Here is a 56,579-nt window from a genome sequence, read left to right on the forward strand (position 1 = left end):
GGACGCGGGCTCAGTCATGGGACGCACCGTAGGTGGGGGAGTGCAGCGTCGTGAGCGTCTTCCCCTTGCCCAGGTACATGTGCACACCACAGGGCAGACAGGGATCGAAGCTGCGCACGGTGCGCATGATGTCGACGCCCTTGAAGTCCTCCGGCCCGTTCTCCTCGAAGACGGGCTGGCCCTGGACGGCGTCCTCGTACGGGCCGGGGGTCCCGTAGCTGTCGCGCGGGCTGGCGTTCCAGGGGGTCGGCGGGTACGGATGATAGTTGGCGATCTTCTTGTCCTTGATCACCAGGTGGTGGGAGAGCACCCCGCGCACCGCCTCGTGGAAGCCGACGCCGACGGCCTCGTCGGGCACCTCGAAGTTCTGGAACACCTTGGTCTCGCCGGCGCGCACCATCTGCATCGCCTCCTCCAGGAACTGGAAGGCCATGGCCGCGGCGTAGGCGACGAAGTAGGGCCGGGCGCGGTCCCGTTCGATGGTGTTGCTCCACTTCGGGATGTGCCACTCCAGCGTCGTCTCCGGCAGCTTCTCGCTCTTCGGCAGCGAGATCCGCACGCTGTGCCCGGTGGCCTTCACGTACGGGGTGTCGACCAGGCCGCTCAGGGCCGTGGACCACAGCCGGGCGAGCGGGCCGCCGCCGGTGTCCAGGGCGAGGTGGGAGTCGCTGTCCTTGTGATACCAGCGCGGGCTCATCACCCAGCTGTACTTGGCGTCGAAGTCGCGCTTCTGCGGCACCGGCACGGTGGTCTGGTTCCACGGGTGGCGCATGTCGACCGGGTTGCCGAGCGGGTCGTGGGTGACGAAGGGCTCCTGGTGCTCCCAGTCCTCGTAGTAGGAGCTGCCCAGCAGGACGCGCAGGCCGAGGTTGATGTCGACGAGGTCGTTGGTGACCAGCTCGCCGTCGACGACGATGCCCGGGGTGACGTACATCGCCTTGCCCCAGTGGTTCATGTTCTCGTAGCGGTAGTCGACGACGGCCGGGTCCTGGAAGGCGCCCCAGCAGCCGAGCAGGACGCGGCGGCGGCCCACCTCCTCGTAGCCGGGCAGCGCCTCGTAGAAGAAGTCGAAGACGTCGTCGTTCAGCGCCACGGCCTCCTTGACGAAGTCGATGACCCTGGTCAGGCGGGAGAGGTAGTCGGTGAAGGTGTTCGGCTGCGGCATCGTGCCGACGCCGGCGGGATACATCGTCGACGGGTGGACGTGGCGCCCCTCCATCAGGCAGAACATCTCGCGGGTGATCCGGCTGACCTTCAGCGCCTCCCGGTACACCTCGCCCTCGAAGGGGTTGAAGGCGCGCATGATGTCGGCGATGGTCCGGTAGCCGTGGATGTCCCCGCGGGGCGCCGGGGTGCGCTCGGCCCGGGCCAGCACGCCCGGGTTGGTGGCCTTGACCATCGCTTCGCAGAAGTCGACGAAGACGAGGTTGTCCTGGAAGATCGTGTGGTCGAACAGGTACTCGGCGGCCTCGCCGAGGTTCATGATGTGCTCCGCCAGCGGGGGCGTCTTCACGCCGTACGCCATCTGCTGCGCGTAGTTCGAGCACGTGGTGTGGTTGTCGCCGCAGATGCCGCAGATGCGCGAGGTGATGAAGCCCGCGTCGCGCGGGTCCTTGCCCTTCATGAACACCGAGTAGCCGCGGAAGAGGGACGAGGTGCTGCGGCACTCCACCACTTCCCGGTTGGCGAAGTCGATCTTCGTGTAGATGCCGAGGTTGCCGATGATCCGGGTGATCGGGTCCCAGGACATGTCCACGATCTGCGGGGGTTTCCGCCCGGCGGCCCCGGTCCGGTCCTCGGTTGTGGTCATGTGCGTTCCTGTTCTCGCTGCGCGTTGCGTCGGACGGGGGGAAGGCGTGTGCGCGGGCGCGGCCCGGCGGGGGAGCCGGGCCGCGCGTCACGGGCGCCAGTAGGGGTCGTAGCCGGAGGTGAGCTGCGGCTTGTTGTGGTGCCACTTGGGTTCGCGGTTGACGACGGCGTTGGTGATGCCGCGCATCCGCCGGACGAAGGCCCCGTAGGGCTTGATCATGAGGGAGGAGAGGCTGCCGCCCGGCGGCTCGTCCATGAACGGCATGAACGCGTCGGGGAAGCCGGGCATGGTGCAGCCGATGCAGACGCCGCCGACGTTCGGACAGCCGCCGAGACCGCCCATCCAGCCGCGCTTGGGCACGTTGCAGTTGACGACCGGTCCCCAGCAGCCCACCTTCACCTGGCACTTGGGGGAGTTGTAGTCCCGGGCGAAGTCGGCCTGCTCGTAGTACGCGGCGCGGTCACAGCCCTCGTGCACGGTCTTCCCGAACAGCCACTGCGGGCGCAGCATCTGGTCCAGCGGGGGCGGCGGGGCTGCCCCGGCCGCGTGGTAGAGGACCCACAGGAGGGTCTCCATGAAGTTCTCCGGCTGGATCGGGCAGCCGGGGACGTTCACGATCGGCAGGCCGCCCTGCGACGTGAAGTCCCAGCCGAGGTAGTCGGCCAGGCCCATGCAGCCGGTGGGGTTGCCCGCCATCGCGTGGATGCCGCCGTACGTGGCGCAGGTGCCGGCGGCGACCACCGCCCACGCCTTCGGGGCCAGCCGGTCGATCCACCAGTTGAGGGTCAGCGGTTCACCGGTCTCCGGGTCGTTGCCGAACGACGTCCAGTACCCGTCGCCCTCGATGATGTTCTGGTTCGGGATCGAACCCTCGATGACCAGGATGAACGGTGCTAGCTCGCCGCGGACCGCCGCGCGGTAGGGAGCGAGGAAGTCCTCGCCGCCGAGGCTCGGCGAGAGCACCTTGTTGTGCAGGTTCACCTTCGGCAGGCCCGGGACGAGTCCGAGGACCAGGTCCTCGACGGCGGGCTGGCCGGCCGCGGTGAACGACACCGAGTCGCCGTCGCAGCTCATCCCCTCGGAGATCCAGAGGATGGTGATCTCCTCGAAGCCTTCGCGCGCCTCGGCACGGCTCGGCTCGGTGGCAACATCGTGCGTGCCGCTGTCGGTGGTCATGTCGTGGGCCTCCGCTGCTGTCGGTCCCCGAGTCGGTCGTGTGCTGCGGCCGGCCGCTCGCAGCCGGGCGGCGGGTGCGCGGGGAGGGGGCGGCTTCGCGGCGGGGGAGCGGGGATCGGCCGCTTTTGCGGCGCCGCGTGCTCGGGCCGCCCGCGGAACGGCCCGGCGTCGGCCCGGCGATCCGGTGCCGCGATGTCAGGCCCGTTCATCGGACCGCCCCCCGCCCCGTTCATCGGACCGCCCCCCGCCCCGTCCACCGGACCGCCCCCCGCCCCGTCCACCGGGGCGCCCTTCGCCCCGTCCGCCGGCCGGCTGCCCGGGCCGCTCGCGCGACGGCCGGAACTCCGGCGGCTCCGCGGGACCCGCGGCGTGCGGGGACGCCGAGGACTCCAGCGGTTCGAGTTCGTCGGGCCGGAAGTAGTGGAAGCGGCCGTACCAGCCGTTCAGTTCGGCCGCGGGATCGTCGTCCGGCGTCACGGCCAGGTACACGCCGCCGTCCACGTCGTGGAAGACGGCGGCGACCCGTGCGGTCCGCCCGGCCAGGAACATGTCCTGGGCGTCGGCACCCCGGCCCCGCGGGCGCAGCCGCACCCGGCTGCCCCCGCCCACCGGGACGCCGTCGACCGGCACCGTGTCGGTCGTGGGGGACAGGCCGTCGTCGGCGCCCTCCCGCCACCACGCCGGCCGGTCGCCCGCGGGGGCGGGCACGGGGGCGGGAGGGGCCGTGGCCGCGGCGGCCGGCGAGGGCGCGGCGGGGTCCGGCGGCATGGCCGGGACCAGCGACCGGATGGTGCCGTGCAACCGGGCGAAGACCTCCGGCGGCATGGTCTCCACCCGGTCCAGGATCCGGGCGGCACGCGGGTCGGTGGCGCGCGCCTCGCGCTTCTCCTGGTCGGTCAGCAGCAGCGTGCGCAGCGTCAGGATCTCGTCGATCTCCGCGGCGTCGTGCAGGTCGCCCGGACTCTCGGGGGCCACCTGCGGGTGGTCGGGCAGGATGATCGGCGAGGAGATGAGGAGGGGGCCGCGGGCCCCGTCCTGGGCTCCTCCGGCGGGCTCGCCGCACGGGGCGTCCCCGGGCGGCGGTCCGCCGAGGACCGGGAAGGTGAACGCGTTGCGGCACGCGCGGGCGTGCCCGAGCAGGTCCGCCGGCGGGTCGACGAGCGAGACGAACTCCACGCCGTCGCCGCCGACGAGCGTGTGCGTCGCGATGAGCGCGCCCTGCAGCGCCTCGTCGCGAACGGCCCGCGGGTTCGGTGCCGGCCCCGTGTTCTCAGTACGGATCCGAAGACGGCAGACGTCGTTCCCGAGCCGCTCGGCGGCGACGGCCGTGCTCGCCCGGACGGCGGCGCGCCGCCGTACCACGCGCCCGGCGCCCCCGGGGAGCCCTTCGGTCTCCTCCCCGGCGGGTGCCCCGACCGGGAAGAGGATCTCCGGGCCGAGCAGATCCTCCAGGCGTACGACGAGGTCCGTCTCGCGCGGTACCGCCTCGTCGAAGGTCAGGTGCACCGTGCCGTCGTCCGCGTTCAGCGACCCGACCGGACGGTGCCGTCCGTCCCGGCCGGTCTCCTCCACCTGCTTGTGCTGCATCTGCAGGTACCGCACCCGCACGCGCACCACCGCCTGCGGCTGCCGGACGCGCAGCAGGCACTCGGTCCGCTGGTACCAGGAGTCGGCCGATCCCGAGACCCCGGGAACGACGGGGCCGTCCCGCTCCACCCAGTCACGGGGGAAGAGCACGCCGAACTGCCAGCGCACCCGGTTCTTGGGCGACGAGCGACGGTAGGGGTAGAGCAGGTAGCCCTCGTACAGGACGGCGTCGGCGACGGCGCTCAGCCGATCGAAGTCGCCCCCCGGACCGGACGGGGCCACGGCCGCATCCGCTGCTGCGACAGCGCGCTCGACGTCGTCGCCGACTCCGGCCTGCGGCATTCCGCCTCCTCGATCCGCTCCTGTACCCCACCCCTCCCATACCGTGACATTCCTGTCGTGCGCGTGCCCGCCCAGCGCGGCGGAACTGGGCCGTTCGGGGGGACCGGGGACACCCGAGTGCCGGACGCGACCGCGGATCCCGGGGAAAACGGGCTCTCGGCCCATGTCACCGCGGTGACATGGGCCGAGAGCCCGTTGCCCTGCCGTCTCCTACCGGGCGGTTCCGAAGTCCTGGGTCCAGTAGTCGCCGGGCTGGGCGAGGCCGACGCCGATCTCCTTGAACGCGCAGTTGAGGATGTTGGCCTTGTGGCCAGGGCTGGACATCCAGCCCGCCATGACCTGCTCGGGAGTGGCGTAACCGTAGGCGACGTTCTCGCCGAAGGTGCTCCAGCTGTAGCCGGCGCGCGTGATCCGGTCGCCCGGGGAAGACCCGTCGGACCCGGTGTGCGACATGTTCCGGTGGGCCGCCATGTCCTCACTGTGGGCCTGGGCGGCCTTGGTCAGGGTCGCGTTCACGGTCACGGGCGAGCAACCGACCTTGGCGCGCTCGGCGTTGACGAGCTGCACGACACGGGCGGTGACCCCGGACGCCGGGGCGGTGGCCTTGGGGGTGCTCGGCGTCGTGGGTGTCGCCGAGGCCGAGGTGGTGGCCTTGGGGGTGCTCGGCGTCGTGGGTGTCGCCGAGGCCGAGGTGGTGGCCTTGGGGGTGCTCGGCGTCGTGGGTGTCGCCGAGGCCGAAGTGGTGGCCTTCGAAGTGCTGGGAGGCGTGGTGCCCCTGGGCTTCGGCTTCACGGCCCTCGGGGTTTTCGCGGAAGCGGCCGGGGTCTTCGACGCCGCCGGAGCGGGCCCGCTGTCCTTGCCGCCGCTCGCGTCGCGATCCTTGTTCTTTTTCCAGTCGCGACCCCGGTCGACGCCGTCCGTTCCCTCCTGGGCCGCGCCCTTTCCGGCGCTGTAGAACTGATCTCCTCCGCTGTCCTGCCAGTCGGCACAGGCCATGGCGGCGGACGGCACGCCCACGGCCCCTATGGCGGCGACGGCGATGACTATTCGACGGTGCCTCTTCTTGCGGTGCTTCCCCATGCGTGACCTCACTCCGTAATCGCCGAGCGCCCCTCGTGTGGCTGGCATTGCGCAGAATCCGGTCCTGAACTGCGGAGACGCCCTACGGGTCGTCATTTCTAGGACGGCTTCACAGGGGAATGCAATGAGCCTCGGTACTACCTTGTCTCGTAGTTCCGGGCGGCCCTTGCCATGGGTGTAGGTGCGGTGCTGGTCCGGCTGTCGCGGCGTTCCGCGAATTCTGTCGCCCCGTCAAGCGCCCCTGAATTCCGTAGGAACAGGTCCGATTGCGGAGCTGCCGGAATGCGGTCGCCCCCGGCTCGACATGCGGCAGTACCAAGCCGGACAATTCCCATATGTCGTAAGAGTGGCGTCTACTATGGGGCGCGCCTAGTTCCCGCAAGGGCTGTGAGGGATGTCACGGAATCGTTGCGGTTCCGGTTTCGCGGGAACCCCTGCGTGTCCGTCGGTGCGCACCGCCGCGTCAGCCGTCCACCGGCCCCGCACGGGGGCGAGTGCCGGGAGGGTGCGTGCCCGCTCGCGCGATGTGCTGCCCGACCGGGGTCCGGGCGATGTCGTTCCGGCCGCCGGGCTGCTGACCGGTGAAGCGGTGGGCAGGTGCGGTTCCCTGCGGGACCGGCCCGCAGCTCGGGTCGGCCCGCGACGTTCGAGACCCCGCCCCGGGAGTACCGGAGGCGGGGTCCTGTGGAGCGCCGGGCAGGCCTTGCACCTGCATTTCCCCGCAGGAAGCGGGGCGTCTTTCCTTGAACCACCGACGCATGACTCGCCACCGGTCGTACCGGCGGCGTGTGCAAGATCAAGTGTAGCGCAGGCGCGGAGTGGTCGACGGACTCGGGCCGACAGTCCTCGACCGCCTGCCCGATGCACGGCGGTCGCGCTCTCGCGGGGGGCGCCGATCGGGCCCGGGCGGTGTGGTGTCGCCGGACGATGCCGGGTCCTGCACCGTGGTCGAGCGGCGCGCCGTCGTGAACCAGCCGGTGCCGGGCGGGAGTTCATCCGTCCTCTGCCGTCCCGGCCGAGCCGGGCTCGGCGCCGCGGCTCCGCGCCGGCCCTCCGGGCCGGCGCGATGAACCCTGGTGACGTCCCGTCACCGTCGTCACCGTCTCCTTCAGGCCGACGGTCACCGTCTCCTTCAGGCCGACGCCTGACCGCCGACGGGGATGCCCAGCCGGCCGGCCACGGTGGTGAGGGCCGTTCCCAGCGGGAGCGCGACCCGGGTGAGGGCGTGCCGGTCGCCCCGGGTCGGGTCCCGGTTGACGATCAGCACCGGTTTCCCGGCCTGGGCCGCCTGGCGGACGAACCGGAGCCCGGACATCACCGTCAGCGAGGAGCCCAGGACCAGCAGTGAGGCCGCCTCACCGACCAGCTTGCGGCAGTGCTCGACCCGTCGCGGCGGAACGGCTTCGCCGAAGAACACCACGTCCGGTTTGAGGACGCCGCCGCAGACCGTGCAGGGCACCACGCGAAAGTCCCCGACCTGTTCGTCGGTGAGGTCGGCGTCACCGTCCGGGTTGATTCCCGCGGCCACCGGCTCGAAGTCCGCGTTGGCCTCCGCCAGCCGCCGGGCGAGTTCGCGGCGCGGGCTGAGGGCACCGCAGGAGAGGCAGACGACCCGGGCCAGGCTTCCGTGGAGTTCCACGACGTCCTCGCTGCCGGCGGCCTGGTGCAGGCCGTCGACGTTCTGGGTGATCACACCCGAGAGCAGGCCGTGCCGCTCGAACGCGGCCACGGCCCGGTGCCCGGCGTTGGGGCGGGCGCGGCCGAAGGTGCGCCAGCCCAGGTGGCTGCGCGCCCAGTACCGGCGCCGGGCCTGAGCACTGGCGGTGAAGTCCTGGTAGGTCATCGGGGTGTGCCGGCTCAGGCTCCCGCCCTCGCCCCGGTAGTCGGGGATGCCCGACTCCGTGGAGATGCCCGCCCCGCTGAGCACCAGCACACCGCCGGCGCTCAGCGCATCGGCGACCGGCTCCAGGTCGGTGCTGCCCGGCGGCAGGTCCTCGGCGGGGGTCCAGTTCAAAGTGGGGCGCATCCGCATGCCGCCAGGGTACGGAACGGGCTGCCTCCGGCCGTTCCCACCGGTCGGCGGGACGGCGCACCGCGCTGGTGCGGCGCCCCGGTCTCGGGAACACGGTCGTTATCCCGCCCCGCCCTGTCCCGTCGCCACGCACACGCATACGACGCGCACCGCGTCCGCGGTCGCCGCCGGCCGCGTCCCACCGCGCGGCTCCCGGCGCATCGATCGCAGCTCCCGGCGCATCGACCGCCGCGGTGATCTCCACCGGATCCGCCCGCGCTGCGGCGTCCTCCGTGCCGCTTCCGCTTGGCGGGCCGCGGCACGGGGCGATGCCCGCGACACCGGCCGGACGAGGCCCGGTTCCCGGAGCGCCGACCGGACGAGGCCCGGTTCCCGGAGCGCCGGCCGGTCGCGTCCGCGGCCGCGGAACCGGTCCCGGGCACCGCGATCCGCTGCGTCCGGAGACCGGACAGCACCGGCCGAGCAGCACCGGTCGAGCAGCGCGGGCCGTACTGCGGGGACCGTCGCGCGGGGGCTAGGATCCGGGCCATGGCCCTGACCGTGAACGACGTGGAGCGGTTCGAGGCCTTCAGGCCCCGCCTGGAGGCCATCGCCTACCGCCTCCTCGGCTCCGCGAGCGAGGCCGAGGACGCCGTGCAGGACACGTTCCTGCGCTGGCAGGCCGCCGACGCCGACCACATCGAGGTCCTCGAGGCCTGGCTGACGAAGGTTCTCACCAACCTGTGCCTCAACCAGCTCACCTCGGCCCGCGCGCGGCGCGAGACCTATGTGGGCCAATGGCTCCCCGAGCCGCTGCTCGCCGGGGACCCGATGCTCGGCCCGGCCGACACCGCCGAACAGCGCGAATCGGTCTCGTACGCCGTTCTCGCCCTGCTGGAGCGTCTCTCCCCCAACGAGCGGGCGGTCTACGTGCTGCGGGAGGCCTTCGGCTACCCGCACCGGGAGATCGCCGAGATCCTCGACATCACCGAGGCCGCCAGCCAGCAGATCTTCCACCGCGCCAAGAAGCACGTCGCGGACGGCAAGGCACGCGTCGAGATCGACGAGGCCGCCGCCCGGCGGATCCTCGACGAGTTCCTCGCGGCCGCCACCAGCGGCCGGACCGAGCCCCTCGTGCGGCTGCTCACCCAGGACGCCGTCTCGATCGGCGACGGCGGAGGGAAGGTCCCGGCCCGCACCAAGGCGTTCGAGGGCGCTCTCGCGGTCGCGACGTTCATGCGGGGCCTGTTCAAACCCGGCAGGGCCAAGCGCGCCCTGGTCGGCGGCTCGCCCGAAATCCACGCCACGACCGCCAACGGCGATCCCGCCGTCGTGGCGGTCCTCGACGGCCGGGTCATCGGCGTCATGTGCCTGGAGGTCACCGCGGAGGGCATCGCCGCCGTCCGCAGCCAGGCCAATCCCGACAAGCTCGACCGCGCGACCCGGCGCTGGGCGGCCTGCGACCACGGCGAACCCCTGTTCCACGCCTTCTGACCCCGATGTGAGGTGCTTCACATCGCGTTCCTGTCAGGAAACGGCGGGCTGCCCGGTTCAGGTGGCGAATCCGCTCAAGACAGGAGCCAGAAAATGCAGCACCGCATCATCGTCCTCGGGGCTGGATACACCGGAGCCGTCGCCGCCGGGCGCCTCGCCAGGCGGCTGCGTCCCGAAGACGTCGCCATCACCCTCGTCAACGCCGAGCCCGACTTCGTCGAGCGCGTCCGGATGCACCAGCTCGCGGTCGGCCAGGACCTCAAGTCCCGCCCCCTCGGGGAGATGTTCGCGGGCACCGGCGTGGAACTGAGGATCGCGAAGGTCACAGGTGTCGACGCCGACCGCAAGGCCGTCGCCGTCCTCGACGCGGACGGTGCCGAAGAGCTGGAGTACGACACCCTCGTGTACGCCCTCGGCAGCGGATGGAACGACCAGGGCGTCCCCGGCGCCGCCGAGCACGGCCACGAGATCGCCGGCCGGCCCGGAGCGCTGCGGTTGCGCGAGCGCCTGGGCCGCCTGGACGCCGGGCAGCCCGTGGTCGTGGTCGGCGGCGGCCTCACCGGCCTGGAGGCCGCGGCCGAGATCGCCGAGGCCCGCCCGGACCTCGACGTCGCCCTCGTCACCCGCGGCGGCCTCGGCGACCGGCTCTCGTCCAAGGGCGGCCGGCACCTGCGGAAGGTCTTCGACAGGCTCGGCATCACCGTGCACGAGCACGCCGACGTCACCGGCGTCGAGGCCGACCGCGTCGCCACCGCCGACGGCACGTCCCTCCCGGCCGCGGTCACCGTGTGGACCACCGGCTTCGCCGTCCACCCGATCGCGAAGGCCACCACCCTGGAGGTCACCGGCACCGGCCGGATCGTGGTCGACCGGACCATGCGTTCGGTCTCGCACCCGGAGGTGTACGCCATCGGCGACGCGGCCCTGGTGAGGGGCCCCGGCGACAAGCCGCTGCGGATGTCGTGCGCCTCGGGCGTTCCCACCGCGTGGCAGGCCGCCGACGCCATCGCGGCGCGCCTGACCGGCGGGAAGCTCCCGAAGGTGCCGATCCGCTACTTCAACCAGTGCATCTCGCTGGGCCGCAGGGAAGGCCTGATCCAGTACGTGACCGCCGACGACCGCGCCGTGCGGGCGGCCCTGACGGGACGGGCCGCCGCCGTCTACAAGGAACTGGTCTGCAAAGGCGCGGCCTGGGGCGTCGCCAACCCGTTGCTCGTGCCGGCCCGACGCCGCCGCGTGGTACGGGAGCCGGACCGGGCGGGCTCGGCGGTCAGGACGCCGGCCTGACCCGCACGGCGGGGCGGACGCCCCCGACGCGGGGGTGCCCGCCCCGCCGCCGGCCCGCGGGGCGGAAACCGACGACGGGCGGCAGCGGGAAGAAGCCGCGGTCGGCCCGCCCTGCGGCATGGGTCCGGCACGCCCACGGGCCGGGCTCGACAAGGCGCCCGCAGCGGTCGTCCGGGTCGCCTGAGTAGGCGTACTCATGCGTGGTGCGGGCCGAGGCCGCATGCTGCGTCCCATGCGCTCGGCGCAGGACGGGCGGGAGCCGGAACGGTGGTGGGAATGAAGAGCGTGGGCAGGCCGTCGGCCGGCCGGCAGGCCGGGGTCGGTGCGGTGCTGTTCCTGGTCGACCTGATGGTGATCGCGTGGTTGCTGTACGGCTACGGGATGACGGGGTGGGCCGACGGCTACGACCAGTCCAATCCACCGGATGCCCCTCGGGCCGCCCGGCAGGCGATGTGGTTCCTGACCGGGGGCGCGGTGGTCACCGGCGGTGGTCTGCTCGCTCTGGGGTGGCGCGTCCCCGGCACGGTGCAGCTGCTGCTCCTGGGCGGTGGGGCGGGGGCGTTCGCCCTCTTCGCCGCACGATGAGCGCGGCCGCGGTGCGCTCGGTCGCCGCACCCGCCGCTTTCCCCACCACCCCGTGAGACGGCCGGCGCTCCCGGGCCGTCCACGCGTCCGTGCGGCCGGCGGTGACCGGGCGGCGTGTCCCTCGGCGGCGACCGGCCGTGCGGGCACCTGCCCGGCCGACGCCCCGCTGCCGGGTGCTTCGCCCTTTCCCCCCCGGGCGCGCCGGCCGTCTCCGGGAGGGGCGACCGTCTCCGGAAGAGGCGGCCCCTTGCGCGCCGGCCGCCCCGGGGAGGGCGGCCCTTGCGCGCCGGCCGGCGCGATCCGCCACGGGGGCCTCCGTCCGGTCCGCCTCGCTGCGACCGGACCGCGCCGGGATCCGCGGTCGGCGTCACGCGGTGAAGGTGCGCACGAGGAGCAGGACGTTGAGCGCGCTGATCACGGTGCTCACCACGACGGCGGCCACCGTGGTGATGCGGCGGTTGACCAGAGCCCCCATGATCCGCTTGCGTGCCGTGAAGATCAGCAGGGGAACGAGCGCGAAGGGGACCCCGAAGGACAGCACGACCTGGCTGAGGACGAGTGCCTGCGTCGGATCGACGCCCAGGGAGAGGACGACCAGGGGCGGTGCCATGGTCACCAGGCGGCGTACCGTCAGCGGGATGCGGCGCCCGAGGAAACCGCGCAGGATGACCTGGCCCGCGAAGGTGCCGACCCCCGAGGAGGCCAACCCGGACGCGAGCAGGGCGAGCGCGAACGCGAACGCGGCGCCGGGGCCCAGGGCACTGCCCAGACCGGCGTGGAAGGCCTCGAGCGTCTCCCGCGTGCCGGTTCCGTGCAGGGCCGCGGCGGCGATGGTGAGCATGCTGGCGTTCACCAGTCCCGCGATGCCGAGCGCGATGAACAGCGCGGAGCGGTGGGCGCGCAGCGCGCGGCGTTTGCGCTCCCAGGAGGACCGGGCGGGGCTGCGCGCCAGCGAGGAGTGGAGATAGATCACGTGCGGCATGACGGTGGCGCCGATCATGCCGGTGGCCAGGAGGATGCTCTGGGTGTCGGCGAAGCGGGGGCGCATGCCGGACAGGGCACCGCTCCACGCACCGGCGGCCGCCGCCTGGTAGACGAAGCCGGCGAGGATGACCAGCAGGAGCGCGGCGGTCACGATCTCGAAGCGGCGCCGTCCCTCGGGAGCGAGGGTCAGCAGCAGCAGCGAGGCGGCCGCGACGATGAAGGCGGCGGGCAGCAGGGGGATGCCGAACAGGATGTGCAGGGCGACGGCGCCGCCGACGAACTCGGCCAGGTCCGTGGCCATCGCGACGAGTTCCGCCTGCAGCCAGAGCGTCCGGTTCAGCGGGCGGGGGGTGTGCGCCCGGCACAGCTGGGGGAGGTCCTTGCCCGTGGCGACGCCCGCTTTGCAGGCGAGGTACTGGACGAACACGGCCATGATGTTCGCGGCGGCGATCACCCACAGCAGCATGGGCCCGTAGCGGGTGCCGGCCGTCATGTTGGTGGCGAAGTTGCCGGGGTCCACGTAGGCGACCGACACGACGAACGCCGGGCCGAGCATCGCCAGGACCATCCGCGGCCGGGAACCGGTCGCGGTCCTCGGTGCCGGCCGGCTCCCGAGGACGGGCTCGGCCACGGGCTCGGCCGTGACGGACGGCGCGCGGGCCGGTGGGGCGAGCGGCGTGTTCGGTACCCGTTCGGTGGAGGCCGGGTCAAGCATGCCGCCTCCCCGGCAGGGGCCCGCCGCGCGGCGGGCCCGGGCGGCGCGCCGCCTTCGCCGACAGCAGCCCCGCGAGGGCGGTGATCAGGAGGACGACGGCCAGGGCCTGGTGCGTAGGGCCGCCGTACAGGAGGCCGACGACGGCGGACAGCGCGTACAGGCCGCTCAGCACGAGGCGGGTCACTGCGTGACGCGGCGGCGCGGAGACGACGGAGTGACGCATCATGGTGCTCCTCTCGGAAGACGGCCGGACCGGGCCCGCCGGCCGGCGGGCCCGGTCCGCGCGCTCAGTCGTCCGGCGTTATCGCGTCCTTGATCTTGCCCTTCAGGCCGGTCTCGGTGCCGAGCACCGGGCCCTTGGGCTCGCCCCGGCTGCCGTCGTAGGTGGCGTACAGCTTCGGGTCGGGCGGCGGGGGCACGGCGAGGTCCCCCAGTGGCTCGGGGGATCGCAGCACGCTGAACTCGTGGTCGCCGTCCGGAGTCGGGCCGCCGGCCCACAGGCCGAGTTCGGACTCGGCCCCGTCGGACAGGTGCCATATCGTCTGAGCGTGTTCGCGGTACTCCACGTCCTCGAACCCGCCCGGGACGACCACGCCCTCGAGGCCGTCCTCGCGCAGTTGCTCGATCGCCGCGAGCCACTGGTTCTGGTGCACGGTGTCGCGGGCGAGGTTGAACTTGAGCATGTCCTTCACGCCCGGGTCGTCGGTCATGTTGTACAGCCGGGCCGTCTGCAGCCGGCTCTGCGCTTCCGCGGCGACGTTGGCGTAGAAGTCGGCGAGCAGGTTGCCGCTGGCGATCGCGTACCGGCCGTTCCAGGGGTAGCCGTTGCTGTCCGCGGGCAGCGCCGCGCCGCCGGCGACGATGGCCTGCTGCGGGTCCATGCCTCCCAGGACCGCGCCGACGGCCGGGTCGGCGGTCGCCATCTTGGTGGTCGCGGTGGCGGGGGCCCCTTCCAGGAGGCGCGCGATCATCGTGGCGAGCATCTCCACGTGACCGATCTCCTCCGTGGCGGTGTCCATGATCAGGTCTTTGTACTTGCCCTGGATGCGGGTGTTCCACCCCTGGAAGAGGTACTGCATCATCACGGACATCTCGCCGTAGGCGCCGCCCACGAGTTCCTGCAGCTTGTGCGCGTACGCCGGGTCCGGCTTCTCCGGCCGGGCCTCGAACTGGAGCTTCTGAGTGTGTCGGAACATGGCGTTCCCCTGATCGCAGGTGCGGTTTCGGCCGAGGCGGGGACAAGTCCGGTGCCGGCGCTCGTCCGCCCGTGCCACGACGCTAGGCCGCCCCCGTCACCGTCACGTGTCCGTGCCTCTACCGGCGATCGCCCCACCGTGTTCGCACAGCCGTACCGGTGGCCCGCGAGCCCCGCCCGGCGGTGGGTCCGCGCCGCCGGGAACCGCGAAAACCGCAGGGCGGCGGCGCGGTGATGCGCCCGTGACGCCGCCCACACGCACAGGGGCCGGATCCGCCCGGCGGGAACCCCGGGAACGGGGACCCGAACGCGGGGCACGTGTGACTCGCGGCATATCGGACAACTCGGACAGTCCTGTCCGTCTCCCGGAAACCACGTGGAGAGCCCGACATGACAGTCATCCCTGTCGACCGCGATCACCCGCCCCGGCCCCGGGCGGAGGTGTCCTTGCTCGGCCGCTTCGCGCTCCGCCTCCCGCACGGACACACCTACCTGGCGCCCACCACGCAGAGGGTGCTGGTGCTGCTCGCGATCCACGCGCAGGGCCTGGCCCGCGGCAGCGCGGCCGCACTGCTCTGGCCGCACCTGCCCGACCGGCGCTCCGCCGCCAGCCTGCGCTCCGCCCTGTGGCGCCTGTCCCGTGCCGGCGGCCCCTGCCAGATGATCGTCTGCGACAGCGAACACCTCCGGCTGGACCAGGACGTCCAGGTCGATCTGCACGCCGCCAACCGCATCGTGCGCGACCTCACCACCCACCAGCTCACCGCCCGGTCGCCGGCGGTGCCGGCCTACCTGCGCCAGGACCTTCTGCCCGACTGGGGCGAGAGCTGGCTGCTCGTGGTGCGCGAGCACTTCCGCCAGACGCGCCTGCACGCCCTGGAGACCTGCAGCAGGCGACTGCGTGAGTCCGGGCAGATGGGCGCGGCCATGGAATTCGCCATGGCCGCACTGGAGGCGGACCCTTTGCGGGAAAGCGCTCACCGCTGCGTGAGCGAGATCCACCTCGCCGAAGGGAACGTCGCCGACGCGCTGCGCTTCTACGACACCTACCGCCGGCAACTGCGCAGCGAACTGGGCCTGGCGCCCACCAGCGGCTACCGCAACCTCCTCGCACCGTTCCTGCGCCGGCCACTGGACCGCGCGCCGGAACCCGGGCACAGAGCGTGAACGCCACGGCCCGCCGCCCCCTGGCCTCGCCCCCTCGCCGCCTCGTCTCCTCGCCCCCTCGCCCCCTCGCCGCCGGACGAGCCGGCGAGGCGCCCTGGCTGGTCCCGCGCCTCCTGTGCTTCCGTCGGCCGCGCACCCCCTTCGCGAGGGAGTCCGGCGCTTTGAGGACGAGTTCCTCCGTCCCGGCCGCCGCCCGGGCTGCTGCAGCCGGGACGTCCGGGAGCTCCGGCGGAGGCCCGCGGTGCGGAACGCCCCGGCGCCCGCGCCCGACGGCGCGACCGGCGATCAGGCAGAACGCCCGTGAGATGCTTTGTCCCATGACGGCGACCGTGTCCGGTGACTTCGAGCTGACCATGGACGAGTTGCGAGTCGTGGCACGCTACGTGGCGGAGACCGCTCAGGAAGTGCTCCCCGTGTTCGAGGACGCCAACCCCGGTGATGCCCGGCCTCGCGCGGCCCTTGACGCCGCATGGGAGTTCGTCAACGACGCGAGGAGGACCAAGCTGCAGCGTGTCACCTCGTTGGACGCGCACCGAGCGGCGAAGGAAGCCGCCACCGAAGCCTCACGTCTCGCCGCGCGAGCCGCCGGCGATGCCGCGTCCGCCGCGTACCTCCACCCGATCGCGAAGGCTCACCAGGTGGGCCACATCCTGCGTGCCGCCGCGAGTGCGGCGCGCATAGCCGAAATCGACGCGGGCGACGATCCCGAGGCCGGGAACAAGGCGATCGAGCGGGCTCGGCAGCGCGCCACACCGGTCCTGATCGACGTTCTCGGCCGGTACCCCCTCGCGCCGGCCGGCAAGGACCGCGTCGCACAGCTGATGACCGCCTTGGACGCTTCCCTGCGCGTGTCACGCTGAGGGACCCCTGCCGAACACCCGACAGCCGGCCCGCTCCACGAACCGCAGGGCCGGACGCCCCGCACGCCGCGTGGACCGGTCCCAGGGCCCCGCCGACGCCCTTGGAGGGGGAGCCCGGTCCCGGCGAGGCATCCGCCCACGAGGCCGGCGCGGTGCCGGATTCGGCGCAAGCCGCGTCGGATGCGTCGGACGGGGTGCCCGGGAAGGCTGAAGCCGACGGCCGTAGCTGCTACTTGATCAGGGCGTTGGCCGCGATGATCACCAGGCCGATCAGCATGTCGGCGAGCCCGGCTCGGAGCGAGGCCGCCCGGCCACGGCCGGCGCCGCGTGCGGTCCACACCCCCCACCCCGCGAGCAGCAAGGTGTTGAGCACCAGCGCCGTGTTCACCGCCTCGGTCTCCGTCCACCAGGAGGGGACCGCGGTCAGCAGCAGCACGACGGTGGGGACAGCCGCCGCGACGACCGGCCACTCGGCGAGCATCGCACGCAGCCCGACCCCGGCACCCTCACGGTCCGCCGACACCCGGTGCGCGACGACGTGGGCGTAGCCGTGGGCGGCCGCGGAGGCGAGGGCGGTGAGCAGGACCCACAGCGCGTCCGATCCCGGGTCGGCCGCCTCGCCGGGGGAGTCGAGCGCGGCCGCCAGCGCACTGGCCAGGACGAGCCCGTACACGCCGCTGAACAGCGTTGTCTCCGACGGCCGCCGACCCGGGGCGGCCGGCCGGGGGAAACGGTGGGCACGGTGGTGCATCGCTACAGCCTCCGCTGGGAGGGTACAGAACACGGCCGTACGGCACGACCCGGAGGATCGGTGCCCGGCCGTGTACGCGGGTCGTGGGTCCGGCTCGACTTCTGTGACGCGGAGAGGAACACCTTCTCCCGGGGCCCGCCCCATTCGCCCGACCCGCGGGATGCCGGGCGTGTCGTGCCGGGGGGCGGGCCGGGGTTCGCCACGGCCCGTCGCCTCGGGACCGCCGGCCACAGCGTCATACTCGTCTCCCGCGGCGCCGAGCACTTGGACGGCCTGACGGCCGAACCGGACCGCGACGGCATCCGGACCCCGCCCGAGCGCCGCGGCCCAGCCGCCGGCGCAGCGCGGGAACCGGGTCGTGGCCTGTACGGTCACGGGGGACTTCCCGGGCAGCCCTTTCGCCGGCCCGAGGTTCCGCTTCGAGTGCGAGGAGTTCGACGAGGACCGCGTGAGGGTTCCGCGCAGCCGGTCTTGAGCGAACAGGAGCGCACCGTGGCGGACGGGTGCCCGGCTCCCCGGTGTTCCCGTTGTTTCCGTGCGGCGTGACCGCTCGGCAGGCGGATGGTGTCCGCGCAACGCGATCGCTTGTCGTTGTGGTCCGTTCCCAGGGATCACCCGGGTGACAGATCATGATGGAGTGGCGCCTCGCCATGAACTGACTGACCGCAAAAGGGAGTTGCCCGATCCGCTGGGTGCCTCTCCGGTAGGGCGAGGTTTCTGATCACGCGGAAGGGGAGAGCTGCCCGCGCACCCATTCGGGATCGGGGTTGGTGTGTGGCCGGCCCGCCACGACCACGGTCGGCACGGTCTCGCTGCCGTCGTTGGCTGCTCTCACCGCTGCGGCTGCTGCCGGGTCGTGCCAGATGTTGACCCAGTGCAACTGGCGGGCGCTGCGGCCCAGCCGGATACGCAGGCGTATGCAGTATCTGCAGCCCGGTCGCCAGTAGACGACCGGCCGGCCGTCGACCGCGCTGCGGCGTTGTGCCTCCCGCGCACCGATCGACCTCGGGAAGATCAGAGGCGAGTTCACGCCGGCGAGCGCCAAGAACGCCAGCAGGAGTGCTGCGGCCGAGCCGGGGCCCCCTTTGAAAATCTGCCCGGTCGCGACGGCCGAGCCGCTGAGCACAAGCAGCATCGGTAAGAGCCAAGCGCGCATCATGGTGACGCAGGCTATCGACGAGTCGAAATGCTCCTCGAACCAGGCCGCCCACCTGAATGTTCGCCGAACACTGAGGCGGCCTTCGTCTGATCGTGTGCTCCGGCCATCGCCACGCTCGGGATGGGCGCCCTGGACGTGTCGGGGACACCGCCGCGACGCCTGGCGGAGCTATCGCGGTACGGGGTGGACGGCAAGGCGTCGTTGCTGCGCCGGCACTCGGACGCGCGGCGGCCGGCCACCACCTGCGGTCGTCCGGGGAGAATTGCCCCGGGCGTGCGAAAGGGTGCGGGCGTTCTGGTTGCGGCGCCGGGACGGCGTGTGTTCGTCAGGGTGTCTTTGGACGCGGGTCGCCCGCCGGTCCGTCGTGTGCTGCGCCGGGGGACTCGGTGTGTGAGAGGGCGGCGAGGAGCCGCAGTTTCTCGTCGCTGTCGCTGTCCTTGTCGGGGTAGTAGACGACGAGGATGACGTCGTCGATGGGGAGTTTGTCGCGGTGGAGGCGTAGTTCACCGACGACGGGATGGTTGACCGTGATCGTGCCTCCGTCGAGACTGCGGACGTCGTGGCGCGCCCACAGGGTGCGAAACCGCTGACTGGACAGTGCGAGTTCTCCGACGAGCTCGACGAACCGGGGATTGTCGGTGTCGTCCCCGATGGTGGTGCGAAGGGCGGCGACGAAATCAGCGGCGGCTTTGGTCCAATCCTGGTGGAAGGCTTGTTCCTCAGGGTCGAGGAAGAGGGAACGCAGCCGGTTCAGGCCGGGCCGCAGCCGGGGGGAGAGCGCGATGGCCATGGGATTGGAAGCCAGGACATCGAACGCGCGCCCTTCGACGAATGCGGGGATCTGAAGGTGGGCCAGCAGTTCGTGCACCCGCGGCGGCACGTGCTCGGGCCGCCTGCGGCGCGGCGCCCTGGGGCGCGCCGCCGCGAGGCCGAGCAGATACGTCCGTTCGATGTCGTCGAGCTGCAGGACGCGCGCGAGTGATTCGAGGACCTGCGGTGAGGGGTTCTTGTCACGGCCCCGTTCCAGGCGCAGGTAGTAGTCGGGGCTGATCCCGGCGAGCAGGGCGACTTCCTCACGGCGCAGGCCGGGCACGCGGCGGTTGCCGCCGGGCGGGAGTCCTGCCTGCGCCGGGGAGACCAGCTCACGCCGGGCACGAAGGTAGCTGCCGAGCCGGTTGCCGGATTCCTCATCCTTCATACCGACACCGTAATGCGGTGCGCGTGTCGCAGAGGGGGCCCCGACAGGACCAGGGAAGACCGGGGCCCTGCCACACCAGGCCGATTCCGCCAAGACTGCGGGAACGTCGCAGTCCGCGCCGGGCCTGAACACGGTCGGCGCCCTGAACTGAAGGAAAGGCCTCGTGGATCTCTCCAACCGCACCGTTCTCATCGTCGGCGGAACCTCGGGTATCGGGCGGGAGCTGGCTCGCCGGTTCGCCGCAGCGGGCAGCACCGTGGCCGTTGGCGGCCGCAGCCCGGAGGCACTCTCGGAACTCGCCGAAGAAGGCTTCGGCACGTTTGATGTCGACGTCACGGAAAGTGTTTCCGTCGAATCTCTTCGTGATGCCGCACTCGCCCGGTACCCCGAGCTGGACACCGTGGTGACCATGTCGGGGGTCATGCTCCTGGAGGACCTGCGCGACCCGGCGCACTTCGAGGCGGCGGCAACGACGATCGACACCAACCTGCTCGGCACCATCCGGGTCATCGACGCCTTCACTCCCCACCTGCTCCAGCGGGGCGCCGGCACCTTCATCACTGTCACCTCCGGAATCGCCTTCCTGCCGTTTCCGCCCATGCCCAGCTACGCCGCCTCGAAGGCCGCAGTGCACGCCTACTCGGAGGCGCTGCGCGCGCAGCTCGACGGCACCGGTGTCGGCGTCGTCGAGCTCGTCCCCCCGGCCGTCGCCACGGCAGGACAGGAAAAGGTGAACCCGCACGCGCTGGCGCTCGACGACTTCGCCACCGAGGTCATGCGCCTGCTCGCGCAGGACCCCACCCCCCACGAGATCCTCGTGAAGGACGTCCTCATGCACCGCTGGGCCGAGCGCGACGGCACCTACGACGACCTCGTCGCACAGCGCTCCCAGGCCCTGGCCATGCTCCCCAGCCGCGAAGGCTGACGCCCTTTCCCCTGGATCGGCGGCCTCATCGCTCATCCCCCGCCACCCGAACGGCCCCGCCCGCGCGGCCCACCCTGCCGGGCAGCGGCAGTCTCAGCGGCGGGTGGTGCGGTACGTGCCGCTCCGGTCTTGATGCGCATGCTGGCCGCCGGGAAGGACGGAGTGCCGGCGACGGCGTGACGAATCGGCTGCAGCGTGGAGAAAGCTCGTCAACCGATGGCGCACGCGGTACCCGTCCGTGGCAGGAATCCCGAAACCCACGGTGGCCGCATACGGATACGGCTCGGCTGAAGCAGGTGATCGACGCGGCTACAGCCGGGCCCGGAACGCCGGGCGAAGCGGATGAAGGCGGATAGGGGCGCGGGGTTCGAGGCGGTCCTCCTCGCCCCGGCCCACCCGTCGCGATCCCTCCGCGAGACCGTCGAACACTGCGACCTGGCCGGCCATGCCGGATACGGCTACTGCCGCAGCCACTCCCGCTTCTTCTGGGGCTTTCGGCTCCACCTCCTCACCACGGCCGAGGGCATGCCCGTGTCCTGGTGTCTGGCGAACCCGAAACCGCCGGAGTCGTCCTCCGGCCCGGTCGGCGTCGAGGCCGGAAGCGGCGTGCCAGCCTCCGGCCCCATGCCTGGCCCGGCGCTTCGATGTAACGGTAGGTCAGCCCGCACAGCGGTAACAGCACGGCGTAGAAGGCCACTTGGAGGGCGAGATTGTCCCGCCGCCACCGGCCGATCGTGCCGTCGGTTACCGCCAGGAGCACCGGATGCACCAGGTAGACCGAGTAACTGATCGTTCCCAGCCCGGTCAGCCGGCGCGGTATCCGCCGGCGGCGCAACGCCAGTCCGACACCGAAGGTGAGCACGGCCAGCAGGAATGCCACGATCCAACCGCGTCGTGTGAAATGCGATCCGTCGCCGTACCCGTACGCGCTCCCCATGGCGCAGCCGGCCACCACGACGGCGGCGCACGCCGCGTACCGCCAGGGGTCCTGACCATGTTCGGCCCGGTAGACGGCGGTGCCGAGGAACATCACGGCAAGGATCACCAGCCCCTCCCACGGGGGGACCGTGCCGTTGAACGGGACCAGGACGAGCGCCAGCGCCCCGCCCAGCACGCCGCCGGACACGCGAAGCGCGGGTGACCCGGCGCTCGCGCAGCAGATGGCGGCCACCATGACGATCGAAGCGAGCGCTACCAGCGGTCCGGTGCCGACCGTTCCGGAGAGGGCAGAGGCCGGAAGCACGCTTCCCGTCATCACGCTCACGGCGGCGAGCACGGCCAGGATGACTGCCGTCGCTGCCGACCGCTGGTGAAGGCGGACCGTGAAGAGAGCAACGACCAGCAGATAGAAGGCCATCTCATAGGAGAGCGTCCACAGGACGAGAAGGAGATTGGGCGTCCCCAGCAGTTCCTGGAGCAGGGTGACGTGGGCTACGGCGACCGTGGCGGCGCTCTGGCCGTCGAAGGACCGGATCTCGGCAAAGCCCAACAGATGGGCGGCCAGGGCCGCGATGACGACGGCCGCCCACAGCGGGTACACGCGGAACAACCGCCCGATCCAGAAAGTCCGGACGCAGCCCCGGCGTTCGAGGGACGCGGGAATGATGTAGCCGCTGACCAGGAAGAACACCATGATGCCGTACCGGCTGGTGTTGAACTGCGGCATCAATTCCCGGCGGAACTCCGCCATGAAGGCGTAGGACGAGTGGTCGAAGACCACGACGAGTGCCGCGATACCGCGCAACGCGTCCAGCCAGCCCAATCGTGACGGGCCGACCGGTGCGACGGGTGAGGGTAATCGTGGCAGCGCAGAGGGTAATCGATGCAGTGCAGAGGGGGTGCAGGTGGAGCTAGTGGGTTCCATGCCCATTTCACGGGCAGGTGATCGTCGATGTTCAGTCGTCTCCCGCGAAATACGACAGTTCGAAGAAACTGGCCTGATAGTTGCGGACGATGCTCCTTCCGGCGCCAACTGGGACAGGCTTCGCCGCGGGAGGGCGAGGGGACGGGCAACACGGCTGGAGCAGGGGGGCGGTGGTCCGGGCGACCGTCAGCCCTTGTCGTTCTCGCGGGATGCCGGTTGGCCTGTCCGACGGGACTGTCCGCAGGTGATGCGCCTGATCTTGAGCGTCAGGCCGAGGTGCTTCTTCGCCCAGGTGGCGAGCTGCCCGGCATAGCCGGAGTCGCCCAGACGATGGTGCTGTCCGGGTGCGTCAGCCGCAGCCGGAACAGGACTTCCTCGACAGGCACTCGGCTCATGCGGCGGAGGCCGGCCATGGGTGCTCGGATGACCGGCCTCCGCCTTGCTCACGGCGGCTTCGTCATGAGGAATGACGGAAGCCGCGGCGAGCGTCTGTGCCCCCGCCGATCTCCGGCATCAGGACCGCCTGGTGCCGGTTCGGGACGTCCAGCTGAGATCGGGTGCGACACCCCGGCTGCGGGGGGAGGCGGCAGCGGCCCGGCACGGCGGTCCGCAAGGCGCCGCGATCCCGAAGTCGCCCGGCCGGGCTCTCAAAGGCATGTGCTCCTCCCATCGCGGTGCTCTGCCCATCAGGCCCGTGCGGGGATGGAAACAGTCGGCCTGGGCCGTGACGTGGGCTCCTGTGCAGCACAGAAGCCGAGTCCGTACGCACGAGGCGATCATCGGTCTGGATCGATCCTGCTGGATTCCCGGCCGAACTGTCAATGATTGTGGACGGTTGAGGCATGGTGCCGGCCGGCACCGGGGTGGAGGGGCCGTGCTGCGCGGGCGGGGACCGGAACCCGCGATCGCAGGATGCCGGATCGAGCGCCTTGCCCGCGGCCGAGGCGTTCCGGGCCCGGTCCTGCGTCCGATCGGGTCGCCCGGGGTGCGTCCACGCGCCGGGGTCGTCCGTGGCGGGAAGGCTTTCCGGCGTGACGCTTCGCAGCCCCCTCCGCTGGACGGCCGTGGTGATGGCGGTTTGCGCCCTGCCCCTCGCCGCCGCCGCGCCGTCCGACCAGGCAGCGGCCGAAGCCCGGGACGCGGCCACCGCCACCGCCGGTGAGACGGTACGCACGGACGCGGGCCTGGTCCGCGGCACCCGCTCGGGCCCGTACCGGATCTTCCGGGGCATCCCCTACGCCGGGGCCCCCAAGGGGGTCCACCGGTGGGCGCCGCCCCGCCCGGTACGGCCGTGGAAGGGCGTCAGGGACGCCACCGAGCCGGGTCCGCCGTGCCCGCAGGTGCCTTCGCGGTACGCGCCGGTCTCCAGCACGGAGGAGGACTGCCTGGTCCTGAACGTCACCACACCGCCGGCCCCGCAGCCGCGGCGGGCCTCGCCCGTGCTCGTATGGATCTACGGGGACGGCTCGGTGGGCGCGGGCTCCTTCTTCGACGGGCGCCGGCTCGCCGGGCGGGGCCTGGTGGTCGTCACCGTCAACTACCGTCTCGGCGTCTTCGGCGGCCTCGCCCTGCCGGGCCTGGAAGGAGCCGGCACCTTCGGCCTCCAGGACCAGCGGGCGGCCTTGGCCTGGGTGAGGGACAACGTGCGGGCCTTCGGCGGCGACCCCGGCAACGTCACCGTGGCCGGCGTGTCGTTCGGCGCGTCCGCCGTCGCCGGGCATCTGACGTCCCCCGCGTCCCGGGGCCTGTTCCACCGGGCCGTCATGGCGAGCGGCGAGGCCATGATGGACATGCCGGCCGGTGCCATGGGACCGGGCGTGCCGGGATACCGGTGGTACGCCTGGCGGAGCGGGCGGGAGATGGAGGACATCACGCGCGAGACGACCTCGTCCCTCGGCTGCCGTGACGAGCGTCCCGAACGCACCCTCGCCTGCCTGCGCGCCCTGCCCGTCGGGACGATCCTCGACGTGCCTCACATCATGAACGCCTTCCAGGTGTTCGGGTACGGCAACGCCACCCTGCCCGAACTGCCGCCCGAGGCCCTGCGCGCCGGACGGTTCCACCCCGTGCCCGTCCTGTCGGGCGCGACCCGCGACGAGCACCGCACGTTCGTCGGAATGCTCCACGACGCCGTGGGCGAACCGTTCACCGAAGCCGACTACGACCGGGCGCTGCGCACCGCGTTCGGCGAGCAGCCGGCCAAGCGCGTGCGGGCCGAGTACCCCACGTCCGCGTTCCCGTCCCCCGCGCTGGCGTGGGCCGCCGTGATCACCGATCGCATGTGGGCGCGCGGCACGCAGGCCCAGCACGACGCGCTGGCACGGCGAGTGCCGGTGTACGCGTACGAGTTCGCCGACCGTGACGCGCCGATGTTCCTGCCGCTGCCCGGCCAGTTCGACTTCGGCGCCTTCCACGCGGGCGACATCCCGTACCTGTTCGAGGACGAGGCGGCCGAGCCGCTGTTCACCCGGGCGCAGCGCCGCCTGTCGGCCACGATGACCGGGTACTGGGCCGCGTTCGCCCGCACCGGCGCCCCTCGCGGTGCCGGCCTGCCCGCCTGGCCCCCCTACCGCCCGCGCCCCGTCGGCCGGCCGTACACGCAGTCACTGGCGCCGGGGCGCCTCGGGCCCGTCGACTACCACCGCGAACACAACCTCGGCTTCTGGGACCGCATGCCTTGAGGAGGCCGGACGCGGCCGGCGAGGCCGACGCCCACGGACCGGGGGCGGAGCCGCCGGCCCCGGCGATCGAGCGCGATGCCGACCCGCGTCCCGGAGCACCACGCGGGCGGGCCGCCGGCCGGCCCGGGCACACGGGGTGCGGGACGGCCGGACGCATCACCTTCCCGTCGGCAGGTCGTTCCGGAGGATGACGTTCCGTTGGGACGGGTCATCCGAAATGTGCGGCGGCCCGTGGACCCTTTCGGCGATGCACGGGGCTGTTCGCCGCGAAACACTGGATATGTCCGCCGGTCGCGTGGCCTCCTCGAGGCCGAGGCCGCCCCCGCGCTCCGGACCCGGGCCGGCCCGTGACCCGGCCACCTCCCCGCCTCCCACCGAAGAAGGGATCACACCGTCATGACCGCATCCGGGCCGCACGGCCGCATCAACGTCACCCACGAATGGGGAGTCCTGAAGGAGGCGGTGGTGGGCCGCGTCATCGACTTCCGCATCCCGGAACAGCTCGGTGCGGGGCTGCCCGGAGCACTGCGCTTCCTGCCCGACCGAACCCGGCGGCAGCTGCCGCGCTGGGCGGGGAAGCTCTGGTCCGACGCGGACCCCGAGGGCCATGGCAGAAGCGTCGAGCAGATCGACGGACTGGTCCGTTTCCTGACCGGCCGCGGGGTGGTCGTGCACCGTCCGCGGGAGCTGACCGATCCGGAGCTGCGCGCGTACGGGGGCGAGGGCGACCGGTTCAGCACGCAGACGTTCGTCCGTGATCCGATGATCGTCGTCGGTGACCACGTCATCGAGGCCGCCCTGCGGCTGCCGGCCCGTTTCAAGGAACGCTTCGGGCTGCGTCCCGTCCTCGCGCAGGCCGCGGCCCGCGGTGCGCGCTGCTCGGTGATGCCGCCGCCGTCACCGGTGCCCCTGTCCGAGATGGCATCGGCGACGGGGCCGTTCCTGGAAGGCGGTGACGTCCTGGTACTGGGCCGGGACGTCCTCGTCGGCCACGGCCGGGGCGGAGCGGCGTCCGACGCGGAGGGCGCACGGTGGCTGGCGCGACTGCTCGGGGACGGCTACCGCGTCCAGGAGGTGCCGGTCAGCGATCAGGTGATCCATCTGGACGACGGCCTCACCGCCGTCCGCGAGGGCCTGGCGGTCGTCTGCCGGCAGCAGTTCGTCGACGGGGTGCCGGCACCGGTCGCCGACTGGGAGCTGATCGACGTCACCCTGCGGGACGCGGTGAACCTCCTCGCGGGCAACAGCCTCGTCCTGGGGCCCGGCGAGGTACTCGTCGACGAACGGCTGACGGGACTCGCCGAAGCGCTGACCGCACGGAACGTCACCGTTCACATGCTGCCCTTCGACGCGGTGACCGTGTTCGCCGGCGGCTTCCGCTGCGCGCACCATCCCCTGGTGCGCGAACTGGACGGGTGACGGGCCGGCCGGGCCCTCCCGCGCCCGTCGCCGGCGGCGCCCCCTTCGGCTTCGTGATCAGGTCAGGACGCTCGGAGGGGGCAGCCGACCGGACCGGATCCGGCCGGTCGGGGCGAGCACGGATCGAAGACCCGTGCCGCCGTGGACCGCGGGGGACGTCCGCAGCGCCGCCCGGCCCTCCCCGCGGTGTCCCGCCGCTCCCCGGGGCGGGTCACGGCGGGGAGGCGCTGTCGCCGTGCACCGAGGGGGCGGGGACCGGCTCGGCGGAACGGCCGTGGGCGGAACGGCCGTGCCCGGAGAGGTCGAACTCCACGTCCACGACCCCTTCGACGGCCCGGATCAGACGCGCGGCCACGGGGACCAGGGACGTGTCCCGGACGCGGCCGCCGAGCGTCACGACCCCGTCCCGTACCGTCACGCGTGCGGCTGACGCCGGCGCCGGGAAGAGGTGCGCCACCACCTCCCGGCGGACCTCCTCGGCGATCTCCCCGTCGTCCCGCAGGAACACCTTCAGCAGGTCGGCACGGCTGACGATGCCCTGCAGCACACCCACCTCGTCGACCACGGGGAGCCGCTTGACCTTGGCGAGTGCCATGGTCCGCGCGGCCCGGGCGAGCGTCGTGTCCGCGCGGACGGTGAGGGCCGGCGAGGTCATCAGCTCGCCGGCGGCCACCGCGCCGGCCTTCGCGAGATCGGGCAGGCGACGCAACCGGGTGTACCGGTCGGGGTCTTCGTCGCGGAACTCCTCCTTGGGCAGCAGGCCGGCCTCGGACACGACCCCGACGATCCGGCCGCCGCCCTCCAGGACGGGCAGGGCGCTGACCTTCCAGTCGTGCATCGTCCGCACGATCTCCTCGAAGGAGGCGCCGCGGCCGACGGCGGCGACGGTGCGGGTCATCACGTCGCTGACGAGGTGCGGGGTGCCGTGCACGACGCCTCCCTCGGTTCCGTCACGTCGGCTCGTCGGCTCGGTCACAGCAGGCTGCCGCTGCCGTAGGGGGCGTACAGGTCCAGCAGCCGGGTGCGGGCCGAGCGCAGACGGTGGGCGATGACGCCGCCCGCCCACCGGGCGACGCTCGCACCGAACGCGGGGTCTTCACGGCACATCGAGCGGATCACGGTGGCGTCGAACTCCCAGGCGCGTACCGGACTGGTCGCCTCGGCGCCCAGGTGCCAGGTGTGCGGGGTGAACAGCCAGGACCAGCCCAGGAGTTCGTTGTGCCGGAGGGTCTCGATGACGGCGGCGCGACGGCCCGGTACGCGCATGTCGAGGTCGACGCTGCCGGTGCGGATGATCCAGAACCGGTCGGCGCGGCCCCCTTCCTCGAAGAGGCGGGTGCCCTGGGGGAACGACACCTCCCCGGCGAAGCGCATCAGGCGCTGCCGGTGCTCGGCCGGCAGCGCCTGCAGCATGCCGGCCGTGGCGGGAACGTTCATCTGTGCCTCCAGTCGGGACGTACGAGCCTGCCGCCTCCAGCGTGCTCCCGTGTCCCGTGCCGGGCGATGGGCCGTCCGGCCCCATGGCAGGGCCGCCCGGCACCGTGGCCGGGGCCTTCGGCACCCTGTGCCCGAACGGTTCCGGATGTTCCGATGAGGACGGGAGAGGACTCGCTGAAAGGGGGAGTGCGTGGTGGTCACGTCACCGGCTGTGACCTCGTCCGCCCCGTGGTGCCGGTACCGACGGCCCGGGGACGGGCACGGCGGCGAATCGCACGGTCCGATGGGCCCTGCCGGGTACCCGGCGGACAGGGAAGGGCGGGGACGTACGGACCCGCACGCATCTTCGACCGAACCCCGCTCCGGAAGGGAACCCATGATGTCCGTCGACACGCGGCAGGCGTCCGCCCCGCTCACCGACGACGAACTGAGGACGCTGGACGCCCACTGGCGCGCCGCGAACTACCTGTCCGTCGGCCAGATCTACCTCATGGCGAACCCCCTGCTGACCGAACCGCTGCGCCCGGAGCACGTCAAGCCGCGGCTGCTCGGCCACTGGGGGACCTCGCCCGGACTGAACCTGGTGCACACCCACCTCAACCGAGTCGTCCGGGCCCGTGACCTGGACGCCCTGTGCATCTGGGGCCCCGGTCACGGCGGTCCCGCGGTGGTCGCCAACTCCTGGCTGGAGGGTTCCTACACCGAGACCTACCCCGACATCACCCGGGACGCGGCCGGCATGGCGCGGCTCTTCAAACAGTTCTCGTTCCCCGGCGGGGTGCCCAGTCACGTGGCACCCGAGACACCGGGCTCGATCCACGAGGGCGGGGAGCTGGGATACGCGCTCTCCCACGCGTACGGCGCCGCCTTCGACAACCCGGACCTGCTGGTCGCCTGCGTGATCGGCGACGGCGAGGCGGAGACCGGGCCACTGGCCGCATCCTGGCACTCCAACAAGTTCCTCGACCCCGTCCACGACGGCGCCGTCCTGCCGGTCCTCCACCTCAACGGCTACAAGATCGCCAACCCGGCCGTGCTCGCCCGGCTGCCCGAGTCCGAACTCGACGAGCTCCTCAAGGGCTACGGCCACGACCCGCTCCACGTCACCGGCGACGACCCGGCCGCCGTCCACCGGGCGATGGCCCAGGCCATGGACACCGCGCTGGACCGCATCGCCGCGTTCCAGCGCGCCGCCCGGGAGGACGGGGCCACCGAGCGCCCCCGCTGGCCGATGATCGTGCTGCGCACACCGAAGGGCTGGACCGGACCGGCCGAGGTCGACGGGCTGCCGGTGGAGGGCACCTGGCGCGCCCACCAGGTGCCGCTGGCCGCCACCCGGGAGAACCCCGAGCACCTGCGGCAACTGGAGGCGTGGCTGCGCTCCTACCGGCCCGGGGAACTGTTCGACGAGCACGGCAGCCCCCGCCCGGACGTCCTGGCGTGCGTGCCGGACGGCCCCCGCAGGCTCGGCGCCACCCCGCACGCCAACGGCGGCCTGCTGCTGCGTGACCTGCCCCTGCCTCCGCTGGAGCGGTACGCCGTCCCCGTCGACAAGCCGGGCGCGACCCTGCACGAACCGACCCGCGTACTGGGCGACCTGCTCGAGGACGTCATGGCGGCCACCGCGGACCGGCGCGACTTCCGCCTCGTCGGTCCCGACGAGACCGCCTCCAACCGCCTCCAGGCCGTCTACGCCGCGAGCGGCAAGGCGTGGCAGGCCGGCACCCTCGACGTGGACGAGCACCTCGACCGGCACGGCCGGGTGATGGAGATCCTCTCCGAACACACCTGCCAGGGCTGGCTGGAGGGCTACCTGCTCACCGGCCGCCACGGGCTGTTCTCCTGCTACGAGGCGTTCGCGCACATCGTCGACTCCATGGTCAACCAGCACATCAAGTGGCTGCGCGTCACCCGCCGGCTGCCCTGGCGCGCGCCCATCGCCTCCCTCAACTACCTGCTGACCTCGCACGTGTGGCGGCAGGACCACAACGGCTTCTCCCACCAGGACCCCGGATTCGTCGACCACATCCTCAACAAGAGCCCGGAGGCGGTCCGGGTCTACCTGCCGCCGGACGCCAACACCCTGCTGTCGGTGGCCGACCACGTCCTGCGCAGCCGGGACTACGTCAACGTCGTCGTGGCCGGCAAGCAGCCCTGCTTCGACTGGCTGACGATGGAGCAGGCGAAGGTGCACTGCGCGCGCGGCGCCGGCATCTGGGAGTGGGCCGGCACGGAGAACGGCGAGCGGGAGCCGGACGTGGTGCTGGCCTGCGCCGGGGACGTGCCCACCCAGGAGGTGCTGGCCGCCGCGCAGCTGCTGCGCCGGCACCTGCCGGAGCTGTCCGTGCGCGTGGTGAACGTCGTCGACATCGCCCGGCTGCTGCCCGAGGAGGAACATCCGCACGGCATGGGCGACTTCGAGTACGACGGCCTGTTCACCGCCGACAAGCCCGTGGTCTTCGCGTACCACGGCTACCCGTGGCTGATCCACCGCCTGGCCTACCGCCGCACCGGCCACAAGAACATGCACGTGCGCGGCTACAAGGAGATCGGCACCACCACGACCCCGTTCGACATGGTCGTCCGCAACGACCTGGACCGCTACCGCCTGGTCATGGACGTCATCGACCGCGTCCCGGGCCTGGCGGTGCGCGCCGCCGCCGTACGGCAGCGCATGGAGGACACCCGGCTGCGCCACCACGAGTGGATCCGCCTCCACGGCACCGACCTGCCGGAGGTGGCCGACTGGTCCTGGGACGGCTGACCGGTGCCGGCGAGTCCCGGGCGGCGGCCCGAGCGGCCCGCCGCCCGGGCGCACCGGCCCCCGGTCCCGTCGACGGGCTGCCGTTTCGTCCACGCCGGCGGCCGGCCCGACCGGGTGGGCACGGGCAACAGCGGCTCCAGCCGCGCCCACTGCTCACCGGCCGGGCCGAGCCGCCGCGTCAGAGTGGGCTGATGCGGGCCTTGAGCAGGCAGAACTCATTGCCTTCAGGATCGGCCAGGACATGCCACTGCTCTTCCCCCGTCTGGCCGATGTCGGCCGGGCGCACCGAGCTTCAGAAGGCGTTCGAGCTCGGCGTCCTGATCGCGGTCGGTGGCGTTGACGTCGATGTGCAGCCGGGATTTCCCCTTCTCCGGCTCGTCCCTGCGACTGAGGATGATCGTCGGCTGCGGACCGCCGAACCCTTCGCGCGGTCCGGTCTCGATGCAGTCGTCCCCTCTTCGCGATCGAGCACGACGAAGTCCAGGACCTCGCACCAGAGCCGCGCCGGCACCTCGGGGTCGCGGCAGCCGAGCACGAGTTCACTGATACGACATGCCATGACGAAACCTGCTTTCAGCCCGGGAACTGCCGGGGAGGCCGCACGCGAACCCCGTGGGCTCCCCGAAGCGAAAACAATTCCACGGCCGTAGCGGACGAGGCGGGCACGGGCGAAGTGATTTGAGGGCCGCCCCGTCCGGGCAGCCGGGCAGCCGGACAGCCGGGCAAGGCCGTCGGCCATGCGGTCGGGAAGCGGAGGAGGCAAGACGACAGGGGCATGAAGGCGTCATCCGCCCCGGGACAGCCCCGGGGCGCTGCCAGGAACCGGCACGGGGGTGGGGGAGGCGCCGGGCAACGAGTCGGTCACCGAGCCGGCTTCGGGGTCTTCGGCGTCCCGTCCGGCCGCGCCTGCCCGCAGGCCGGCGACGAAGGCCCGGGACCGGGCCGCATGGTCGGCTTCCGGATACAGCTGCCGTGCCCCGGGACCGGTGAACCACCGGTGGACGAAGCCGGCCCGGGCGCCCCGGAAGCCGGAGTGGTCTGCGGGCAGCGCCACCGCGAGCGGGTTCTGTACGAGGGTGACGTGCGGGTCGGTGATGACCCGTGCGGGTGTCGAGGTCGGACGAGTGGGCAGGTCGAGCATGCCGGGGCGTACGGCAACGGCGTGATCCGGGCCCGGCCGCGGCAACGCGGCATCCGACGCGTGATCCCGGAGAGGAGCAGCAGCGGGTCCGCCCGCCCGCGCGGAGGGTCACGCGGCGGGCGGGCTCCGTCGAGGCCTGCGGGCGGTGGGCTGTCGGTGCCGCCGCCGTGCTGCCGGCGGCGGCACCCGGGGGCTCGTCGGCAGCGGCGACAGGTGAGCCGGTGAACCCCGCCCGTCCAGGCTGGTCGGCAGTGCGGGCCGGTGCCAGCGGAACACGGCCGAACGGGCCAAGGGGACCGGCGGCGGTACGGGGCGAGGCCGGCCCGTGCTGCCCGACGGGCGTCGGCCTGCGATCAGGACGGGGACATCGCGCAGGAAGGCGGCTGCCACCCGGGCGCCGGTGGGGGCGTTCCGCGTCCCCCAGGCGCGTGGGTGAGGCGTTCCACGGATGGGGGAGGGCGCGGCCGGCTCGGCTGGCTGGGACGGGGTGCGGCCCGGAGGATGGGGTGCGGGGCGCTGCCCCTGGCTTTGGTCCGGCGTGAGACGACCGTGGAGGGGTTGGCGTGCTGAGTACGGCTGACAGGGCGATACCGGTGCCCGCCCGGGGTCCGTGCCGTGGGTGAGACCTCCACGGTGCGGGCTGGTGACGGCAGGTCACCGGCCGCATCGCGCATACGCGACAGGCGGCTGTCCCCGGGCGTACGTTCCGTCAGCGTCGATGCGGACGGTGTCACGCTGTCCGGTGTGATGAGCGAACCCGCGGACGGTCGTGTGCGTGCGGTGATCGTCGCGCTGCACGGCGGGGGTATGAACGCCGGGTATTTCGACGGCCAGGCGCATCCGGACGTGTCCTTGCTGACGTTGGGCGCGCGCTCGGGCTACACGGTGCTGGCGCTGGACCGGCCCGGTTACGGAGCGTCGGCCGACCGCTTCCCCCGCGGGCAGAGACTGACCGCGCAGGCCGCGACCGTGCGGGCCGCGGCAGCCGCGTTCGTCGCCCGTCACGCACCCGGTGCCCGCACCCTGCTGCTGGGTCACTCCTTCGGGGCCAAGGTCGCCTTCGCCGTCGCCGCCGACTGGGGCACACGGGGACTGCTGGGCGTGGATGTCTCGGGGTGCGGGCGCAGGCTCGCGGTGCACCCGGGCCTGGTCGGCGGTGAGGCGGGTGTCAGCCTGCGGCGGTTGAACTGGGGGCCGCTGGGGTTGTATCCCCTGCAGACGTTCCAGATGAGCCAGACCGTGGTGGCGCCGGTGCCCGCGCACGAGATCGGAACGGTGGCGGACTGGCGGCGGCTGTCGGCCGTGATCCTGCCGCACGTCCGTGTCCCTGTCCGGCTGACCTTCGCCGAGCACGAGGCCTGGTGGCGCCACGACGACGAGGAGATCGCCGATCTGACCGCGCGGCTGTCCGCGGCCCCCCGCGTCGTCGTCGACCGCCTGCCTCACGCCGGCCACAACGTCAGCCTCGGCTGGACCGCCCGCGCCTACCACCTCAAAGTCCTGGCGTTCGCCGAGGAATGCCTGGTCCGTGCACGCCGCACCCCACCCCGCGGATCCTGACCGCCCGGGCCGATGACGGCCCGGTGAGCAGACGGGCGGTCATGCGTGCCGGCCGCCCTGGACGCAGGGCGTGTTCCCGCCTTCGGCGTCACCGGGTCGCCGCGGCAGCCGTCAGGGCCTCGGGAGCGGATCACCGCCCCCGGCGTGAGAGGGTGGCGGCAGCTCCTGCCCGGGTGTTCGCCGAAGTGGTCGCACCGGAGGCGGGTGCCCGGCTGGAGGCACGGGTGAAGAGCCCTGACATGTCCCGCGGTGCCCGTCTGGCCGCCCACGGCGCCGTTTCCACATCGCTGGCGCTGTGCAGTGACCGCAGGCTGCACGAGCTCGTGGACGCCGCCGCACCGGTCGGTTCCGGCATCGGCGGGAGGACCGTACTGCTGGAGGTCGACGGAACCCCGGTCTTCGTCAAGCAGATACGCCTGACCGATCCGGAGCGGCGGCCGGAGAACGTCCACTCCACGGCGAACCTGTTCGGACTGCCGGTCTTCTGCCACTACGGCGTCGGCCGTATCGGCGGCCCGGGGTTCGGAGCCTGGCGGGAGCTGGCCGCGCACATCATGACGACGAACTGGGTGATCGCGGGGGACCACGAGGGCTTCCCCCTGATGCACCACTGGCGGGTGCTGCCGGACCCTGGCCGGCCGCTTCCCGGGGAACTGGCCGATGTGGAACGAGCTGTCGCCTACTGGGGAGGCGGATCGGGGGTACGCCGCCGGATCGAGGCTCTCCGGCAGTCCTCGGCGAGCCTCACGCTCTTCCTGGAGTACATCCCGCAGAACCTGCACGACTGGCTGGGCGCCCAGGTCGGGGCCGGTGACGAGGCGGCCGAGCGGGCCTGCGTCATGGTGGACGACGAGCTGAGAGCCGGCGTCTCGTTCATGAACGCCCGCGGACTGCTGCACTTCGACGCCCACTTCGAGAACATCCTGACCGACGGCCGGCGGCTCTTCTTCGCCGACTACGGCCTCGCGATCTCCTCACGCTTCGAGCTCACACGGGACGAGGCCGGCTTCTTCGACGAGCACCGCACCTACGACCGCTGCTACACCGTCACGCATCTGGTGAACTGGCTGGCCGTCGCTCTGTACGGGTACGAACCGGAGGAACGCGGGGCGTTCGTGCGCGCCTGTGCCCGAGGGGTGTCCCCGGCGGGGATCCCGGCGGCGATCGCGGCGCTCCTGGTCCGCTACGCGCCGGTCGCCGCGGTGATGGGGGACTTCTCCCGCCGGTTCCAGCGGGAGAGCCGGGCAACCCCCTACCCGCTGGAGGCGATCCGCCGGATCGGACAGCGGGACGGACCCGCCTGACGCGGCGGCGCGGCCGGGCCGGCTCCGAGTCCCGGCCGGCTGCCGGGCGGCCCCTCCCGTACGGTGCCAGGTCCGGTCGGCGGCGGCCTGCCGGACCTGGGTCTCGGCGTGAGCGAGCCGGGCAGGGCCCGGTACCGGTCCGGCCGATCGCGCCGTCGACGGTGAGGCGGTCGGCGACGGCCGTGCGGAACCGGGCCGGCGGCCAGGACGCGCCGGACGCGGAAACCGCGCGGGGCGGCCCCGGCGTCCGGGGCGATCGGCGGGCGGGGCCTCCCGGTGCCGGAGTCACCGATCACGCGCAGCACACCAGCCGGGTGACGCCGGTGTCCGCCGGATGCCGGAGTGCCCCGTGTGAGCGGGGAAGCGACGGGGCACCCCATCCTGCATGCGCATCGTGGTCACCGGGGCGACCGGGAACATCGGCTCCACCGTCGTGCGGCGTCTGCGTGCCGAGGGCCCGCACGACCTCGTGGGCCTGGCCCGGCGGCTGCCCGAGGGCCCCGACGGCCACGGCGTCGACTGGCGCCCGGCGGACCTCAGCACCGAGGCCTGCCACGACACGCTCGTCGAGGCGTTCACCGGCGCGGACGCGGTCGTCCACCTGGCGTGGGGCTTCCAGCCGTCCCACGATCTGGCCTACCTCGCCGAACTCGGTGTCGGCGGCACCCGCCGCGTGCTCCGAGCCGTCACCGAGACCGGTGTCCCGCACCTGGTCCACATGTCCTCGGTCGGCGCCTACTCACCGAAGAAGGACGACCGTCCGGTCGACGAGTCCTGGCCCACCGGGGGCGTGCGCAGCTCGCGGTACAGCCGGCACAAGTCGGCGGCCGAGCGCCTCCTCGACCGGCACGAGGCCTCCGGCGCCGGCACGCTCGTCACCCGCCTGCGGCCGGGGATCGTCGGGCAGCGCGCCGCCGGCAGCGCCCTCCTGAGGTACGGCGTGCCCGCCCTCGTTCCCCCCAAGGCGCTCGACCTGCTCCCCGTCCTGCCGATGGACCGGAGGCTGACCATCCCGATGGTCCACACCGACGACGTCGCCGAGGCGATCGTCGCGGTGCTCCACCGGCGCGCGGGCGGTCCGTTCAACCTCGCCGCCGACACGCCCGTGACCGCGGCGGTCCTCGCGGACGCGCTCGGCGCCAGGCTGGTGCACGTGCCCTCCGCGGTGGTCCGCGCCGCCATGTCGGCCGCCTGGCACGCGCGTCTGCAACCGGTCGACACCGGGTGGCTCGACATGGGCTTCGCGCTCCCGACGCTGGACACGACCCGCGCGCGCACGGAACTCGACTGGACCCCGGCCAAGGACGGCCCGCAGGTGCTCGCCGAGGTGATCGAGGGCATGAGGCAGGCCGCGTCCGGCCGGACACCCGTGCTGCGCCCACGCACCGTCCTCGGCGCGCTCGGCGACGCGGTCCGCCGCGGGCCGGTCGCCGTGCGGCGGCGCCCGTGACCGCCGGCGCGGCCCCGGCGCGCCCGGGGCCGCCGCCCGTGCGCGCGCTGCTCGCCGCCGCCCACGGCGGGCCGGCCCTGGCGGTCGGCGCCGTCGCGGGCCTGCTCGCGCTCCGCAGCGACCTGCGCCCGCTCGACGCGGCCGTCGTCACCGCGGCGGTGCTCACCGGCCAGCTCACCATCGGCTGGGGCAACGACCTGTGCGACCTCCCGCGCGACCGGGCCGTCGGCCGCACCGACAAGCCGTTGGTCACCGGAGCCCTCCCGGCCGGCTGGGTGGTGCGCGCCCTGGCCGTGGCCGGACTCGCCTGCCTGGTGCTGTCCGCGCTCGTCGGCTGGCGCGGCGCACTGGTCAACGTCGTCCTCGGCGCCGGCGCGGGCCACGCCTACAACCTGGGACTCAAGGCGACCTGGTGGTCGTGGGTGCCGTACTCCAGTGCCTTCGGAACGCTGCCCTCGGTCGTCACCCTCGCCGGCCCCGCCCCGGCCTGGGCGCCACTGTGGGCGACCGGCGCCGGCGCCGCGCTCGGTGTCGGGGCGCACCTGCTCAACACGCTGCCCGACCTCGCCGACGACGAACGCACCGGCGTCCGCGGCCTGCCGCACCGGATCGGCGAGCGCCCCTCGCGCCTCCTGGCCGTCGTCCTGCTGTCCGCCGCCTCGCTGCTGGCCGTGCTCGGTCCCGCCGGGCCCCCTCCGGCATGGGCGTGGGCGGTCCTCGCGCTGGTGGCGGCCCTCGTGGTGTTCACGTCGGCCGCCCGCGGCCGTGCTCCCTTCCGGGCCGCGGTGGCCGTCGCCCTGCTCGACGTCGCGTTGCTCGTGGCGGCCGGTTGATGACGCCCGGACCCGCCCGCTGGGACCTCGCGGTGGTCGGCGCCGGACCGGCCGGTGCTGCCACCGCCCTGGGCGCCCTGCACGCCGACCCGGGGCTGCGCGTCGCCCTCCTGGACCGGGCGGCCTTCCCGCGGGACAAGGCCTGCGGCGACGGGGTGGCCCCGCACGTCCTCGACCTCCTGGCGGAGGTCGGCGTCACCGGTCTCCTCGACGACCGGACCCCGGTCGGCCGCCTTCGCCTCGGCCGCGGCGGCCTGGCCGCCGAGCGGCGGATGGCCCGCCCGGCGTGGGTGGTGCCGCGCCGGATCCTCGACGCCCGGCTGGTCGACGCGGCGGTCGCCGCCGGCGCCCGGCTCCTGCGGCACCGCGTCCGCGATCTGCGGCAGCACACCGACGCGGTGCTCCTGGACGGGGAGATCTCCGCCGCGGTCGTGGTCGGTGCCGACGGCGCCCACTCCGTCGTCCGGCGCGCGCTCGGCCGGCCCCGCGGTCCGGTGGCCCTGGCGCTGCGCGGCTACGCCCCGGTCGCACCCGGCCGCAGCGGCGCGCAGGTCATCGAGTTCGGCACCCGGCACCAGCCGTCGTACGCCTGGTCCTTCGACCGCGGTGACGGCCTCGCGAACGTCGGGTACGGCGAGTTCCTCCACCGGAACCGCCCGGCGCCGACCCGTGCCCAACTGCTCGAACGCCTGGAGACGCTGCTGCCCGGCGCCACCGGGGGCGGCCGGCACTGGGTCGGGCACCACCTGCCGCTCTCGACGGCGCGCTGGCGCCCCCCGGCCGGCCGCGTCCTGCTCGCGGGCGACGCCGCCTGCCTGGTGAACCCGCTGACCGGGGAGGGCATCCACTACGCCGTGGCCACCGGCGTCGCGGCCGGCCGCGCCGCCGCCGCGGCCCTGCGTGCCGGACGGCCCGAGCAGGCGGGGGAGCGGTACGCCCTCGCCACCCGCCGGATCCTGCTGCCCCACCTGCGCCACACCGCCCTGGCCGCCCGGCTCGCCCGCAGCACGCGCGTCATCGAGGCCGGGCTGCGGGCCTCGGCCGCCGACCAGCGCGTCTTCGACGACTTCGTCGAACTCGGTCTCGCCTGGGGCCGGTTCACCCCCACCGTCGCGCTCGGTCTCGGCCGGGCGTTCCTCATCCCCGTCCGTCCGACCGGCCGACCTCAGGAGCCAGCATGACCATGCGCGTCCTCGGCGTCCGCGGCGTCCTGCCCGAGCACCGCCACCGGCAGGAGGAGATCACCGAGGCCTTCACCACCACGCTGGTCGAGGGCACGGTCGACCGCGGCGTCGTCGAGCGGTTCCACCGCAACACGTGCGTCGAGACCCGGCACAGCGTGCTCCCGCTGGAGGAGTACGCCCGGCTCGGGGACTTCGGCCGGTCGAACGACGTCTTCATCCGGGCCGGCGTCGAGCTCGGCGGGCGCGCGGTCGTCGACGCGCTCAAGGACGCCGGCCTCACGCCGGCCGACGTCGACTACATCGTGTCGTGCACGGTGACCGGCCTGGCCGTCCCCTCGCTCGAGGCCCGTGTCGCGGCGCAGATCGGGCTGCGCCCCGACGTGGTGCGCCTGCCCCTCGTCGGCCTCGGCTGCGTCGCCGGCGCGGCCGGCGTCGCGCGCCTGCACGACCTGTTGCGCGGCCGCCCGGACGGGGTCGCGGTGCTGATGTCGGTCGAGCTGTGCTCCCTCACGCTCCAGCGCCAGGACACCTCGCTCGCCAATCTGGTGGCGAGCGGCCTGTTCGGGGACGGTGCCGCGGCGGTGGTCGCCGTCGGTCCCGAGCATCCGCTCGCGCGGTCCGAGGACCCCGGCCGTCCCGAGGTGCTCGCCTCGCGCAGCCGCCTCTACCCCGACTCGGAGCGCATGATGGGCTGGGACGTCGGTTCCGGCGGGTTCCGGATCGTGCTCGACTCCTCGGTCCCCGGCCTGGTGCGCCGGTACGTCGGCGACGACGTCCGCGGTTTCCTCGCCGACCACGGGCTGACCGGCGACGACCTCGGCTGGTACGTCGCTCACCCCGGCGGCCCCAAGGTCATCGAGGCGCTGCAGGACGTCCTCGGGGTGGAGCGGGACGCCTTGGCCGTGACCTGGGACTCGCTGCGGCGAGTCGGCAACCTGTCCTCCTCCTCGGTGCTGCACGTCCTGGCGGACACGCTCGCCGGCCGCCCGCCCCGGCCCGGCTCCCACGGGCTCATGCTCGCCATGGGGCCGGGCTTCTGCTCCGAACTCGTGCTCCTGCGCGCCCCGGGGGACAAGGGATGAACGGTCAGGTCCTGTTCACCGCCCTGGTCCTGGCCGTCGGTCTGGAACGGGCCGCCGAACTGGTCGTGTCCCACCGCAACGCCGCCTCGAGCCTGGCGCGGGGCGGCGTGGAGTCCGGGCGGGGGCACTACCCGTTCATGGTGGTGCTGCACACGGGTCTGCTGGCCGGCGCGCTCGTGGAGGTGTGGGTGCGCCGGCCGGAGGCCGTACCGGTCCTCGCCTGGACCATGCTCGTCCTCGTCGCGGCCGCGCAGGCGCTGCGCTGGTGGTGCATCGCCACCTTGGGTCGGCAGTGGAACACCCGGGTGATCGTCGTGCCCGGCGCCCCGCGCGTGACCGGCGGCCCCTACCGCCGGCTCCCGCACCCGAACTACGTCGCCGTCGTCGTCGAGGGGCTCGCCCTCCCGCTGGTGCACTCGGCCTGGGTCACGGCGGTCGTCTTCACCGTGCTGAACGGGTTCCTGCTCGCCACCCGCATCCGCGCCGAGGACGCCGCCCTGGCGCGGCTGGCCTGAGGGGGCACGCATGGACCTGCTCGTCGTGGGCGGGGGGCCCGCGGGTCTCGCCACGGCCCTGCACGCGGCCCGGGCGGGGCTCGACGCGGCCGTCTGGGAGCAACGCGCCGGCACCCTCGACAAGGCGTGCGGCGAGGGCCTGATGCCGGGTGCCGTCACCGCCCTGGCGGCGCTCGGCGTCCACCCGCCGGGACACGACCTGCGGGGCATCCGGTACGTCGCCGGGCCGTGCCGGGCCGACGCCGACTTCCGGGCGGGCCCGGGCCGCGGGGTGCGCCGCACCGCGCTGCACGCGGCGCTGCGCGAGGCGGTGCTGGCCGCGGGCGTGCGGATCGAGCAGCGCACCGTGCGCCGCGTCGAGCAGGACGAGGACGGTGTGCTGGCCGACGGCGCCCGCGCCGGCCACCTCGTCGCGGCCGACGGCCTGCACTCGCCGATCCGCCGGGCCCTCGGTCTGCACCGGCCGCGCCGGGCCCGCCGCCGGCACGGGCTGCGGCGCCACTACGCGCTCGCCCCCTGGAGCGACCGCGTCGAGGTGCACTGGGCCCGTGACGCGGAGGCCTACGTGACCCCGGTGGCCGACGACCTGGTGGGCGTCGCGGTGCTCACCGCCGGCCGCGGACCGTACGACGACCACCTCGCCCTCTTCCCCGAGCTGCGGGAGCGGCTGGCCGGAGCCGGGACCGCCGGACCGGTGCGCGGAGCGGGCCCGCTGCGCCAGGACGCGAGCGCGCGCACCGCCGGCCGGGTGCTGCTCGTCGGCGACGCGGCCGGCTACGTCGACGCGCTGACCGGCGAGGGCATCGCGCTGGCGCTCGCGCAGGCGTCGGCGGCGGTGCGGGCGGTCGTCAGCGGCGACCCGGCGGCCTACGAACGGGAGTGGCGGCGGCTCACCCGGCGCCACCGCTGGCTGACCCACGCGCTGCTCGGCGCGACGAGGGTGCTCCCGGTCCGCGCGGCGCTGGTGCCCGCGGCGCAGCGGCTGCCGTGGTTGTTCTCCGCGGCCGTCGACGCGCTGGCGCGTCCGGCGGGGACGTGATCCGGCGGGTGCCGGGCCGGCGGGCAGGGGAAAGGGCGCCTGCCCCGGCCGGCAGGCGCCCTTTCCCACGGCGAGGCGGTGCGCAGGCGATCAGTCCAGGATCTCGACCCAGAACGGGTCGCGGTCGTAGAGGATCCGGTCGCTGAAGAGGTACCAGTTCAGCAGTCCGCCGGCGGATCCGTTCTGGGCGGAGGGGACGGCGCGGACGGAGAAGGCCCACTCGGGGTGGGACGCGCCTTCGTTCGTGATGGAGAACGGGTACTCGTCGCACTGGTGGGTGCCGGTGTCGTAGGGCGGCAGCCCCCAGTCGCCCTCGTAAGGGGGTTTGCGCTGGCAGGCGCGGTCCTTCACGTCCTCGTTGGCCTTGTCGACGGGGCCCTCGTGCGGGGTGCGGGTCAGGCCCCGGCCGTCCCGGACCCCGGTGTACTTGCCGGGGATGTCCTTGACCTCGGTGAATTCGACCGGGTAGGTCCGGGTCGGTTCGTTCTGGGCGAACCGGATGTGCCGCGCGACGTCTTCGACGCGGGTGTCGCTGATGCGGTAGGTGAGATGGGGGACGACGTTGTAGTTGACGCAGGCCCTCGGGTACTCCCGGCCGAAGCGTTCGAAGTAGTTCGCGGAGTCGCAGCGGATCTGCCAGTAAGGGGTGCGTCCCTCGGGGCCCGGGTACTCGTCCTCGTCGCCTCCGCCGTAGCGGAAGAACCAGTCGTGGTAGAGGACCTTGTCCGCGGCGGTGCTGGCTTCCTCGTGGGAGTAGATGTCCCAGTGGAGCCAGGCGCCGAGGTGGTCCCAGCGCTCCCAGGTGTGCTCGACGCCGCTGCCGGTGCCCTGGCAGTAGTCGTAGCCCTGCGCGCAGTCCGAGAGGACGTACATGTGCAGGTCGGGAGCGGTGAACCAGCGGTCCAACGGGTCCCATCCGTCGTAGGAGACCGATCCCTCCTCCACGCGCAGGTAGGTGCGGATCCCCCGCTCGGTACCGCTGCCGACCGCGGCCACCTCGGCGACCAGGGAGTTGGTGCCTTCCAGTTCCCGCCCGTCCTCGTCGACCTCGTAGTAGTTCAGGCCGATCCTCATGCGGTGGCACCACACCCAGCGGTTGAAGGTGAGGCCGCCGGCCTGGTTGGCCTCGTTCCGGCCGAGGCACGTCTCGGCGTCCTGCGGCGGGGTGTCTCCCCAGGAGGTCGGCGGTGCGGCCGCCGCGGCGGCGGCCGTGAGCTCGCCGGACCGCTCCTGGAGGGGGACCTTGGAGGTGTCCCCGTATTCGGGGGCGGCGGCACCTGCCGTGGCCGCCCTGGCCAGTTCGGCGTTCGCCTGCGCCTCGGTGAGGGGCTTGCCCTGGGCGGACGGCTCCGCGGCCACCGTCCAGTCGGACGCGTCGAGCGTCCCGGCTGCCTTGAGCTTCCGGTACTCGCCCTCGCTCATGTGGACGGGCTCTGCGACGCGGCGGGACGTCACGGGCGCCTGCTCGTCGGCGAAGGCCTGGGGTGTGGTCAGGGCGGCCGATAAGAGTACGGTCGCGAGTGTCGAGACCAGCAGTCTCGTCCGGGAGTTGGCTCTTTTCATGGGTTCCGCCGATTCCGTTCCTTTGGTGGAGTAATAAGACGTCCGAGACTGTCAAGATGGCGTGTACGCGTCAATATGTGACCCGGAAGTGGAATGCACTCGTCCCTGCCAGGCGCCGCGCAGCAGGCCGATGCGGCCTGGACCCGGATCGAGAACTGGCTGGCCCGCCACGCCCCTCAGGTGCACTCGGCCCTGGCCCCGCCGGCCTCCCCCGGCCTGCTCGAGCGCGTGGCGGAAACGGCCGGTGCCACCTTGCCCGCCGACCTCGTCACCTGGTGGAGCCGTTCCCACGGGCTGCGCCGCCCGCCCTCCACCGGTGCGCTCTTCCCCGACCGCTACAACCCGCTCCCGCTGGAGGACGCCCTGCGGCACCGGGCGGTCCTCCTGGACACTCCCCGGCGCGTGTGCCCACCCGAGCTCCTGGAAGAACTCCAGGCGTACCTGGACCGGTGTTCCCGGGAGCCGGCCGGCACCCTCTACCCCCGCAGCACGCCCGCACCGTGGCTGCCGGCGTGGATCCCCATCGCGCACGACGCGGGCGGCGGCGGCCTCTTCGCCGACCTGCGCGCCGGTACGCGCCAAGGATGCGTCATCCGCTACACCCGCCACGGGCACGCGCCCGAACCCGACTGGCCGAGCCTTGCCGCACTGCTGACGCACGTGGCGGACGGACTCGAGACGATCAGCGAAGAAGACGCCGGCTCCGGCGCCGGCATGGTCCTCGGGCGCTGGACCCCGCCCGGGTGACGCGGGCACCGCCGGGACCTCGACGCGTCCGGGGCGAGCCGGCGCCCCGTCCCGCACGGAGCGGGCCCCGGGCCGCCGAGCGCAGCGCGTGCACCGCGTCGGGTCCGACGGCCGGGACCCGGCTCCCGTGCCGGCCGTGTTCGACCGCCTCGGCCCGGGCCCGTGCCGCGCCCCGGCGTACCACGGCTGGTGGCTCGGCGGCGCGGGCCCGGCCGCGCACCACCCCGAGGTGCTTCCGGACGGCCCGGCGCGACTGCGACCACCGCCGGCGCCGCCTCGGCAGTGGCGAAGAGGCCTCCTCGCCGGGGGAGTTCAGTCCGTGAGGGCGGCGCCGAAGTACGAGCGGCCGGTGCCCAGACCCAGGTCGGTGACGGTGAGCAGCCTGGAGCCCGTACCCGTGGGCCCGGACGCGGTACCGGGCAGGAGGTGGAGGCGGCCGGCTTCGTTGGCGGTGGCGGCCAGTTCGGCACGGCCGTCGCGGTTGAAGTCCCGCAGCAGGACCGAGGATCCGAGCCAGGCGTCGTCCTCCTCGCCCGGGTCGCCTTCGACACCGGCGGTGGCGTAGTCGTACTGGCGGGCGCCCGTCCCGGTGAGCCCGGAGGCGCCGCCCCGCAGGACGGTGACCGCACCGGTGCGGAAGAGGTGGTCACCGATCACCTCGCCGGGGACGCCCACCGCCAGGTCGGGGTAGCCGTCGCCGTTGGCGTCCGCGGCGGAGACGTCGTATCCGAAGTCGTCGACGGACTCGCGGACGCCGGGGACACCGGCGGTGTCCTGCGTGATCGACCTGGCGGTGGCACCGAACCCGGTGGAGGTGCCCTTCAGGACGTGGACCGCACCGCCCTTTCCGGAGCGCGAGACGCCGACCGCGAGGTCGCCGTAGCCGTTCTTGTCGAAGTCGGCGATCACGGCGGCCGATCCGGCCAGGCTGCCCGAGGCGGGCAGGCCGACCTTCTTCGGCGGCCTGACCGGGCCGGTGGAGCTGCCCCGGTAGAACCAGACCCGGTTGGTGTCGGTGTCCCAGTCCCAGCCCAGCACCGCGAAGTCGGCCGTGCCGTCCTTGGTGACCTTGCCCGCCACGACCAGCTCGGGGGTGATGTTCTCGCCGTCGACCGGGTCGAGGTTGGTCGCCTTGCCGCGGGAGCCGGATGTGGTGAACGGGCCGCGCAGGTACCAGATGTACTGGTCGTCGACCGCGACCACGTCGAGGCGGCCGTCGGCGTCGAAGTCGCCGACCGCCACGTCCTTGGCGAAGCCGACCTCCCGGCCCGCGGGCGCGGCGTACGCACTGCCGCCGGAGATGCCCGCCCGAGCACCCCACAACACGGTGAACGTGCCCCGGTTGCCGTTGGCGGTCGCCTCACCCGGGGAAGTGGCGACGATGTCGGCGTACCCGTCCTTGTTCAGGTCCGCGGTGGTCAGGTCCGCGCCGAAGGAGTCGCCGGCCTCTGCCGCGCCCTCGACGCCCGTGCTGTTCTGCGTCACCACACTGCGCTCGCCCGGCTTCAGCCCTTGTGCCGATCCCCAGACGACGACGATCGCCCCCGCTTCCTTCCTGCCACCGGCGGTGGCGGTGCGGTCGCCCAGGGCGAGGTCCCGGTAGCCGTCGCCGTTGAAGTCGTCCGCGTACTTCGCGGCCGCGGCGGTGGCCGGCGTGGCCAGGGCGAGCGGGCTCAGACCGGACGCGAGGAGGGCGGTCGCGGCGGCAAGGGAGAGGTGTCTGGGCAAGGAGTGGCTCCATGAATCGGTGCGGACGACAGTGGTGCGAACAGAAGACCGCCGGGGCGGACCGAGGGTTGTACGCCAGTGGCGCATGTGCCGCCCGTGATCGTCGGTCCGGTACCGCGAAGGGCTCGTGCCGAGGTGGGAAGGCGGCCGTCGGCCGGGATCCCACGCCGGACGGGCCCGTTCGCGCGGCCGACGGACCGATGCACCGCGAAGGCCGTCACGTGCGCCCTCTCGCCGGCCGGGCTCCGCGCGCAGCCCGGGCCGGTGCGCCCGCGGCCGGGGCTGCACACGCGTTCCCGCCGTGACATGCTGTGCGGACAAGGCCGGGAGAGCCCGCGTCCTGCTCGATCTTGCCGGCGATCGCCGGGTGCACCGGCAGCGGAGGGGGGCCGAAGCCGGCGGCTCGCTCCCCACGCCGCCCGGCTGCAGGCCGCAACGCGTGTACCGGGTGAGGACGGGTACGTGCGTCAGTGGCCGGAAGGAGGCCCACGGTGGCTGATCCGCCCGTGATGCGTACGGCTGTGCCCCAGCCCGGCGGCCCGTGGCGGAACCGCCCGGCGAAGGAGACGGGGCGTGGCTGAGAGGGCTGCGGCGTCGTCGCTGGTGCGGCTGGTGCAGGCCAGCCACATCGCCACGCTCGAGCAGCTTCCCCAGATGGTCGCCGAGCACGCCGCCGAGGCCGGGATGTACGACACAGCCCTCTTCCTGGTGGACATCCGTGAGACGGTACTGCGCCAGCTCACCGGCAAGGGAGTGGGCGCCTGGGACGGCGGGCAGGAGTTCACCGTCTCGGGCAGTCTTCCCGGCCAGGCCTATCAGCGTGTGGAGCTGCTCGCCGAACCGGGCAGGGCAGGCGGGGGCCCGGGCCGGCGGCGGTGGTGGGTGGCGATCACCGACGGTGTGGAGCGCCTGGGGGTGCTGCGGGCCGATACCGACACCGACGACGCACCGACCCGCCAGGCGCTGCGCGATCTGGCGTCGATAGCGGCCCTGCTGCTTCTGAGCAAACGTTCCTTCAGTGATTCCTACGCGCGTCTGGTGCGCACCGAGCCGATGAACGTGGCCGCCGAGATGCAGTGGAACCTCACCCCGCCGCCCGCTTACGCCGGGCACGACGTCACCGTGGGCGCGGCGGTGGAACCCGCCTACCAGGTCGGCGGGGACGCCTTCGAATACGCCGTGGCCGGCAGCACGCTCCACCTGGGCATCTTCGATGCCATGGGCCACGACACCACCGCCGGGATCACCGCCAACACCGCCGTGGCCGCCTGCCGCAACGCCCGCCGCCAGGGCGCCTCGCTGACCGAGACCAGCCGGCAGGTGGAGCAGACCTTGAACGAGCAGTTCGGCACCAGCCGCTACGTCACCGCCATCCTCGCCGACCTGGACCTGGTGACCGGCTGGCTGACGTGGATCAACCGAGGCCACCACCTGCCGATCCTGCTGCGCGACAACCGGTGGACCATCGAACTGGCCTGCTCCCCGGCCGGCCCCATGGGCGCCGACCTCGGTCTGCCGGTGACCGAGTGCACCGCGCAGCTCCAGCCCGGCGACCGCCTGCTGCTGTACACCGACGGCATCGTGGAAGCCCGCGACGCAGGGGGCAAAGAGTTCGGCCGCGAGCGCTTCATCGACTTCATCCTGCGCCACCACTCCGGCCGGCACACGCTGCACGAAACCCTGCGCCGGCTCATGGCGGCCGTGCTGGACCACCACGGCGGCACACTCGACGACGACGCCACCGTCCTGCTCACCGAGTGGCGCGGTGGCCATCAGGAAGAGCTGAACCCGTGAAGCCGGGGCTTGCGGCGAGTGGGCGGAAGCGGCGACGAGAGCACCGGCCGGCCCGCCGCCCGCGATCGGCGGGCCGCCCTGGACGGGGACGTCCCGGCTCCGGCTGCCGGCCGCTGCCCGGTGACGGCCGCGGACGCCCTCGGCCTGCACACCGCCCCGTGGCTGCCGGACGCCCCGCGGCCGTTTGCGCACACCGACGGTCCAACGGCCCTCGTCGGCCTGTCCGGTGTCACGTCTGCCGACACAGCCGGCCGCCGGGGCCGCGATCCGGTCCGGTCCGGAGCAGCGGGGGCGGAGGATCCCGACGCCGATCCCCGGACGCCGCAGGAGCTGCTCGTGCTCCGGCAGCGCGCCCGGCGCCCGGGCCCGGGCGGCCGCGCGGCCGAATATCGCGTGCGCTGCCGCCGGCGGACGTAGCAGACTCCCCGCCATGGTCGACATGCGCATGTTCCGGGACGCGGTCACCGGCTGGGCGGGCGGTGGCCCCGGCGGGCCGGCGAGGGAGCTGGCCGACCTCCTGGGGGTGCGCACCGCGGTCCTGCTGGAAGGGCTGAGCGACCTCGCCGCTGTCGAGGCGCTGGCCGCGGGCCGGGGCCGTGACCTGGCGGCGGAGGGGGTGTGCGTGGTGCCGATGGGCGGGGCGATGAGTGTCGGCCGCTACGCGGGGCTCCTCGGGCCGTCCGGTCTCGGCCTGCGCCTGGTCGGCCTGTGCGACCAGCGCGAGAAGCCCTTCTTCGACCGGAGCCTCGGCCCGGTCCGGGCGCCGCGCCCGGGCGTCTTCGTCTGCACGGCGGACCTGGAGGACGAGCTCATCCGCGCGCTGGGGCCGGCGCGGGTCGAGCAGATCGTCCGGGCCGAGAACGAGCTGCGCGCCTGGCAGACCTTCGTACGGCAGCCCGCCCAGCACGGCCGGCCCCGGCACCAGCAGCTGCGGCGCTTCATCGGCACGAAGAAGGGCCGCAAGATCCGCTATGGCCGCCTCCTGGTCGAAGCGCTCGCCCCCGACCAGGTGCCCGCCCCGCTGGACGACCTCCTCGCCGGCCTGTGACGCTCCGTCCCCGCAGGCGGGCACACCCCGCTCGGGGGCCGACCACCCGCCGGCCGCCTTCCCGGCCTCACAGGGCGGTGCGCCCAGGGCTCGCGGGACGGCGGGAACAGCACCTGGACGGTTTCGGCGGCCGGGTCGCGCGGCCAGGCGTGGGCGGCGACGACGCGGTGTTCGTGCCCGCCCGCGGTCAGGGCGTCGTCGGCCGGGTCGCGCAGGCGCCCACGCCGTGTGGCGCTGAGGCGTCCGGCGGCCGTGTGGCGCTCGTGGGCCGGCGGGCCTTCGGCAGGCGGCGGCCGGGCCGGACGGCGACGACGGGCCGATCGCGGCCGACGGGGCGGCGGCGGACGCCGGGGAGTGCCGGGCCCGGACCGTCGCCCCGGCGGACCCGCTCCGGTCGCCGCCCGCCCGGCGTCTTCGTAGCGTGGTCGCGTACCCGAGCGCGTGCGCCGATCCGGCCGACGCGCGCACCGGGCGGACCGACGGGCTCCGTCGGCCGTCCGGCCGCTCCGGCCCCAGGGACGGTCATGCTGCTCGCACTGGCAAGGGGCGCCGGTTCCGGCGCCGCGGAAGGAAGCGGCGCGTCCGCGCCGACGGCGCCCCCGGTGCGGGGCGAGTTCTCCGGTCTGCTGACCTACACGGCGGGCGAGTACCGCATGGTGCTGTACGCCCTGATGGCGACCGGTCTGGCGTTGCTGGCGGGTTCTTTGCACGCGTTCGCCACCCGGGGCGAGACGGGCCCGCGCTACCGGGCGGCGAGTGATGCCAGCGCCCTGCTCCAACTGGTCGCCTTCCTCGCCTACGTGGAGCTGTTCGTCAGCTGGAAGACCTCCTTCACCCTGCGGGGGGAGCGGTACGTGCCGGTGGCCGACACCGAGTTCGACGGCGGAATGCGGTACGCGGACTGGTCGGTCACGGTGCCGCTGCTCGCCGTGGAACTGCTCGCCGTGTGCGCCGTCACCGGACGGCGGATGTCCGTGCTGCGCGGCACGGCCGTGGCCGCGTCCTTCCTGATGATCCTCGCCGGCTTCCTCGGTGCCCAGGTGCTCGACAACGGCAACCGGGTGCTGTGGCTGGTGGTGTGGGCCGCGGTCAGCACCGTGTTCTTCCTCGTGCTGTACGCGGTGCTGGGCCACGCGGTGCTGGCCGGCCGCGACGAGCTGTCGCCGGAGGCGTACACCGTCCTGAAACGGGCGACCGTCCTGCTGTTCGGCGCCTTCGGCGTCTACCCGCTGATCTACCTGATCCAGCAGTCCGTCGGCCCCGGCTCCCCTCTGGTGGCCTGGGCCCTCGTCACCCAGCTCGGCTTCTGCGCGGCCGATGTCGCCGCCAAGACCTGGTTCGGGGTGCTGATCCACAAGGTGGCCAAGGTGCGCACCGCCGACGACGTCCGGGCCGGCACCGGGACCCACGCGGAGGAGGTGTGGGTCTCGCACGTCAAACGGGCCGACGCCTGGCCCCCGGTGGCGGCGGCGCTGACCGGGCACGGCGCCCGTCCCGCGTCGCTGCCGGCGCACGACGGCCACTACGGCGGACACGGCCGCGACGGCACCGGCCGGGACCGGTGACCGCCCGGTGGCCGCCCCCGTTCCGGCGGCCCGCGTCCTGGTGCCGGCCGGCCGGATCTCCACCGGCGCGGTGGCGGCCGTGCTCGCCGTCGGCCTGGTGGCACCGGAGGTGTGGCAGCGCTGGTCCCTCCTGGTCTTCCTGACCGGCCTGGTGGCCGGCCTGCCGCACGGCGCCGTCGACCACCGGGTGCCCGGCTGGTTCCAGCGCCGTCCCCGGCCGGCGGCCGGACGCCGGGCCGCCGCCCCGCTCGGCTACGCCGCGGCAGCCGTGACCGTCCCCGCCGCCGCCCTGGTCGCACCGGCCTGGGTGTTCTGTGTCTTCCTGGCCGTCTCCGCGCTGCACTTCGGCTACGGCGACGCCCGGTTCTGCGCACTGCGCGACGGTCCGGCGGATCCGGCCCGGCGGGCGGTGCACGCCCTCGCCCACGGAGCGGTCACCGCGGTCCTGCCCCTGGTGCGGTGGTCCGAACAGGTGCGCCCGGTGGTACGGCAGCTCGCCCCCGGTGCCGACTGGCTGCTGGCCGCGCCGGTGCGGACGGCCGCCGCGGCGCTGGCCGCAGCGGCCGTGGCGGTCGGCTGCGTGACGGCGCTGCGCGGCGGACGACGCCGGCAGGCCGCCGAACTGCTGCTGCTCACCGCACTGTTCACCTCGGTGCCGCCGCTGGTGGCGTTCGGCGTCTACTTCGGCGCCTGGCACTCGGTACGGCACATCGCCCGGCTGGTCCTGGCCGACCCCGCCAACGCCACGGTACTGCGGGCCGGGCGCACCGCAGCGGTGCTGCGCAGGTTCGGCCGCCAGGCGGCCGTCCCCACCGTCGCCGCACTGGCCGCCCTCGCCGCGCTCATCGTCCTGCCCGGCGAGTTCCCGCCGGACGGCCGGACGGCCGCCCGCGGAGTGGCCCTGCTGGCCGCCCTCACCTTCCCGCACCTGATCGTCGTGGCCCGCCTGGACCGCTGCGAGGGGCGCCACACGGTGCGAAGCGCTCACCCGGCCACCGGCCGGCCACCGGGGCGACGAGCGCAGTGAGCGGCTGTGGGGCACCGCGTCCGGTTCCGGCCGGCGGGCCGAGCCGCACCACAGCCCGGTCGCCCGGCGCCGGACCGCCGGCGCGCCGGTACCGCCGCACATCTGGACCGCTGCGAGGGGCGCCACACGGTGCGAAGCGCTCACCCGGCCACCGGCCGGCCACCGGGGCGACGAGCGCAGTGAGCGGCTGCGGGGCACCGCGTCCGGTTCCGGCCGGCGGGCCGAGCCGCACCACAGCCCGGCCGCCCGGCGCCGGACCGCCGACGCGCCGGTACCGCCGCACATCGGCACACGCCACACGGTCCGCGACACGGACGTCGTCCGGGGCGTGCCCGGCGGACGGAGGGCCTTTGGCCCGGGCTGCCCGTACGGCGGCCGCCCGGGCGGTGCCGTCGAACCCCACCCGCTCCCGACTGTGGCGCGAAGGCATCGCGGCCGGCCTCCCCGAGCGGACCGACCAGGCCCGGTGACCGGCCCCGTCCCCGGGCCCGGCGCGGCAGCCGGGGCGGCCGTCCGCCGCTCCTCGACCACGAGGTGCGCCGGCGGCGCCGCGCGGTCGAGCCGTGCTCACGTGGTCGAGCGGTGCCTCAGCCGGCTCACGCGGTGGCGCGGCACAGCCACCCGGTGCGGCAGGACCGCCGAGTCCCACCGAGCAGCCGTCCCCCACGCGCCGTCGCCGACGCGGGCGTGGCACCCCGGCGACGCTCCCAGCGTGTCACCCGCCCGCCGGCGGACCCGTGTCCACGCCGGCTGCGCCTGCGAGCCGCGCATCCGAAGGGGTCAGCGCTCCGCGCTCTCGACGGCGTTCTTGATGCCGGCCAGGGCTTCGTCGAGGCCGTGGTCGACCTGCTCCCCTTCGGTCCGCTCGGTGTGCATCTCCACGGTGAGCCGCGAGGTGCCTGCGTCGTCGCCGCCCGCGACGTGCAGCCGGCCGTGGTAGTCGTGCGGGCCGGGCGCGCCCCACTCCAGGCTCCTGCCGTCCTCGACCACGTGGATCCAGGCTTCGCTGGTGACGTCCTGTTCCGGGGCGTCGGCGGGGTCGATGTGGGCGGTCACGGTGACCTTGTCACCGTCGTGGGGGCGCACGGAGGTCAGGCGCGGCAGGTAGGCGGGCAGGTTCTGCACGTCGGCGAGGTAGGAGAAGAGCCGTTCCGGCGGCACCGCCACCGTGATCGTTTCGCTGTAGTCACCCATGGACAACGAGGTCCCCGGGCGGCCGCCCCATGAAACGGAACGACAGGTTCATCGCCCGGTGAGCGCATCGGCCGCCCTCACGAGGCCTTGGAGCCGGTCGCGGCCCGACCGCGTCTCGAAGGAGGGCCGGAGGAAGGCTCCGGCCCCCTTCCCGTGCGCGTCCCGGGCGCTCAGGCGGCCGCCGCGTCACGTGCGTCGCGGTGGATCGGCGTCCCGGAGCCGGTCAGGGGTGCGCCCGTGCCGCCCCGGCGGGCCGCGACGATCTCCGCCGCGATGGACAGCGCCGTCTCCTCCGGGGTACGGGCGCCGAGGTCGAGGCCGATCGGGGACCTGAGCCGGGCCAGCTCCTGCTCGTCCACGCCCGCTTCGCGCAGCCGCCGCTCGCGGTCGGCGTGGGTCCGGCGCGAGCCCATCGCCCCCACGAACGCCACCGGCAGGCCCAGCGCCTCCTTCAGCAGCGGCACGTCGAACTTCGCGTCGTGGGTGAGCACGCACAGCACGGTGCGCCGGTCGGTCGTGGTGCCGCGCAGATAGCGGTGCGGCCAGTCGACCACGATCTCGTCGGCTTCCGGGAAGCGGGCCCGGGTGGCGAAGACCGGACGGGCGTCGCACACGGTGACGTGATAGCCGAGGAACTTGCCCGCCCGCACCAGCGCCGCCGCGAAGTCGACCGCGCCGAAGACGATCATGCGGGGCGGCGGCACCGAGGACTCGACGAGCAGGGTCAGGCCGCCGGGGCAGTGCGAACCGTCCGCCGCGAGGTCGACGGTTCCGGTGCGCCCGCCGTCCAGCAGCGCCCGGGCCTCGGCCGCCGCCGTCCGGTCCAGCTCCGGGTGACCGCCGAGGCCGCCCTCGCGGGAGCCGTCCGCGCGGACGAACAAGGTTCCGCCCAGGAGCTCCGCCGGACCCCGGACGACCCGGGCGAGCGCCCCCGGCTCACCGCGGACGACGGCCGGGAGCGCCGCCCGGAGCACCGGCCGCGCGGGGGCGTGCGCGCCGACCGGACACACCAGGACGTCGATGATCCCGCCGCAGGTCAGACCGACCGCGAAGGCGTCCTCGTCGCTGAAGCCGAACCGTTCGACACGGGTCTCGCCGTCCTCCAGCGCCTGGACGCACAGGTCGTACACCGCGCCCTCCACGCACCCTCCGGAGACGGAGCCGACCGCCGTGCCGTCGCGGTCGACGGCCAGGGCGGCGCCGGGGCCGCGCGGGGCGCTGCCGCCCACGGACACGACCGTCGCCACGGCGAACTCCCGGCCCTCGGCCAGCCACCGGTGCAGCTCGCCGGCGATGTCAAGCACCCGGTCCTCCCGCCCGCAGCACCCGGTCCGGGCGGATGGGCAGGCTCCGGTGGCGTACGCCGGTCGCGTGCCACACGGCGTTGGCGATGGCCGCCGCCGCACCCACGACGCCGATCTCACCGATGCCCTTGATGCCGACCGGGTCCTCGGGGTCCGGGTCGTCCACCCAGTCCGCCTCGATCTCCGGGACGTCGGCGTGGGTGGCGACGTGGTAGCCGGCCAGGTCGGCGCCGTAGTGGCCGCCCGAGAGGCGGTCGCGGACCGCCTCCTCGTGCAGGGCCATGGAAATGCCCCAGACCATGCCGCCGACGAGCTGGCCCCGCGCGGTGAGCGGGTTGACGATCCGGCCCGCCGCGAAGATCCCCAGCATCCGGCGCACCCGCACCTCGCCGGTGGTGACGTCCACGGCGACCTCGGCGAACTGCGCCCCGAAGGAGTGCCGCTCCTTGTGGGCGAGGGCGCCGAGGGCGGCGGTGGTGTCGGAGCGCACGGTGATGCCCTCCGGCGGCACGGCGGCCCCCGGGACGAGCCGGTCGCGCAGTTCGCCGGCGGCGGCGGTGACCGCCCAGGCCCAGGAGCGGGTGCCCATCGACCCGCCGGCGATCCCCGCCGGGCCGAAGGAGCTGTCGCCGATCAGCACCCGGACCCGTCCGGGCGGCACCTCCAGCGCGTCGGCGGCGACCAGGGTGAGCGCGGTGCGGGCCCCGGTGCCGATGTCGGCCGCGGCGATCCGCACGGTGAAGGTGCCGTCCGCCTCGGCGGTCACCGCGGCCGTCGACGGGAGGGCGCCCGCGGGGAAGGATGCGGCGGCCGTGCCCGTGCCGAGCAGCCAGCGTCCGTCGCGGCGCACGCCGGGTCGCGGGTCGCGGCCGGCCCAGCCGAAGCGGCGGGCGCCCTCCCGGAAACAGGCGGCGAGGTTGCGGCCGGCGAAGGGCAGCCCCGAGACCGGGCCCCGCTCGGGGTCGTTGCGCAGCCGCAGCTCGACCGGGTCGACACCGCACTTCTCGGCGAGCTCGTCGAGCGCCGCCTCCAGCGCGAACGACCCCGGTGCCTCGCCCGGCGCGCGCATCCAGGTCGGGGACGGCACGTCCAGCCGTACCACCTCGTTGACCGTGCGGTGGGCGTCGGCGTCGTACATCGCCCGCGCCACCCCGGCGCTCGGTTCGACGAACTCCCACACCGTCGACGTCTGGTTCAGCGAGCGGTGCTCCAGGGCACGCAGCCGTCCGTCGGTGCCCGCGCCGAGCCGGACGCGCTGTGCGGTGGGGCTGCGGTAGCCGGTGAGCGAGAACATCTGACGGCGCGTCAGCACCACGCGCACGGGGCGCCGCAGGGCGCCGGCGGCCATCACGGCGGACACCTGGTGGGCCCGCAGGCCCTTGCTGCCGAAGCCGCCGCCGACGTGCTCGGAGCGGACCCGCACCGCGGAGGGGTCCAGCGAGAACATCCTCGCGAGTTCGTCCGCGACCCAGGTGGTGCCCTGGTTGGAGTCCACGACCTCGAGCCGGCCTCCGTCCCACAGGGCGGTCGCCGCGTGCGGCTCCATCATCGCGTGGTGCTCCTCGGGCGTGCTGTACTCCTCGTCCACCACGTGGGCGCAGGCGGCGAGTTCGGCGTCCAGGTCGCCCTTCTGCGTGACGGCGGGCATGTGCCCGTCCGCCGGGTAGGCGTCCGGGCGGCCGGCGAAGAACGCGATGTCGTGCGGCTGCCGTTCGTAGGTGACGACCAGCGCCTCGGCGGCCTCGCGGGCCTGCTCGGGGGTCTCGGCGACGACGAGCGCGACGGGCCATCCGGCGTGCGGGATCCGGTCGTGCTGGAAGACGGCGGCGGTCGGGTCCGGCGGGACGCCCAGCATGCCGATGTAGTCGGTTTCGAGACGGGGCGCGTTCCCGTGGTGCAGGACGGTCAGCACGCCCGGCATGGCGAGCACGGGGGCGGTCTCGACGGTCAGGATCCGGCCGCGTGCGACGGTGGACAGCACCAGCCAGCCGTGGGCCAGCCCCGCGAACGGGATCTCGCCGGCGTACCGGGCGGCTCCGGTGACCTTGTCGCGGCCCTCCACGCGGGTGTGCGCGGTGCCGACGGCGCCCGTCACCCTCGTACGGCCGGTGGTGACGGTGGTCATCGGGCGGCCTCCTCGGCGAGTTCGGACAGGACGGCCACCACCAGGTTGCGCATGAGGGTCACCTTGTATCCGTTGTCGGGCAGCGGTTTGGCCGCCGCGAGTTCGGCGTCCGCCGCCGCGGCGAAGTGTTCCGCCGTGGCCGGGGCGCCGGTCAGCACGCGTTCGGCGGCACGGGCCCGCCAGGGCCGGGACGCCACCGCCCCGAACGCCAGGCGTGCCTCGCGCACGACACCGTCGTCCACGTCGAGGACCGCGGCGACGGAGCCGATCGCGAAGGCGTAGGAGGCGCGCTCGCGGACCTTGCGGTAGCGGGAGCGGGCGGCGGCGGGCGCCGGCGGCAGGGTGACGCCGGTGACGAGCGCGCCGGGCGGCAGGGCGGTCTCCCGGTGCGGAGTGTCACGCACGGGCAGGTAGAAGTCGGCGAGGGGCAGCTCGCCCGGCCCGTCGGCCGTTTCGTACGCGACGACGGCGTCGAGGGCGGTCAGCGCGACGCCCATGTCGGAGGGGTGGACGGCCACGCAGTGGTCGGAGGCGCCCAGGACGGCGTGGTTGCGGTGCTCGCCGGTGAGGGCGGGGCAGCCGCTGCCGGGGGCGCGCTTGTTGCAGGGTTTGGTCACGTCGGTGAAGTAGCCGCAGCGGGTGCGCTGGAGCAGGTTGCCGCCCACGGTGGCCATGTTGCGCAGCTGCCCGGACGCGCCGGCGAGCACCGCCTGGGTCAGCACCGGGTAGCGGCGGCGGACCTCGGGGTGGGCGGCGAGCTCGCTGTTGGTGACGGTGGCGCCGATGCGCAGCCCGCCGTCGCCGGCCGGCTCGATCCGGTTCAGCGGGAGCCGGCGGACGTCGACGAGCCGGGCGGGGCGCTCGACGCCCGCCTTCATGAGGTCGACGAGGTTGGTGCCTCCGCCGAGGTAGCGGGCGTCCGGGTCGGCGCCGAGCAGCGCCACCGCGCCGGAGACGTCGTCGGCGCGCCGGTAGTCGAACTCCCTCACGCCGCCGCCTCCTCGGTCCCGGGCCGGGCCTGTGCGGCCGCGCGGGCGACGGCCTGGGCGATGGACACGTAGGCGCCGCAGCGGCACAGGTTGCCGCTCATCCGCTCGCGGATCTCCTCGGGGGTCAGGGGTGGCGGGCCCGCCTCGGGCCGTACGTCGCCGGTGACGGCGCTCGGCCAGCCCGCGGCGTGCTCCTCGATGACGGCGACGGCCGAACAGATCTGGCCGGGTGTGCAGTAACCGCACTGGAAGCCGTCCAGGTCGAGGAAGGCCTGCTGCACCGGGTGCAGGCGTCCTCCCTCGGCGAGGCCCTCCACGGTGGTGATCTCCTGTTCGTCGGCCGCGACGGCCAGTTGCAGGCAGGACACGGTGCGGCGGCCGTCGACCAGGACCGTGCAGGCGCCGCACTGTCCGTGGTCGCAGCCCTTCTTGGTGCCGGTCAGATCGAGGCGCTCACGCAGGGCGTCGAGCAGGGTGGTGCGGTGGTCGACGGACAGCGTGTGCTTCTCGCCGTTGATGTCCAAGGTGACGGTGCTGGTCGTCGAGGGGGCCATGAGCAGCCTTCTTTCGCGGATCCGGGACGTCCGGCGGACGGCGTCCCGGAAGGCGGACGAGTCGGTGACGTGGGGGTGCTGTACGAAACGGGGGCGGTTCGGGACCATGAGGGGCGCGGAGGGCCGGGGCGCCGGTCGACCGGGCCGGGGCACGGGCCCGTCCCGCACCGTCCCCGTCCGCCGATACGATGGACCGAAGCGGACGGCTGTCCGCTACTGGAAACGTAGTGGACAGTTGTCCGGTTAACAAGGGCGGGTTTCGGCCGCGACCCGCAAGGAGGACGAGTGCGGGAGAAGAGGGAAGCACCCCTGCGTTCCGACGCGCAGCGCAACCGCGAGCGC

General features: G+C 73.7%; 46 protein-coding genes and 4 pseudogenes (2 of these 50 cut by a window edge). 25 read left to right on the plus strand and 25 right to left on the minus strand.

All coding sequences use genetic code 11. The features are described 5' to 3' along the window. From AB0L29_RS02375 to AB0L29_RS02395, 5 genes are all read right to left on the minus strand, one after another. A protein-coding gene (locus AB0L29_RS02375) for a NifU family protein (protein ID WP_365822434.1) crosses the window boundary here: on the minus strand, positions 1-18 show its 5' portion. The gene continues 591 nt to the left of window position 1, outside the view; the window shows 18 of its 609 coding nt (coding positions 1-18); the start codon lies at positions 16-18; the stop codon falls past the left edge of the window. Further along, positions 11-1,810 carry a nickel-dependent hydrogenase large subunit gene (locus AB0L29_RS02380; RefSeq protein ID WP_365822436.1) on the minus strand — a complete coding sequence of 600 codons (1,800 nt, stop codon included), beginning with the start codon at positions 1,808-1,810 and terminating at the stop codon, positions 11-13. Before AB0L29_RS02380 ends, AB0L29_RS02375 begins: the two co-directional genes overlap by 8 nt. Before the next feature lie 87 nt (positions 1,811-1,897). Further along, positions 1,898-2,986, minus strand: a complete 1,089-nt coding sequence (locus AB0L29_RS02385) for a hydrogenase expression protein HypE (RefSeq protein ID WP_365822438.1) — start codon at positions 2,984-2,986, stop codon at positions 1,898-1,900. A 195-nt stretch (positions 2,987-3,181) separates the two neighbouring features. Beyond that, positions 3,182-4,915: a hypothetical protein gene (locus AB0L29_RS02390; RefSeq protein ID WP_365822440.1), complete on the minus strand. Its 1,734-nt coding sequence runs from the start codon at positions 4,913-4,915 to the stop codon at positions 3,182-3,184. A 210-nt stretch (positions 4,916-5,125) separates the two neighbouring features. Next, complete coding sequence (locus AB0L29_RS02395; RefSeq protein ID WP_365822442.1) at positions 5,126-5,482, minus strand: CAP domain-containing protein; 357 nt, start codon at positions 5,480-5,482, stop codon at positions 5,126-5,128. A 10-nt stretch (positions 5,483-5,492) separates the two neighbouring features. Between AB0L29_RS02395 and AB0L29_RS02400 the strand changes: the two genes are divergently transcribed. Then, the gene (locus AB0L29_RS02400) at positions 5,493-5,870 is read left to right on the plus strand and encodes a hypothetical protein (protein ID WP_365822444.1); all 378 of its coding nucleotides are present in this window, start codon (positions 5,493-5,495) and stop codon (positions 5,868-5,870) included. 1,257 nt (positions 5,871-7,127) lie between these two features. On the opposite strand, the gene AB0L29_RS02405 is transcribed toward AB0L29_RS02400, so the two are convergent. Continuing rightward, a complete protein-coding gene (locus AB0L29_RS02405; protein WP_365822446.1) occupies positions 7,128-8,027 on the minus strand; it encodes an NAD-dependent protein deacetylase in 900 nt (299 codons plus the stop codon). Between the two features lie 528 nt (positions 8,028-8,555). Between AB0L29_RS02405 and AB0L29_RS02410 the strand changes: the two genes are divergently transcribed. From AB0L29_RS02410 to AB0L29_RS02420, 3 genes are all read left to right on the plus strand, one after another. Beyond that, positions 8,556-9,500 (plus strand): RNA polymerase sigma-70 factor, encoded by a 945-nt coding sequence (locus AB0L29_RS02410; protein WP_365822448.1) that lies wholly within the window; start codon positions 8,556-8,558, stop codon positions 9,498-9,500. A gap of 93 nt (positions 9,501-9,593) precedes the next feature. Continuing rightward, entirely contained in the window at positions 9,594-10,787 is a 1,194-nt protein-coding gene (locus AB0L29_RS02415) for an FAD-dependent oxidoreductase (RefSeq protein ID WP_365822450.1), read from the plus strand. A gap of 276 nt (positions 10,788-11,063) precedes the next feature. Then, complete coding sequence (locus AB0L29_RS02420; RefSeq protein ID WP_365822452.1) at positions 11,064-11,372, plus strand: DUF6234 family protein; 309 nt, start codon at positions 11,064-11,066, stop codon at positions 11,370-11,372. A 367-nt stretch (positions 11,373-11,739) separates the two neighbouring features. Here AB0L29_RS02420 and AB0L29_RS02425 read toward each other — a convergent pair whose 3' ends face one another. The 3 genes from AB0L29_RS02425 to AB0L29_RS02435 all read right to left on the minus strand — a co-directional run bounded on the left by AB0L29_RS02425 (position 11,740) and on the right by AB0L29_RS02435 (position 14,267). After that, complete coding sequence (locus AB0L29_RS02425) at positions 11,740-13,071, minus strand: Nramp family divalent metal transporter (protein WP_365822454.1); 1,332 nt, start codon at positions 13,069-13,071, stop codon at positions 11,740-11,742. After that, the gene (locus AB0L29_RS02430) at positions 13,064-13,297 is read right to left on the minus strand and encodes a hypothetical protein (protein ID WP_365822456.1); all 234 of its coding nucleotides are present in this window, start codon (positions 13,295-13,297) and stop codon (positions 13,064-13,066) included. Before AB0L29_RS02430 ends, AB0L29_RS02425 begins: the two co-directional genes overlap by 8 nt. 61 nt (positions 13,298-13,358) lie before the next feature. After that, positions 13,359-14,267 (minus strand): manganese catalase family protein, encoded by a 909-nt coding sequence (locus tag AB0L29_RS02435; protein ID WP_365822458.1) that lies wholly within the window; start codon positions 14,265-14,267, stop codon positions 13,359-13,361. A 389-nt stretch (positions 14,268-14,656) separates the two neighbouring features. Between AB0L29_RS02435 and AB0L29_RS02440 the strand changes: the two genes are divergently transcribed. Further along, positions 14,657-15,433, plus strand: a complete 777-nt coding sequence (locus AB0L29_RS02440; RefSeq protein ID WP_365822460.1) for a BTAD domain-containing putative transcriptional regulator — start codon at positions 14,657-14,659, stop codon at positions 15,431-15,433. 317 nt (positions 15,434-15,750) lie between these two features. Further along, positions 15,751-16,293, plus strand: a complete 543-nt coding sequence (locus AB0L29_RS02445; RefSeq protein WP_365822462.1) for a putative immunity protein — start codon at positions 15,751-15,753, stop codon at positions 16,291-16,293. Between the two features lie 229 nt (positions 16,294-16,522). Here the strand turns inward: AB0L29_RS02445 and AB0L29_RS02450 are convergent, their stop codons facing one another. The 3 genes from AB0L29_RS02450 to AB0L29_RS02460 form a co-directional block, all read right to left on the minus strand. Then, the gene (locus AB0L29_RS02450; protein WP_365822464.1) at positions 16,523-17,044 is read right to left on the minus strand and encodes a hypothetical protein; all 522 of its coding nucleotides are present in this window, start codon (positions 17,042-17,044) and stop codon (positions 16,523-16,525) included. A gap of 721 nt (positions 17,045-17,765) precedes the next feature. Further along, positions 17,766-18,203, minus strand: coding sequence for a glutaredoxin domain-containing protein (locus AB0L29_RS02455; RefSeq protein WP_365822466.1), 438 nt, complete (start codon positions 18,201-18,203; stop codon positions 17,766-17,768). A gap of 325 nt (positions 18,204-18,528) precedes the next feature. Next, positions 18,529-19,401, minus strand: coding sequence for a helix-turn-helix transcriptional regulator (locus AB0L29_RS02460; protein WP_365822468.1), 873 nt, complete (start codon positions 19,399-19,401; stop codon positions 18,529-18,531). 163 nt (positions 19,402-19,564) lie between these two features. Here AB0L29_RS02460 and AB0L29_RS02465 point away from each other — a divergent pair, with 163 nt between their 5' ends. Beyond that, positions 19,565-20,326 carry an SDR family NAD(P)-dependent oxidoreductase gene (locus tag AB0L29_RS02465; protein WP_365822470.1) on the plus strand — a complete coding sequence of 254 codons (762 nt, stop codon included), beginning with the start codon at positions 19,565-19,567 and terminating at the stop codon, positions 20,324-20,326. Between the two features lie 405 nt (positions 20,327-20,731). Next, a pseudogene (locus AB0L29_RS02470) lies at positions 20,732-20,884 on the plus strand (IS982 family transposase); the annotation flags it as partial. Here the strand turns inward: AB0L29_RS02470 and AB0L29_RS02475 are convergent. Both AB0L29_RS02475 and AB0L29_RS02480 read right to left on the minus strand, forming a co-directional pair. Then, a complete protein-coding gene (locus tag AB0L29_RS02475; protein ID WP_365822472.1) occupies positions 20,835-22,088 on the minus strand; it encodes an acyltransferase in 1,254 nt (417 codons plus the stop codon). The pseudogene AB0L29_RS02470 and the gene AB0L29_RS02475 sit on opposite strands and share 50 nt — an antisense overlap. 360 nt (positions 22,089-22,448) lie before the next feature. After that, positions 22,449-22,567 (minus strand): annotated as a pseudogene (locus AB0L29_RS02480) (IS5/IS1182 family transposase); the annotation flags it as partial. Positions 22,568-23,221: 654 nt separating this feature from the next. On the opposite strand from AB0L29_RS02480, the gene AB0L29_RS02485 reads away from it, so the two are divergent. Both AB0L29_RS02485 and AB0L29_RS02490 read left to right on the plus strand, forming a co-directional pair. Next, positions 23,222-24,871 (plus strand): carboxylesterase family protein, encoded by a 1,650-nt coding sequence (locus AB0L29_RS02485; RefSeq protein WP_365822474.1) that lies wholly within the window; start codon positions 23,222-23,224, stop codon positions 24,869-24,871. A gap of 396 nt (positions 24,872-25,267) precedes the next feature. Beyond that, entirely contained in the window at positions 25,268-26,290 is a 1,023-nt protein-coding gene (locus tag AB0L29_RS02490; RefSeq protein ID WP_365822476.1) for an amidinotransferase, read from the plus strand. A gap of 211 nt (positions 26,291-26,501) precedes the next feature. On the opposite strand, the gene AB0L29_RS02495 is transcribed toward AB0L29_RS02490, so the two are convergent. Continuing rightward, on the minus strand, positions 26,502-27,221 hold the full coding sequence (locus tag AB0L29_RS02495; protein ID WP_365822478.1) for a CBS domain-containing protein: 720 nt from the start codon (positions 27,219-27,221) through the stop codon (positions 26,502-26,504). 41 nt (positions 27,222-27,262) lie between these two features. Then, the gene (locus AB0L29_RS02500) at positions 27,263-27,727 is read right to left on the minus strand and encodes a cyclic nucleotide-binding domain-containing protein (protein WP_365822480.1); all 465 of its coding nucleotides are present in this window, start codon (positions 27,725-27,727) and stop codon (positions 27,263-27,265) included. Positions 27,728-28,106: 379 nt separating this feature from the next. Between AB0L29_RS02500 and AB0L29_RS02505 the strand changes: the two genes are divergently transcribed. Continuing rightward, a complete protein-coding gene (locus AB0L29_RS02505; RefSeq protein ID WP_365822482.1) occupies positions 28,107-30,491 on the plus strand; it encodes a phosphoketolase family protein in 2,385 nt (794 codons plus the stop codon). A gap of 178 nt (positions 30,492-30,669) precedes the next feature. Here the strand turns inward: AB0L29_RS02505 and AB0L29_RS02510 are convergent. Continuing rightward, positions 30,670-31,050: pseudogene (locus AB0L29_RS02510) on the minus strand (VOC family protein). Between the two features lie 279 nt (positions 31,051-31,329). Beyond that, positions 31,330-31,644: pseudogene (locus AB0L29_RS02515) on the minus strand (transcriptional regulator); the annotation flags it as partial. A 735-nt stretch (positions 31,645-32,379) separates the two neighbouring features. Here AB0L29_RS02515 and AB0L29_RS02520 point away from each other — a divergent pair. The 8 genes from AB0L29_RS02520 to AB0L29_RS02555 all read left to right on the plus strand — a co-directional run bounded on the left by AB0L29_RS02520 (position 32,380) and on the right by AB0L29_RS02555 (position 40,599). Further along, positions 32,380-33,192: an alpha/beta hydrolase gene (locus tag AB0L29_RS02520; RefSeq protein ID WP_365822484.1), complete on the plus strand. Its 813-nt coding sequence runs from the start codon at positions 32,380-32,382 to the stop codon at positions 33,190-33,192. 239 nt (positions 33,193-33,431) lie between these two features. Next, positions 33,432-34,496: a protein kinase family protein gene (locus tag AB0L29_RS02525; protein ID WP_365822685.1), complete on the plus strand. Its 1,065-nt coding sequence runs from the start codon at positions 33,432-33,434 to the stop codon at positions 34,494-34,496. Positions 34,497-34,881: 385 nt separating this feature from the next. Then, positions 34,882-35,946: an NAD-dependent epimerase/dehydratase family protein gene (locus tag AB0L29_RS02530; protein ID WP_365822486.1), complete on the plus strand. Its 1,065-nt coding sequence runs from the start codon at positions 34,882-34,884 to the stop codon at positions 35,944-35,946. After that, entirely contained in the window at positions 35,943-36,779 is an 837-nt protein-coding gene (locus tag AB0L29_RS02535) for a UbiA family prenyltransferase (protein ID WP_365822488.1), read from the plus strand. The genes AB0L29_RS02530 and AB0L29_RS02535 overlap by 4 nt, the downstream gene beginning before the upstream one ends. After that, positions 36,779-37,960, plus strand: coding sequence for a geranylgeranyl reductase family protein (locus AB0L29_RS02540; RefSeq protein ID WP_365822490.1), 1,182 nt, complete (start codon positions 36,779-36,781; stop codon positions 37,958-37,960). The genes AB0L29_RS02535 and AB0L29_RS02540 overlap by 1 nt, the downstream gene beginning before the upstream one ends. Continuing rightward, positions 37,957-39,045, plus strand: coding sequence for a 3-oxoacyl-[acyl-carrier-protein] synthase III C-terminal domain-containing protein (locus AB0L29_RS02545; RefSeq protein WP_365822492.1), 1,089 nt, complete (start codon positions 37,957-37,959; stop codon positions 39,043-39,045). The genes AB0L29_RS02540 and AB0L29_RS02545 overlap by 4 nt, the downstream gene beginning before the upstream one ends. Next, positions 39,042-39,560 carry an isoprenylcysteine carboxylmethyltransferase family protein gene (locus tag AB0L29_RS02550; protein WP_365822494.1) on the plus strand — a complete coding sequence of 173 codons (519 nt, stop codon included), beginning with the start codon at positions 39,042-39,044 and terminating at the stop codon, positions 39,558-39,560. The genes AB0L29_RS02545 and AB0L29_RS02550 overlap by 4 nt, the downstream gene beginning before the upstream one ends. Positions 39,561-39,570: 10 nt before the next feature. Then, positions 39,571-40,599, plus strand: a complete 1,029-nt coding sequence (locus AB0L29_RS02555) for an NAD(P)/FAD-dependent oxidoreductase (protein ID WP_365822496.1) — start codon at positions 39,571-39,573, stop codon at positions 40,597-40,599. Positions 40,600-40,689: 90 nt separating this feature from the next. Here the strand turns inward: AB0L29_RS02555 and AB0L29_RS02560 are convergent, their stop codons facing one another. Further along, positions 40,690-42,162: a NucA/NucB deoxyribonuclease domain-containing protein gene (locus AB0L29_RS02560; RefSeq protein ID WP_365822498.1), complete on the minus strand. Its 1,473-nt coding sequence runs from the start codon at positions 42,160-42,162 to the stop codon at positions 40,690-40,692. Between the two features lie 93 nt (positions 42,163-42,255). Here AB0L29_RS02560 and AB0L29_RS02565 point away from each other — a divergent pair, with 93 nt between their 5' ends. Then, positions 42,256-42,909 carry an SMI1/KNR4 family protein gene (locus AB0L29_RS02565; protein WP_365822500.1) on the plus strand — a complete coding sequence of 218 codons (654 nt, stop codon included), beginning with the start codon at positions 42,256-42,258 and terminating at the stop codon, positions 42,907-42,909. A gap of 312 nt (positions 42,910-43,221) precedes the next feature. On the opposite strand, the gene AB0L29_RS02570 is transcribed toward AB0L29_RS02565, so the two are convergent. After that, positions 43,222-44,637: an FG-GAP-like repeat-containing protein gene (locus tag AB0L29_RS02570; protein ID WP_365822502.1), complete on the minus strand. Its 1,416-nt coding sequence runs from the start codon at positions 44,635-44,637 to the stop codon at positions 43,222-43,224. A gap of 573 nt (positions 44,638-45,210) precedes the next feature. On the opposite strand from AB0L29_RS02570, the gene AB0L29_RS02575 reads away from it, so the two are divergent. The 4 genes from AB0L29_RS02575 (at position 45,211) to AB0L29_RS02590 (ending at position 50,071) form a co-directional block, all read left to right on the plus strand. Further along, positions 45,211-46,431, plus strand: a complete 1,221-nt coding sequence (locus AB0L29_RS02575) for a PP2C family protein-serine/threonine phosphatase (protein ID WP_365822504.1) — start codon at positions 45,211-45,213, stop codon at positions 46,429-46,431. 430 nt (positions 46,432-46,861) lie between these two features. Beyond that, the gene (locus tag AB0L29_RS02580; protein WP_365822506.1) at positions 46,862-47,479 is read left to right on the plus strand and encodes a TOPRIM nucleotidyl transferase/hydrolase domain-containing protein; all 618 of its coding nucleotides are present in this window, start codon (positions 46,862-46,864) and stop codon (positions 47,477-47,479) included. A gap of 524 nt (positions 47,480-48,003) precedes the next feature. After that, on the plus strand, positions 48,004-49,044 hold the full coding sequence (locus AB0L29_RS02585; protein ID WP_365822508.1) for a bacteriorhodopsin: 1,041 nt from the start codon (positions 48,004-48,006) through the stop codon (positions 49,042-49,044). 7 nt (positions 49,045-49,051) lie between these two features. Then, positions 49,052-50,071: a Brp/Blh family beta-carotene 15,15'-dioxygenase gene (locus AB0L29_RS02590; RefSeq protein WP_365822510.1), complete on the plus strand. Its 1,020-nt coding sequence runs from the start codon at positions 49,052-49,054 to the stop codon at positions 50,069-50,071. Positions 50,072-50,851: 780 nt separating this feature from the next. On the opposite strand, the gene AB0L29_RS02595 is transcribed toward AB0L29_RS02590, so the two are convergent. The 5 genes from AB0L29_RS02595 to AB0L29_RS02615 all read right to left on the minus strand — a co-directional run bounded on the left by AB0L29_RS02595 (position 50,852) and on the right by AB0L29_RS02615 (position 56,237). Then, positions 50,852-51,265 carry an SRPBCC family protein gene (locus AB0L29_RS02595; protein ID WP_365822512.1) on the minus strand — a complete coding sequence of 138 codons (414 nt, stop codon included), beginning with the start codon at positions 51,263-51,265 and terminating at the stop codon, positions 50,852-50,854. 170 nt (positions 51,266-51,435) lie between these two features. Further along, the gene (locus AB0L29_RS02600; protein ID WP_365822514.1) at positions 51,436-52,569 is read right to left on the minus strand and encodes an XdhC/CoxI family protein; all 1,134 of its coding nucleotides are present in this window, start codon (positions 52,567-52,569) and stop codon (positions 51,436-51,438) included. Then, the gene (locus AB0L29_RS02605; protein ID WP_365822516.1) at positions 52,562-54,694 is read right to left on the minus strand and encodes a xanthine dehydrogenase family protein molybdopterin-binding subunit; all 2,133 of its coding nucleotides are present in this window, start codon (positions 54,692-54,694) and stop codon (positions 52,562-52,564) included. Before AB0L29_RS02605 ends, AB0L29_RS02600 begins: the two co-directional genes overlap by 8 nt. Further along, a complete protein-coding gene (locus tag AB0L29_RS02610; protein WP_365822518.1) occupies positions 54,691-55,683 on the minus strand; it encodes a xanthine dehydrogenase family protein subunit M in 993 nt (330 codons plus the stop codon). Before AB0L29_RS02610 ends, AB0L29_RS02605 begins: the two co-directional genes overlap by 4 nt. After that, entirely contained in the window at positions 55,680-56,237 is a 558-nt protein-coding gene (locus AB0L29_RS02615) for a 2Fe-2S iron-sulfur cluster-binding protein (RefSeq protein WP_365822520.1), read from the minus strand. The genes AB0L29_RS02610 and AB0L29_RS02615 overlap by 4 nt, the downstream gene beginning before the upstream one ends. A 285-nt stretch (positions 56,238-56,522) precedes the next feature. Here AB0L29_RS02615 and AB0L29_RS02620 point away from each other — a divergent pair, with 285 nt between their 5' ends. Beyond that, positions 56,523-56,579 carry the beginning of a TetR/AcrR family transcriptional regulator gene (locus AB0L29_RS02620; RefSeq protein ID WP_365822522.1) on the plus strand. The gene runs 537 nt beyond the window's last position, so 57 of the gene's 594 nt are visible here — the first part of the coding sequence; its start codon is at positions 56,523-56,525; its stop codon lies beyond the right edge, outside the window.

It is taken from the genome of Streptomyces sp. NPDC052701, assembly GCF_040678355.1.
Classification (GTDB): Bacteria; Actinomycetota; Actinomycetes; order Streptomycetales; family Streptomycetaceae; genus Streptomyces.

Excerpts from the sequence above, each read along its gene's own strand:
- AB0L29_RS02605 (WP_365822516.1), bottom strand. The coding sequence starts at position 54,694 with ATGACCACCGTCACCACCGGCCGTACGAGGGTGACGGGCGCCGTCGGC.
- AB0L29_RS02385 (WP_365822438.1), bottom strand. The coding sequence starts at position 2,986 with ATGACCACCGACAGCGGCACGCACGATGTTGCCACCGAGCCGAGCCGT.
- AB0L29_RS02545 (WP_365822492.1), top strand. The coding sequence starts at position 37,957 with ATGACCATGCGCGTCCTCGGCGTCCGCGGCGTCCTGCCCGAGCACCGC.
- AB0L29_RS02500 (WP_365822480.1), bottom strand. The coding sequence starts at position 27,727 with ATGAACGTTCCCGCCACGGCCGGCATGCTGCAGGCGCTGCCGGCCGAG.
- AB0L29_RS02530 (WP_365822486.1), top strand. The coding sequence starts at position 34,882 with ATGCGCATCGTGGTCACCGGGGCGACCGGGAACATCGGCTCCACCGTC.
- AB0L29_RS02540 (WP_365822490.1), top strand. The coding sequence starts at position 36,779 with ATGACGCCCGGACCCGCCCGCTGGGACCTCGCGGTGGTCGGCGCCGGA.
- AB0L29_RS02615 (WP_365822520.1), bottom strand. The coding sequence starts at position 56,237 with ATGGCCCCCTCGACGACCAGCACCGTCACCTTGGACATCAACGGCGAG.
- AB0L29_RS02425 (WP_365822454.1), bottom strand. The coding sequence starts at position 13,071 with ATGCTTGACCCGGCCTCCACCGAACGGGTACCGAACACGCCGCTCGCC.
- AB0L29_RS02380 (WP_365822436.1), bottom strand. The coding sequence starts at position 1,810 with ATGACCACAACCGAGGACCGGACCGGGGCCGCCGGGCGGAAACCCCCG.
- AB0L29_RS02490 (WP_365822476.1), top strand. The coding sequence starts at position 25,268 with ATGACCGCATCCGGGCCGCACGGCCGCATCAACGTCACCCACGAATGG.
- AB0L29_RS02440 (WP_365822460.1), top strand. The coding sequence starts at position 14,657 with ATGACAGTCATCCCTGTCGACCGCGATCACCCGCCCCGGCCCCGGGCG.
- AB0L29_RS02460 (WP_365822468.1), bottom strand. The coding sequence starts at position 19,401 with ATGAAGGATGAGGAATCCGGCAACCGGCTCGGCAGCTACCTTCGTGCC.
- AB0L29_RS02450 (WP_365822464.1), bottom strand. The coding sequence starts at position 17,044 with ATGCACCACCGTGCCCACCGTTTCCCCCGGCCGGCCGCCCCGGGTCGG.
- AB0L29_RS02390 (WP_365822440.1), bottom strand. The coding sequence starts at position 4,915 with ATGCCGCAGGCCGGAGTCGGCGACGACGTCGAGCGCGCTGTCGCAGCA.
- AB0L29_RS02405 (WP_365822446.1), bottom strand. The coding sequence starts at position 8,027 with ATGCGGATGCGCCCCACTTTGAACTGGACCCCCGCCGAGGACCTGCCG.
- AB0L29_RS02435 (WP_365822458.1), bottom strand. The coding sequence starts at position 14,267 with ATGTTCCGACACACTCAGAAGCTCCAGTTCGAGGCCCGGCCGGAGAAG.
- AB0L29_RS02430 (WP_365822456.1), bottom strand. The coding sequence starts at position 13,297 with ATGATGCGTCACTCCGTCGTCTCCGCGCCGCCGCGTCACGCAGTGACC.
- AB0L29_RS02550 (WP_365822494.1), top strand. The coding sequence starts at position 39,042 with ATGAACGGTCAGGTCCTGTTCACCGCCCTGGTCCTGGCCGTCGGTCTG.
- AB0L29_RS02565 (WP_365822500.1), top strand. The coding sequence starts at position 42,256 with ATGCACTCGTCCCTGCCAGGCGCCGCGCAGCAGGCCGATGCGGCCTGG.
- AB0L29_RS02585 (WP_365822508.1), top strand. The coding sequence starts at position 48,004 with ATGCTGCTCGCACTGGCAAGGGGCGCCGGTTCCGGCGCCGCGGAAGGA.
- AB0L29_RS02555 (WP_365822496.1), top strand. The coding sequence starts at position 39,571 with ATGGACCTGCTCGTCGTGGGCGGGGGGCCCGCGGGTCTCGCCACGGCC.
- AB0L29_RS02580 (WP_365822506.1), top strand. The coding sequence starts at position 46,862 with ATGGTCGACATGCGCATGTTCCGGGACGCGGTCACCGGCTGGGCGGGC.
- AB0L29_RS02560 (WP_365822498.1), bottom strand. The coding sequence starts at position 42,162 with ATGAAAAGAGCCAACTCCCGGACGAGACTGCTGGTCTCGACACTCGCG.
- AB0L29_RS02420 (WP_365822452.1), top strand. The coding sequence starts at position 11,064 with ATGAAGAGCGTGGGCAGGCCGTCGGCCGGCCGGCAGGCCGGGGTCGGT.
- AB0L29_RS02505 (WP_365822482.1), top strand. The coding sequence starts at position 28,107 with ATGTCCGTCGACACGCGGCAGGCGTCCGCCCCGCTCACCGACGACGAA.
- AB0L29_RS02415 (WP_365822450.1), top strand. The coding sequence starts at position 9,594 with ATGCAGCACCGCATCATCGTCCTCGGGGCTGGATACACCGGAGCCGTC.
- AB0L29_RS02520 (WP_365822484.1), top strand. The coding sequence starts at position 32,380 with ATGAGCGAACCCGCGGACGGTCGTGTGCGTGCGGTGATCGTCGCGCTG.
- AB0L29_RS02445 (WP_365822462.1), top strand. The coding sequence starts at position 15,751 with ATGACGGCGACCGTGTCCGGTGACTTCGAGCTGACCATGGACGAGTTG.
- AB0L29_RS02595 (WP_365822512.1), bottom strand. The coding sequence starts at position 51,265 with ATGGGTGACTACAGCGAAACGATCACGGTGGCGGTGCCGCCGGAACGG.
- AB0L29_RS02410 (WP_365822448.1), top strand. The coding sequence starts at position 8,556 with ATGGCCCTGACCGTGAACGACGTGGAGCGGTTCGAGGCCTTCAGGCCC.
- AB0L29_RS02525 (WP_365822685.1), top strand. The coding sequence starts at position 33,432 with ATGTCCCGCGGTGCCCGTCTGGCCGCCCACGGCGCCGTTTCCACATCG.
- AB0L29_RS02455 (WP_365822466.1), bottom strand. The coding sequence starts at position 18,203 with ATGATGCGCGCTTGGCTCTTACCGATGCTGCTTGTGCTCAGCGGCTCG.